Here is a 53,273-nt window from a genome sequence, read left to right as displayed (position 1 = left end):
AGGGGGCGCCTGCCGTGGCCGCCGCGAGGCACGGGACGTTGCGTGGCCCGTACCGAGGCATGGTGTGAGAGAAGCGCCGCGGACCGGAAGCGGACGACCGCCGTAGCGGTATCAGGCGGGGACCGGCTCCGGCGTGGGGGTCCGGGCGTCGAGACGGAAGCTGAACAGGGCGAGCAGCAGGCCCGTGACGGTGAGGGCGACGCCCAGCCACACCGAGGACAGGTAACCCCAGCCCGCGGCGATCACCGTGCCGCCGAGGGCGGCGCCGACGGCGTTGGCGATGTTGAGGGAGGACTGGTTGACGGCGGCGCCCATCAGCTGTGCGCCGGGTGCGACGGCGATCAGCCGGGCCTGCAGCGCCGGAACGATGTAGAGGCTGGCGGCGCCGACCAGGAACGCGCCCAGGAACAGGCCGATCGGGTGGGCGGCGGCCAGGCCGAAGAACGCCGCCGACGTCAGCAGGCCGGCGAATCCGGTGAGGACGGCGCGGCGCAGGTCGCGGTCGGCGGCGATGCCGCCGGCGGCGATGCCGAGGGTCATGCCGAGGCCCATGGCGGCCAGCACCCACGGGACGGTGCTGTCGGACAGGCCGGTGACGTGGGTGGTGATCGGCGCGATGTAGCTGTTGACGGCGAAGAACCCGGCGGTGCCGACGGCGACGGCCGCGGCGACGAGCCAGACCTGCGGCGAGCGGAAGGCGCGCAGTTCGGCGCGTGGTGAGCCGCCGGTCGCGGCTTCGGAGCGGGGTACGGTCGTGAGCACCGCGACCAGGCTCAGCGCGAAGACGGCGGCGACCGCGAGGTACGCCGCCCGCCATCCCTGGCTCTGCCCGAGCACCGTGATCAGCGGGACGCCGGCGAGGTTGGCCGCGGTCAGGCCGCCGATGACGATCGAGACGCCCTTGCCCTGGTTGCCGGGGCCGAGCAGGTCGGCGGCGAGGATGCCGGCGGCGCCGAAGTAGGCGCCGTGGGCCAGTGCCGCGACGAACCGGGCGGCCAGCACCAGCGTGAACGTGGGGGCGAGCGCGGACGCCGCGGTGCCGGCCACGAACAGGGCGAGCAGCCCGAGGACGAGCCGGCGGCGCGGCATCCGGGCGGTGAGGACGGCGATCGTGGGCGCGCCGGCGACGACACCGAGCGCGTAGATCGTGATCATCCAGCCGGCTTGGGCCAGCGCGTCCGGGACCGAGGCGGCGTAGGCCGTGGGGAGCAGATCGCGGGCGATCTCGGGGAGCAGGCCCATGGCGACGAACTCGGTCAGGCCCAGGCCGAAGCCGCCCAGGGACAGGGCGAGCAGGGCCGCCCAGCGGCGGCCGGGGGTCGTTTCTTCCACGGGCGCCGACGCTATAACGTTCTAGTAGTCAGCGCTATAGAACGTTCTAGTAATCACAACGTACGATCGGGCGCATGCAGTCAGCGGAGCGGCGGGCCACCCTCGCCGACGTGGCCGCCGCGGCCGGGGTGTCGGTGGCCAGCGTGTCGATCGTGATGCGGGGCGCGCCGGGCGTCGGGAGCGCCACCCGGGAGCGGGTCCTCGAGGTGGCGGGGCGGCTCGGATATCAGCCGGACAGTCGAGCCCGCCTGTTGCGCAGCGGGCGCAGCCGCCTGCTCGGGGTCGTCTTCGACGTGCGGCACCCGTTCCACCACGACCTCCTCACCGGGCTCTACGACGCGGCGGAGCGGTCCGGCTATCAGCTCACGCTCAGCGCGGTCACCCCCCGGCGAGGCGAGCGTACGGCGGTCGGCGACCTGCTCCAGGACCGGTGCGAGGCGCTGGTGCTGTTCGGCGGGCAGTTGCGCGCTTCCGAGCTGGCGTCGATCGCCGCCCGGCTGCCGGTGATCGCGATGATGCGCGGCGCCCGCCGCCGGGACGTCGACGTGGTGCACAGCGACGACGCCCTCGGCTCGCAGCAGGCCGTCGATCATCTGGTCGCGCTCGGGCACCGGCGGATCGCGCACGTCGACGGCGGCACCCTGGCCGGCTCGGCCGAGCGGCGCACCGGCTATCAGGAGGCGATGCGGCGGCACGGCCTGGGGGAGCACGCCCGGATCGTCCCCGGCGGCGCCGGTGAGGAGGACGGGGCCCGGGCCGCCGAGAGACTGCTCGCCGACCCGCCGACCGCGGTCACCGTGTTCAACGACCTGAGCGCCACCGGCCTGCTCGACGTGCTGCGCCGCAACGGCCTGGACGTGCCCGGCGACGTGAGCGTGGTCGGCTACGACGACACCAGCCTGAGCAGGCTCGCCCACATCGACCTCACCACGATCGCCCAGGACGTCGACGCGATGGCCACCGCCGCCGTCGACCGCGCCGTCGCCCGCATCGAGCAGACCACCCCGGGCCCCCGCGCCGTGATCATCCCCCCGCGCCTGGTCGTCCGCAGCACCACCGCCCACCCCTGAACCCCGCCACCTGGTGGTCCGCAGCTCCACCGCCCACCCTGAACCCCGCCACCTGGTGGTCCGCAGCTCCACCGCCCACCCTGAAACCCCGCCGGCCGGTCTGAGTGCTGTCCCGGCGACGCTGAGACAGCCATCCGTGTCCTTGCGACGCCCGTGCCGTTGGTGGAAGTCGGCCGCTGGGCGCGGTTGACATGATGCTTTCGATCAAGGCGTGAGCTGCGGGGATGGCCGACTTTCGAGTCAGAACTCAGAACCAGCCGGAACCACCGCTACAGCCCGCAGCACGCGCTGCGGTCTGATGGCCGGCAGACCTCGCGCGGTGGCCACGGGGAGGTGTGGTCGCGCTCGGGGCGGCTCACGGCGTACCGGAAACGGGGTTGGAAAGACAGTGACCCCGCGCCTGCCGTGAGAGAGACGCGGGGTGACCGTGCCGGCGTCGCATCGACGGGGGGACCGCGACGCCGGCACGGGGTCAGGAGCCGGTGGGCTTCAGGACGGCGCAGGTCTCGGTGGCCTTCTTCACCGTGGCGTTCGTGGTGTCGAGGTCGGCCGTGTCGGTGACGCCGTTCTCCTTGAGGCAGTTCTCGTAGGCGGCGCCGGCGTTGCCGCCACCGGCCGGGGCGCCACCGTTCTGGCCGGGACCGCCGCCGTCGCCGCGGCCCGCGCCCATGCTCGGGCGGACCGCCGCGCACGCCTCCTGAGCCTTCGTCCAGGTCGCGTCGTCGACGCCGTCAGGCTTGCCGAAACCGCCTCCACCGGGGAAGCCGCCGCCGCGCTGACCGGCGCTGCCGGAGGGCCGGGGCTGGCCGGACGGGCGGGCCGCGCCGTCGGGGGCGCCGGACGGGCGTGCGCCGCCGGGACCGCCGGACGGCATCGTGATGGTGACGCCGTTCTCGTCGAGGCAGCTGATGTAGGCGGCGAACGGGTCGGCGCCGCCGTTCTGCCCGGCGCCGCCGGTGGCGCTGTCCGTGCCGGCGTCGTCGGAGCCGCAGGCCGCGGTGAACAGCAGGGCCGCCGAGACGGCGACGATGGCTGCGGTACGGCGCGGCGCCCTCAGGCTGATCACCGGCACGTGTGTCTCCTTCGTTCACGATGGCGTGGGACGTGTGAAGGAGAACCGGCGCACCTGTGCGGAAGGTCGGACGACCCTAGGAGTCACCTAGGAACGCCTTCCCGCGCTCCGAGCGAACTCCCAGGCGGGACCGAGCCCGCGGCGAGGACCGGTGGCCACACTCGGCGACCATGGGTGTTGCACTGGCCGGTCGCCGGCGTCTGATCCGGCTCGCGGTGGCGGTCGTCGTGCTCGCGTTGCTCGCCTTCGGCGTGGTGCGTGCGCTGACGGCCGGCGCCGCGCGGGAGGTGACGCCGGCGGCCGGGACCGTCGCGGTCGACAGGGGTGCGGTGACCACCGAGGTCGCCACCACCGGCACGGTGCAGGCGGCGCAGACGCGGAGCCTGTCGTTCGGGGTGAGCGCCGAGGTGGAGACCGTCATGGTGCGGGCGGGCACGACGGTGACGGCGGGCCAGGTGCTCGCGACCGTCGACGACACGGACGCCGCCGAGGCGGTGGCGGACGCCGAGGACGCGCTCGACGAGGCGCGGGACAGGCTGGACGAGGCGCGGGACGCGGCGACCTCGACGTCGGCCGCGGCCACGCCGGCCGGGTGCGACGTGGCGGCGGCCTACACCATCGGCGCGTCCGCGTCCCCGAGCGCCACCGCGTCGCCCTCGCTGACGGTTGCCTCGCCGGTCCCGGCCCGGACCGCGACGGCGAATCCCACCGCGACCGGCACGAGGACGGCGAAACCGACCGCCACGGCGACGAGGAGGCCGGGTTCCGGCGGATCCGGCGACTGCTCGGCGACCGGGGGTTCGACCGGTTCGACCGGCGGGGGATCGGGTGCGCGGAACGGGGTGGGCTCCGGCACCGACGCGATCCTCTCCGCCGAGCAGCGGGTCAACGCCGCCGAGGTGACCCTGGAGGAGGCCGAGGAGCGGCTGGACGGCACCAGGATCACCGCACCGATCGCCGGGAAGGTGATCTCGGTGAGCGGCCGGGTGGGCAGCGCGGCCGAGTCCGGTTCCACCTTCATCACCCTCGCCGACGTCTACGACATGGAGATCAGCGCCGACTTCCCGGAAGCCGACGCGGACCGGCTCGCGGTCACCCAGAAGGCCGTGATCACTCTCGCCGACCGGGCCGGCGAGACGTTCGGCGCGACGGTGGCGCAGGTCGACCCGGTCGGCACCAGCGACGGCACGCTGACCCGGTTCGGGGTGCTGCTCTCCTTCACCGAGGCTCCGGGCGAGCTGCTGGTCGGCCAGAGCGCCGGCGTCCGGGTGACCACCGGCAGCCAGGAGAACGTGCTGCGGGTTCCCAGCACGGCGGTGCACGACGTCAAGGGGGACGGTGGCATCGTCCTCCGGGGCGGCGCGGAGGTTCCGGTGCGGCTGGGGCTGCGCGGGGACACGTACACCGAGATCGTCTCCGGCGTCGCGGAAGGCGACGCGGTGGCCCGGTCCTGGTAGCGATCTCCCGTCCCGCTCATAGCCGATTCAAAGAGAACGCTGATAGTTCTAGTGCGGTGCACACCGAAACCCGTGGTTCCGTGACGTCGATCGATCCCGCGGCGCGGCCGTCCCGCGTCCTCGTCGTCGACGACGAGCCGAACATCTCCGCGTTGCTCAGCGCGACGCTCCGGCTCGTCGCCTTCGACGTGCGGGTGGTCGAGTCGGGACACGGCGCCCTGATGGCGGTGCGAGAGTTCGAGCCGGATCTGATCGTCCTCGACGTGATGCTCCCGGACCTCGACGGCATCGAGGTGGCCCGGCGGCTGCGGGCCGCGGGTCACCGGGTCCCGGTCCTGTTCCTCACGGCCCGGGACGCGGTGGAGGACCGCATCCTCGGGCTGTCGGCCGGCGCGGACGACTATGTCACCAAGCCGTTCAGTCTCGAGGAGGTCGTGCTACGGATACGCGCGATCCTGCGCCGCAGCCTGCCCGAGGAGCCGCGGGAGGACACCGGGATGCTGCGGTACGCGGACCTGGAGCTCTCCGAGGACGCCCACGAGGTACGGCGGGCGGGCCGGCTGATCGAGTTGTCGCCGACGGAGTTCAACCTGCTGCGGTACCTGATGATCAACGCGGGCCGGGTGGTCAGCAAGGCGCAGATCCTGGACCGGGTGTGGAAGTACGACTTCGGCGGCGACGGCCGCATCGTGGAGTCCTACGTCTACTACCTGCGCCGGAAGATCGACAAGACGGATCCGCCGCTGATCCACACGGTGCGGGGGGTGGGGTACGCGCTGCGGCTGCCCCGCGACGGGGAGTGACTCCCTGGCGTTACTGGACGCTCAAGTCCAGGCTGGTCCTGGTCGTGGCGGTGCTGTCCGGCGTGGCGCTCGTCGTGGCCAACGTCGCCGGCGTCCTGCTGATAACGAAATATCTGGAGAATCGCATCGACGACCAGCTCATCGGCATAAGCAGGCCGTTGTCCGAATCCAGCCCCTCGGGTTTCGGCCCGCGCCCGGGCCGGTTCCGTGGCCTGGGCCCGGACCAGATCATGTACGTCTACCACGCCGACGGCACCCTCGACACCGCCCGCAGCACACCGGTCGACGACACCAGGCCCGCCGCCGACCTGCCCGCCTCCGCCGCCGGCCGTCCCTACACGGTCTCGTCGGCTGCCGGCTCGGACTGGCGCGTCCTCACCGTCGACATCGGCGACACCGGGGAACGCGCCCTGGTCGGCTACTCCCTGGTCGAGGTGGAGCAGACCACCGAACAGCTCGTCCTGATCGACGCCGGGGTGCTGCTGCTGGTGCTGACGGCGCTCGGGTTCGGCGCCGCCTTCGTGGTACGGATCGGGCTGCGGCCGCTCACCGCGATGGAGGCGGTGGCCGCCGACATCTCCGGCGGCAACCTGTCCGGCCGGGTTCCGGACACCGACCCGCACACCGAGCCGGGCCGCCTCGGTCTGGCCCTGAACGCCATGCTCACCCGGATCGAGGGAGAGGTCGAGGCGCGTACCGCCTCCGAGCAGAAGCTGCGGCAGTTCGTCGCGGACGCCTCGCACGAGCTGCGGACCCCGCTCACCTCGATCCGCGGGTGGGCCGAGTTGTACCGGCGCGGCGGCGCCCCGCCCGGCCCGCAGCTGGACGAGACGATGGCGCGGATCGAGGCCGAGTCGGCCCGGATGGCGGTGCTGGTCGAGGACCTGCTCCGGCTGGCCCGAATGGATCAGCAGCGCACCCTCGACCTGCGCCGGGTGGACCTGCTGGAGATCGCCGCCGACACCATCCGGGACGCGCACGCCCGCATGCCGGGCCGTCAGGTGCTGCTGGCCGGTCTGGGCGACGACGACTTCTTCGAGCCGGCCACCGTCCTCGGCGACGACCACGGGTTGCGGCAGGTCGCCACGAACCTGGTGGCGAACGCCCTGCACCACACCCCACCGGGGACGACCGTCACGGTACGGGTCGGGCTGTCCACCGGTGACGACGGCCACCCGGTGGCCGTGCTGGAGGTGTGCGACGACGGTCCCGGCGTGCCGGCCGAGCACGCGGAGCGGATCTTCGAGCGGCTCTACCGCGCCGACTCGAGCCGTTCCCGCACCAAGGGCGGCGGTTCCGGGCTGGGCCTGGCGATCGTGGCGGCGATCGTGCGGGGACACGGCGGCGACGTCGTGCTGCGCGAGACCCCGGGCGGCGGGGCCACCTTCCGGGTGGAACTTCCGGCCGTCGGTGACGCGGCGTGAGTTCTGAGGTGGCTCCCAGGTTGCGCCGAAGCTCCTCATAGCCCCGGGCCCGAGAGTGTGCGGCATGAAGGTACGTCTGAGCCGCCACCCGTCTCTGGTGGTCAACGCCGTGATCGGCGTCGCGCTCGTCGCCGGGGCCGCCACGGTGTACGAGACATTCTCCTCTTCCGGCGGCGGGGCGACGGCGGCGACGGCCTCCGAACGTACGGTCACCGTCCAGCAGGGCACGGTCACCAGGACCGCGACCGCGGACGGCACCCTGGAGAGCGCCGGCACCGCGAGCGCGACCTTCGAGACCAGCGGCACGGTCACCGCGATCCACGTGAAGGTCGGCGACCAGGTCGAGAAGGGTCAGGCGCTGGCCAGGGTCGACCCGGCCGCCGCGCAGCGCGCCCTGGACGCCGCCGAGGCCGACCGGGACGCGGCGCGGGACGCCCTGGACCGCGCCGAGACCGCCGGCTCGGACACCACCGAGGCCGAGAACGAGGTGGCCCAGGCCGAGCTGGCCGTGGACGAGGCCGAGTCGGGGATGGACGGGACGGTGCTGACCGCCCCGATGGCCGGCACGGTCACCGCGGTCGACGGCACCCTCGGCGGCTCCGCCTCCGGCTCGTCGTCCAGCTCGTCCGGCGCGTCCGGCGGCTCGGCCGGCAGCGGCAGCGGCAGCTCGTCGTCGTCCAGCGGCTTCATCGAGATCGCCGACCTGACGAGGATGCAGGTGGCGGCGAGCTTCGCCGAGGCGGACGCGACGAGCCTCAAGGAGAAGCAGGTCGCCACGGTCACCTGGAACGCGCTCAGCGGCGTCTCGCAGAGCGCCCGGGTCGCCGCGATCGACCCGTCCGCGACCACCTCCGACAGCGTGGTCACCTACGGCGTCACGCTCACCCTCGACAAGGTGCCGGCCGGCGCCAAGGTCGGCCAGACCGTCTCGGTCTCGGTCACCACCGGCTCCAAGGAGAACGTGGTCCTGGTCGACGCGGCCGCCATCACCAGGGCCGGCAACCGGCGCACCGTCACGGTCGTCGCGAACGGTGTGCGGGAGACCCGGGCGGTGCAGATCGGCCTGGAGGGCGACGCGGGCACCGAGATCACCTCCGGGCTCACCGCGGGCGAGCAGGTCGTGGTCAAGACCACCTCGACCAGCACCAGCGGCAGCCAGCAGGGCGGCGGCATGATGGGCGGCGGCGGCCTCGGCGGCTTCTCCGGCGGCGGGGGCGGCCCGGGCGGCGGCGGTGGCCGATGAGCAAGCCGGTCCTCCAGGTCACGAACCTGAAGAAGATCTACGGCGAGGGTGAGGCGACCGTGCACGCGCTGCGCGGGGTCTCGCTCACCGTGCAGCGCGGCGACTACGCGGCCATCATGGGCTCCTCCGGCTCCGGCAAGTCGACCCTGATGAACATCCTCGGCGCCCTGGACGTCCCCACCTCCGGGCGGTACCTGCTGGACGGCGTGGACGTCAGCGGGCTCTCCGACGGCCAGCTCGCGCTGGCCCGGAACCGGCTCATCGGCTTCATCTTCCAGTCGTTCAACCTGATCCCGCGGACCACCGCGGTGGCGAACGTGGAACTGCCCCTGGCGTACGCCGGGGTCCAGGCGAGGGAACGCCGCCGCCGCGCGATGGAGGCCCTCGACGTCGTCGGTCTCGCGGCCCGCGCCGACCACGAGCCCAACCAGCTCTCCGGCGGCCAGCAGCAGCGCGTCGCGGTGGCCCGGGCCCTGGTCACCGAACCGGCCCTGCTGCTCGCCGACGAGCCCACCGGGAACCTGGACTCCCAGTCCACCGACGACGTGCTGCAGGTCTTCGACGATCTGAGCGCGGCCGGCCGGACCATCGTGATCATCACGCACGAGGACGAGGTCGGCGCCCGCGCCAAGCGGCTGATCAAACTGGTGGACGGCTCGATCGTGACGGACGAGCGGCAGTCGCCGTTGCACCTGCCACCGGTGGGCGCCGCGATGGCCGGGCGGCACGCGCGATGAACTTCGTCGAGGTCGTACGTTTCGCGTTGCGCGGCCTGAGCGCCAACAAGCTGCGGTCCGCGCTCACCATGCTCGGCATCCTGATCGGTGTCGCCGCGGTGATCCTGCTGGTCGCGGTCGGCAACGGCTCGGCCAAGGCGATCAGCGACCGGATCGAGGCGCTGGGCACCAACACCATCACCGTGATGAGCACCGGCCGTGGCGGCTCCAGCAGCACCTCGCTCACCAGGGACATGGCCGACGCGCTCGTCGACGCCGAGTTGGCGCCGGACGTCAGGTCGGTGTCGCCGGTGGTCAGCTCGTCCTCGGCGACGATGACGTACGAGGGCGCCGACCACGCGGTCGCCACCTTCGTCGGGACCACGCCGGCCTGGTTCACCGCGTCCAGCACGCCGGTCGGCAGGGGGACCGGGTTCACCTCCGACGACGTCGACCAGGGCCGCCGGGTGGTGGTGATCGGGCAGACCGTCGCCGAGGAGCTGTTCGGCGGCATCGACCCGATCGGCGAGCAGGTCACCGTCGGCGGGGCGCTGTTCACCGTCGTCGGGGTCCTCGAGGAGAAGACCTCCACCGGCTTCCAGGACGCCGACGACACCGCCGTCGCGCCGCTCACCGCGGTGCAGCAGGTGCTCACCGGGTACGGCCCGCTCACCTCGATCATCGTGGAGGCGAACGACCCGGACGACGTCGACGCGGTGCAGAGCCAGGTCGCCACGATCCTGAACCAGAGGCTCGATGTGCCGGAGTCGAGCGGCAGCACCCCCTACCGGATCCAGAACGCGTCGTCGCTGCTGGAGACGCAGACCGAGACCGCCGACACGTTCACCACCCTGCTCGGCGTGGTCGCCGCGATCAGCCTGCTGGTCGGCGGCATCGGCATCACCAACATCATGCTGGTCACGGTGACCGAGCGGACCCGGGAGATCGGCATCCGCAAGGCGCTCGGCGCGCCCCGCCGGGTGATCCTGACCCAGTTCCTGATCGAGGCGAGCCTGTTGAGCGTGCTCGGCGGCGCCCTCGGGGTGGCCGCCGCGCTGATCGGCGCCCGGTTCGAGATCGTCGGCGTGACACCGGTGATCGTGCCCAGTTCGATCGGGTACGCCGTCGGCGTGTCCATCGCGATCGGGCTGTTCTTCGGCGGTCTGCCCGCCGCCCGCGCCGCCCGCCTGCGTCCCATCGACGCGCTGCGCTACGAGTGAGGACCCCGTTGTGACAACGATGAACGACGAGACCGCGATCATCTCGGCCGTGCCCACTGACGAGCATGACGGCCTCTCCGCCGAACTGGCCGCCGCGGCGCCGAAGAAGTGGTGGAACAAGGGCACGGTCGGCCTCGGCGTGGCCGCGCTGCTGATGGGCGGCTTCCTCGGCGGCGTCCAGGCCCAGAAGACGTGGGGTGCGGCCTCCTCGTCCACCGCGAGCGGATTCCCCGGCGGAGGCGGCGGTCGCTTCCCCGGCGGGATGAGCGCGAGCGGCGCGCCCGGAGGTCTCGGACCGCAGACCACGGCGGCTGCCGCGGCCGGCGGCACCACCGGCAAGGTCAAGCTGGTCGACGGCAAGACGATCTACGTCGAGACCGCCGACGGCACGGTCGTCACCGTCAGGACCGACGGCGCCACCACGGTCAGCACCACGACCAGCGGCAGGCTCGGCGACGTCAAGGCCGGCCAGTCGGTCACCGTCCAGGGCGAGACGGCCGGTGACGGCTCGGTGACCGCCAAGAGTGTCACGGCCACCAGATGACCGCGGTGTGACATAGCCGGGAATTCATTGATACCCATGTCTCTCGGTCCCTAGTCTGGCCGCGTGCCTGATCTGCACGGCCGGGAGGCACTGCTCGCGGCGGTCGAAGCCCGGCTGGCCACCGGTGGCGGCGTGGCCCTGCACGGGCCGCCCGGCATCGGCCGGTCCGCGCTCCTCGACGCCGTCGCCGACCGGGCCGCGGCGCGAGGCGAGCTGGTCCTCCGCCTGCGCCCGGCCCGCGGCGAGCGGACCCTGGCGTACTCCGGGGTCGCCGATCTCGTCCGCCAGGTCCCGGCGGACGCGGTCGCCGCTCTGGCGCCCGCGCCACGGCGTTCGCTCGCCGCGCTGTCCCAGGGCCGGCCGTCCCGCACCGGAGCGCCGGCGCTGGCCCGGCGCCTGGTCCTGCCGGAGCTGCTGGCCCGTTGTGCCCGCGCCACCCCGGTGCTGCTCGTCCTGGACGACGTCCAGTGGCTCGACCCGGAGTCGGCCGAGCTGATCGGGTTCGCGATGCGCCGCCGCCCCGGCCCCCGGGTCCGGGTGGCCGCCGCCGAACGCCGCCCCGGCCGTTCCCGCGCCGTCCGGCTGTGTCCCGCCCCGGTGCTCGAGCTGGCGGTGCCGCCGCTGTCGCCGGACGACCTGACCGCCCTGCTCGAATCCCGCGGCCTGCCCTGCCGTACGGCCAGCCGGCTGCACCAGGACAGCGGCGGCAACCCGTTCCTCGCCCTCGAGCTGGGCGGCGCGGTCGTGCCCGGCGCCGCCTGGCGGCCCGCGCCCCTGCCGGAGAACGTGCGCGACCTGGCCCGGGAACGGCTCGCCGGCCTGTCCGCCGCGGTCCGCCGGACCCTGCTGACCGCGGCGCTGGCCACCGAGCCGACGATCACCCTGCTGCTGCGGGCCGGCCGGGACGAGGCGGCCGGCGAACTGCGTGCGGCGGTCGCGGCCGGGGTGGTCGAGGTGGCCGGGGAGCGGATCCGGTTCACGCCGCCGCTGCTGGGCCGGGTGCTGGCCGACGAGACGCCGGCGGCCGAGCGGAGCGGGGTGCACGCCGAGCTGGCCGCGGCGGCGTACGACCCGGTGGAGGCCCTACGCCAGCAGGCCCTGCGCACCGCCCGCCCGGACGCCGCGGTCGCCGCCGGCCTGGCCGCGGCGGCCGGTCGCTGCGCCCTGCGCGGCGCCGACCGGACCGCCGCCGAGCTGTACCTGCTCGCCGCCGACCGCTGCCCGCCGGAACTCGCCGCGGACCGCCTCGACTGGCTGGTCACCGCCGCCCGCACGGCGATCACCGGCGGGGTGCCCGCCGTGGCCGGGCGGGCCGCCGAGGCGGTGCTGACCGCCGACGCGCCGCCCGCGCACCGGGTCCGGGCCCGCCTCGTCCTGCTCGACCTGGCCGGGCAGGCGCTGTCCGAGATGGGGGAGACGTTCGCCGCCGCGCTCGCCGAGGCCGGCGACGATCCGGAGCTCGCGGCCCCGGTCCGGTTGCGGCTGACCTTCGCCGCGTTCCTGGCCGGAGACCTGGAGGCGGCCGCGGCCGAGGCGCGGCGCGCGGAGGAGGCGGCCCGGCTCGCCGGCGACCCCACCATCGAGGCGATGGCGCTGACCATCATCGCCTCGATCCAGCGGGTGCGAGGGGTGGCCTGCTGGCGGGACTCCCTGGACCGCGCGCTGGCGCTGCCGGCCACGCCCGCGCCGGACTGGCTGCACTACGGCCCGCACTACATGGCCGCCCGGTTCGCGCTCTTCGACGACCGGCTCGACGAGGCCCGCGCGGAACTGCTCGCCCTGCTCGCGGTCGCCGAGCACGACCGGGTCGGCGAGGCCCGGGTCGAGGTGCTGCGCAGCCTCTCCGAGGTGGCGACGAGGGCGGGCCGGTGCCAGGAGGCGCTGCGGTACGGCCACCGCGCGGCCCGCGCCGCTCAGGAGGCCGGCCTGAGTCCCGGCCCCACCTGGTACACCGCCGCGGTGGCCGAGCTGGCCGGTGGCAGCCTGGCCGCCGCCGCCGGATTCGCCCGCCGGGGCATCCGCTCCTCGCGCCAGGAGGGCGACGGCCTCTACCTGCGCCGGAATCTGCACGCCCTGGCCCAGGCGGAGGTGCGTTCCGGTGACACCCGGGCCGCGGTCGCCACCCTGCGCCGGTTGCACGACCTGGAGGCCGAGGCGGGCAGCGCCGACCCGATGATCGTGCGCCGGCGGGCCGACCTGGCGGCGGCGCTGGCGCTCTCCGGCGAGCACCGGGAGGCGGCCGCGACCCTGGAGCTCGCCCGGGCCGGTGGTGCGGCCGCGCTCGCCGGCTACCTGGACCGGGCCGCCGCCGTGGTCGCGTCCGAGTCGGGGCAGGCGGACGCCGCGGCCGGGCTGGCCACCGTCGCCGCCCGCCGGTTCGAGGTCTCCCGGCAGCCGGTCGAGCAGGCGCACGCCCTGCTGGTGCTGGCCGGGGCGGAACGGCGGCGGCGTCGCTACGCCGCCGCCCGGCAGGCGATCGACCGGGCCCTGGCCCTCTTCCGTGCGGCCGAGGCCCGGCCCTGGATCGCCGAGGCGGAACGGATGCTGACCCGTACCGAGGGGACCCCCGAGCAGGGGCTGACCTCGACCGAGCTGCGGATCGCCGGGATGGTGCGGGCCGGGGCCAGCAACCGGGAGATCGCCAACCGGCTCTACCTGAGCGTGAAGACCGTCGAGGCGACGCTGACCCGCGTCTACCGCAAACTGGGCGTCCGGTCGCGTACCCAGCTGCTCTCGGCTCTTCCCGGCCTCCCCGTGGGGGAGATCACCAACCGGTCGTGACCTGGGATTTAGCGACGGAGAGTGACCCGGCTTACCCGAATCCAGTGGTCGCCGTCACTTTCGCATCGGAAGTTTTACCTGGTGGATTTGGTGGCGAAGCGCGAGTGGGAGATCGTAATAGCCGTCAGCTTCTTCGTCACTATCCGTTGAGGAGTTCGCCGTGAAGTTGATCCGTGAAGCCCGTACCGCCATCTCGCACCGACTCGCCGAGCGCCGCGCCCACCGCCGTCTGAGCGACGAGCTCGCGGCCTTCCGCACCGCCGCGGAGCGCTCCGAGCTCGACCTCATGCTGGGCCGCCACACCGCCGAGGAGACCCGCGAGGTCCACGCGATCCTCAGCCACCAGTCGGCCTACACCAGCTGATCTCGCGGACGTCGGGCCGGCCGGGACCGTCCCCCGGCCACCCTGACGACCCGCTTCGGAACCCCCGGCATGCGATTCGTGTGCCGGGGGTTCCGCATTTCTACTTCTTCTTCTTCGCCGGCGGGAACAGCGCCGGGCCGAGCAGCGGCGTCAGGGTCCGGGCGAACGCCACGGTCATGTGCCCCTTGTCCCGGTAGACCAGGGTGTCCCCGATGACCACCGGGCAGATGTCGGTGCAGAACCACGGCGTCGGGTCGATCACCCGTATCCCGGCGGCCTTGGCGGCCCGGGCGATCAGCGCCCGCCGCTGCGGCAGGGTGATGGCCTTGCCGACCGGGCTGTTGCAGACGTCGATCTTCTTGGGGTGTGCGGTCAGGCAGTTCGGCACGATGTCGTTCGGCCACGGGGTGTCCTGGATCAGCACCGCCGGGATGCCCCTGACCCGGGCGAACGAGTTCGCCCACGCCTGCGCCCAGAGCCCGTCGTTCTGGGCGCCGACCGGCTTCGCGACCGGCTTGCCGGACGCCTTCAGCAGGCCGCCGTTGTCACCGTCGTGCGAGGCGAACACCAGCAGGTTCGGCTTCTCCTGCTGGACCCGGGCGAACACCGCGTCCCGCCACTTCGGGCACTCGTCGTAGGACCGCTTCAGCGCCGGCTGGTAGACCAGCACGTCGGCGATCTGGCAGGCCGACTTGGTCAGCGCGATCAGGCGCCAGTTGTTCGCACGGGCGATGGCGTCGACGGTGGTGAACCAGTGGCCGGCGTGCGAGTCGCCGATCAGGAACATGGTCTTCTTGCCGGCCGGGTCGCCGTAGACGCACGGCCGGATCGTGTTGTCCCGGTGGTCGACGTGGCACTTGTCGGCGTTGTGGGCCGGCAGTTCCGCCGGTGAGGTGACCGGCGGCGTCAGGTTCTCCGGCATCCGGGTGGCGCCGATCGAGGCGGTGATCAGCGCGGTCATCCGGGCCTGCGGGTCGGTGGCGGCGTCCAGTCCGGCGGCCAGGCCGGGCGCGGCCTCGGCGGTCGGGACCGGCGGGGTGTGCCGGCTGCCGAACCCCCCGGCGAGCGCGGTCAACGACGACAGGGCCAGACCCACGGCGAGGCCGGTACGGGCCTTCGCGCGCAGCGGCTTGCTGTTGCGGAACGGGTTCTCCACCAGGTGGTACGTGATCAGCGCGAGCACCAGGGACCCGGCGGCCAGGGCCAGGTCGACTCCGAGGGTCGGCTCCTTGTCCAGGGCGTACGGGCCGATCATCAGGATCGGCCAGTGCCACAGGTACCAGCCGTACGACAGCTTGCCGATCTGCCGCATCGGCCAGATCCCGAGCAGCGGGTGGGCGCCGCCACGCGACGGGCGCATCCCGGCGGCGATCACGGCGGCCGTGCCCAGGACGGGCAGGAGGGCGGCGTACCCCGGGAAGGAGGTCTCCTCGGTGAACGTCAGGGCCGAACCGAAGATCGCCAGCAGGCCGATCCAGGACAGCGTCACCGCGAGCCCGGCGGGCATCCGGGCGACGCGGGCCGCGCCGACCGCGAGCAGCGCGCCGACGCCGAGTTCCCAGGCTCGGGTGTGCGAGCCGAAATAGGCCCACGGGGCGGCCTCGCCGGTCTGCCAGATGCTCATCCCGAGCGAAACGACGGCCAGCGTGGTCAGGGTGCCGATCAGCAGGCGGCGACTGCGGAACGTGATCATGATGAGCAGCGGCCACACCACGTAGAACTGCTCCTCCACGGCCAGCGACCAGAGGTGCTGCAGAGGGGAGGGCTCGGCCGCGGCGGCCAGGTAGTCGACGCCCTGGGCGGCCAGGCGCCAGTTCATGCCGTAGAACGTGCTGTACACCGCGTCCACGGTGATCTCGTGGAACCGGGTGGCCGGCATGAAGAACCAGGCGGCGGCCACGGTGGCCAGCACGGTGACGGTCGCGACCGGCAGCAGCCGCAGCGCGCGCCGGGCGTAGAACCGGCTCAGCGAGATCCGGCCGGCGCGGGCCTGCTCGGCCAGCAGCAGCGTGGTGATGAGGAAACCGGAGATGACGAAGAAGACGTCGACGCCGACATAACCACCCTCGAACCGGCCGATGCCGGCGTGGGAGAGCACGACCAGGGTCACGGCTATGGCGCGAAGACCCTCGATGTCGGGCCGGAACCCGGCTGAGTGGCCCCTCGTGGGAGGCGCCCCGGCGGTAGCCGTCTGCGGTGGGGGAGACACGATCGACTGCACGGCGGATTTGACCAGAGAACAGCAAACCATGGGGGTACTCCGGGTTAACGGGAGATGAACGTGCCGCCCGTGTGGCGGGCGGCACACCCGTCTCAGCGAGGCCAGAGCGGTTCCCGGGCGTGCTCCTCGGCGTCCCGGAGCACCCGCAGGATGTTGCGGCAGGCGAGCTTCTCCAGGTCGGGTGCGGACCAGCCGCGATCACGCAACCCGGCCAGCAGCCGCGGGTAGCAGGAGACGTCGTTCAGCCCGTCCGGCACCTCGAAGGTACCGTCGAAGTCGCCGCCGATGCCGATGTGATCGACGCCGGCCACCTCGCGGGCGTGCTCCACGTGCGCGATCACGTCGGCGACGGTCGCCGCCGGCTTCGGGTGCGCGGCCAGCCACTGCCGGAAGGCCGGCTCCGCGCCCGGATCGTGCGGCGGGGACACCGGGACGTCCGCGGGCTCCTCGCCGGGGTGCGGGACGCGCGGCCAGTCCTCGCGGTGCCGGGGCAGGCCCAGCCGCTCCCACTCGGCGTCCGCCGCGTGCTGCCAGTCGCGAAGCGCGGCCGAGACGAAGAACGACACGAAGGTCAACTGGATCACGCCGCCGTTGCCGGGCAGCCGCGACAGCACGTCGTCGGGGACGTTGCGGGGATGGTCGGTGACCGCGCGGGCGCCCGAGTGGCTGAAGATGACCGGGGCGGCCGCCTCGTCCAGGACGTCGCGCATGGTGTCGGCGGAGACGTGGGAGAGGTCGGCGAGGACGCCCAGGCGCTGCATCTCCCGTACGATCGCCCGCCCCTCCGCCGTCAGGCCGCCGTGCACCGGATCCTGCGTCGCCGAGTCCGCCCATCCGGTGTGGTGGTTGTGGGTGAGCGTGACGTAGCGGATGCCGAGCCGGGCCAGCGACCGCAGCACCCCCAGCGACCCGGCCAGGCAGTGCCCGCCCTCCACGCCGAGCAGTGAGGCGATCCGGCCGCTCTCCACCGCCCGTTCGACGTCGGCCGAGGTGTAGGCGATCGCCAGGTCGTCCGGGTACGCGGCGACCATCCGGTGCACCAGGTCGATCTGCTCCAGGGTGCTGGTCACCGCGGCCGGCTCGGACAGGTCCGACGGCACGTACACCGACCAGAACTGGCCACCCACCCCGCCGGCGCGCAGCCGCGGCAGGTCGGTGTGCAGCGGAGGTCGCTCCCGGTCCAGGCCCGCCACCGCCGAGCCGTGCCACTCGCGCAGGCGCATCGGCAGGTCGTTGTGGCCGTCGATGATCACGTTCATCCTCCCTGGCTACCCGTAGCCGCTCGCCGGGGCAAGCATTCGGGGCCGTTTCACCGCAACCGGGTGGCACCGGCACGGGCACCGGCCGTGCACCCCCCGCCCTGGAATCTCTTTCACATGCCCGGTGCGACAACGCGCCGGACAAAACGGGGGAGTTCATCTTGCGACTGGCCAAGCTGCCGAAGTTCCTGACAGCTCTGACCGCCGTACTCGCCGGTGCCGGAGCCGCCCTGGCCCCGACCGCCGCGCAGGCCGCTCCGGCCACCTGCACCACCGACGCCAAGCTCGTCCCGACCTGCAACGTCCTCTGGGGCGGCGCGGCCGGCGGTTTCACCTCCACGCCGCGTGACCTGGCCCTCAAGGGCTGGGAGAAGGCCAGCGGCCGGACCGCCACGATCTTCCACCAGTACCACAAGGGCAACGAGGTCTTCCCGACCAAGGCCGAGATCGCCATGACGAACGACCCGGCGAACCCGCGCGTGCTCCTGGAGAACTGGAAGATCGCGTACGGCTCCACCTGGGCCAAGGTCGCCCAGGGCCAGCAGGACAAGCGCATCGACGCGTTCGCCGCGCGTGCCAAGGCGTACGGCAAGAAGTTCTTCCTGGTCCTCAACCACGAGCCGGAGAACGACGTCATCGCCCGCAAGGGGTCCGGCTGGGAGGCCAAGGACTTCGCCGCGATGTACCGCCACACCATCGAGCGGCTGCGTGACCAGGGTGTCACCAACGTCGTCAACGTGATGGCGTACATGGGCAACGAGAAGTGGATGTCGCAGTCCTGGTGGGCCGACCTCTACCCCGGTGACGACGTGGTGGACTGGATCGGCCTGGACTCCTACGTCTCGGCCGAGAAGGGCTACTACCACTACGGCACCTTCGCCGACCTGCTCGACCGCAAGCCCAAGAAGGGTGGCCTCGGCTTCTACGACTGGGCGACCACCAAGCACGCCGGCAAGCCCGTCATGGTCGCCGAGTGGGGTGCCTACCACCGCGTCGGCAAGATCGCTGACAAGTCGTTCGTCTACGACAGCGTCCTCGCCGAGCTGCAGAAGCGTCCCGCCATCAAGGCGATCGTCCACTTCGACACGAAGAAGGACGACCAGGGCGACCGCGACATCAGCATCGACAGCACCCCGGCGAGCCTGGCCGCGTTCCAGAAGCTGGCCGCCGACCCGATCTTCGACGTCGAGATCAACTGACCTAACTCCCCCTGAAAAGGGAAGCGCCGTCCGGTCCCCCGCCGGGCGGCGCTTCTCTGTGCCCGGGCGGCCGACATTGTCGGCCCGGACGGGTCCGACATCGTGGACATGGCCTCATGTTCACTGTTCGTTAACCCTGCGTTTGCCATGACCTGCTGGAATCCGCCGTGTCCCAGATGTTGATCAATTCGCCGCGCTCGGATTCCGGCGCGGCTCCCCCCGTCGCGGGGCATTCCCGGTTTCGCCCTGACATCGAAGGGTTACGCGCGGTAGCCGTAACGCTCGTCGTCCTCTCGCACGCCGGGATCGGCCGCTTCGAAGGCGGCTACGTCGGGGTCGATGTGTTCTTCGTCATCTCCGGCTTCCTGATCACCGGTCTGCTCCTGGCCGAACAGGGCCGCACCGGCCGCGTGGCGATGGGACGCTTCTACGCCCGGCGGGCGCTGCGCCTGCTGCCGGTCGCGACCGTGATGGTGCTGGCGACCGTGGCGGCCGCCTGGTTCTTCCTGCCGGCCACCCGGTTCCACGACATCACCGTCGACGCGCTGTACAGCACCTTCTACGGCATGAACTGGCGACTCGCCGGCCAGGGCGTCGACTACCTCGCCGCGACCGCCGAGCCCTCCCCGCTGCAGCACCTCTGGTCACTGGCGGTCGAGGAGCAGTTCTACCTGGTCTGGCCGCTACTGATGATCATCACCTTCCGTAGCCGTCGCCTCCTCGTCGCCGGACTGTCCACACTCGTCGCCGTGTCGCTCGCGCTGAGCGTGTGGCAGACCGGCACCGCCGCCCCCTGGGCCTACTTCGGCTCGCACACCCGCGCCTGGGAACTCGGCGTCGGCGCCCTCCTCGCGGTCGGCGCCACCGTGCTGGCCCGCCAGCCGCAGGCGGTCTCCGTCGTCCTCTCCTGGACCGGTCTCGCCGCCGTCATGGTCGCCGCCGTCCTGTACACCGAGGAGACGTCGTTCCCCGGGTACGCGGCGCTGCTCCCGGTCCTCGGCACCGGCGCGGTCATCGCCGCCGGCATGCGAGAGGCCCGCGGCGGCGCGGTCACGATCCTCGGCATCTGGCCGATGCGGCAGATCGGCAAGCTGTCGTACGGCTGGTACCTGTGGCACTGGCCCGCTCTGATGATCGGCCCGGCCGCCCTCGGCGTCGAACCGGCCCTGACGGTCAACCTGGCCCTCGCCGCCGGCTCGCTGCTGCTCGCGCTGATCACGTACCACCTGGTGGAGAACCCGTTCCGCAACAGCAAGCCGCTGCGTGCCAAAGCCCGCACCGGACTCGCCGTCGGGCTCGCGCTGTCCTCGGCCACCGCCCTGATCGCCGGGCTCGGCGGCCGGCACACCCCACCCATCCCGTACGGGCCCGCCGCGCCCGGGCTCGCCGCCGAGATCTCGGCCGCCGCCGACCCGCAAGCCCGGCTCACCCAGCTGATCACCGCGTCGGCCACCGCCGCCCGGATGCCGGCCAACCTGTATCCGACGGTCGTCCAGCCCAACCCGCCGCGCGCGCCGATGCCCGACGGTTGCCGGCTCAACTACGCCGACGTCGACTTCGAGCCGTGCGTCTACGGCGACCCGGCCGGCAAGCGAACCATGTTCCTGATCGGCGACTCGCACGCCCACCACTGGTTCCCCGCCGTCGACAAGGCCGCCCGCAACCGGGGCTGGCGCCTCGTCGTGCTGACGAAGTTCTCCTGCCAGATCCCGCAGGTCCTGGTCTACAACACGGCGCTGAAGCGGCCCTACAACGAATGCGTCGAATGGCGTGACAAGGTGTTCGCCCGCATCCGCCAGGAACGCCCGCAGATGGTCGTCCTGTCGTCCAACGACCTCGACAACGGCGGCGTCTACGACGAGGCCGGCCAGCGGATCCCCACTGCCGGCACCCAGGACGACGCGATCTGGGCCGAACGCTGGAAACAGTCGTTCCGCAAGCTCAGCGGCATCCCGATGGTCCTCCTGCAGGACACCGCCTGGCCGTCCGGCGTCGTCCCTACCTGCCTGGTCACCAACGCCCGCGAGGTCGGCGCCTGCAACCGGCCGCGCCAGCAGGCCGTCGCCGAACCCCACCGCCGGGCGCTGGTGGCCGCCGCCGCCCGTACCGCCGGAATCCGGGTCGTCGACCCGGTGCCGTGGCTCTGCACCGACGTGTGCCCGCCGGTCATCGGCGACACCCTGGTCTACTGGGACAACAGCCACCTGACCGTCGCCTACACCGAGGCCGTCGCCCCGCTGATGGAACGCGCCCTGTTCACCCCGGCGAAGCCCGGCACTCCGGCGAAGCCCGGCACCGCGACCAAGCCGGGCACCGGCAAGTAGCGGCCTGCCGCTCCGCGTCCCACGCCGCGCGATCCGCAGCGCCGCCCTCGTGCTCGAGGGCGGCGCTGCGGCCTTCGGATGGCCGGGCGGGGCGTCAGCCCACCCGGTTGCCGTGCCGTCTCAGGCCGGGGCGGTCAGCACGGCCCGCAAGCGCCGGGACTCCTGAACCAGGCGCGACGACCCGGGGCGGGCGGCGACCTCGGACAGACCGGCGACCGGAGCGCGGACGCCCAGGGCCGCGGCGACCTGGGTGGCGAGCTCCAGCAGCTCCGGCACGGCCCGCTGACCGGTCGGCAGCAGCGGTGGCAGGGCGGCGGCGAGCAGCTCCCACACGGCTGCGGAGGCCCCCGCCCGATGCACGTCGTCCAGCGCGGGGATCACCCGGCTGAGCTTCACCGTGCCGTCGGCGGCCAGATCCCCCAGCGCCACACCGGCCGCCGCCGCGAACGACCCTGTGCCGGCCACCCAGGGTGCACCGCCGGCTACGGCCGGCCCCCCGGGTTCCCCGCCGGCCGCGCCCGGCCCCGTGCCGGCCACCCGGGGCTCACCGCCGGCCGCGCCCGGCCCCGTGCCGGCCACCCGGGGTTCACCGCCGGCCGCGCCCGGCCCGTGTGCGGTGGGGCCGGCGGCGAGGGTCAGGAAGGCGTCGACGGCGGCGGCCCGGTCGCTCTCCTGCTTGGCGCCGAACGCGTAGGCCAGCCCGGCCGCCAGCGCCGGCCCCACCGGCCCGCCGCACTCGGCCAGCAGCGGCAGCAACCGCCCGGCGCCCTTCTGGTCCTGGTCGGCGAGGGCGGCCAGGCCACCGAGCGCCCAGGCGGCCGCGACCTCTCGGTGATGCGGTAGCACCATGGCCAGCACCTCCTCCACTCCCTCGACGTCGCCGGGTGTGTGGATCGGATGCTCCGGCGGGGTGAGCGTGAGCAGTTGCCGTTCCAGGCGCAGGCCCCCGTCCCGGCACGGCCGCAGGGTCGCCGTCACGCGCCGTGGCACCGGCCTGTCCCAGGTGTACGCCCCGGCCGTGCTCTTCCGGCCGAGATGCACGAACGTCGCGCTGACCGGGTCGGGCAGCCCACCTGAGGCGAGCCACTGCGCGAACTGCCGCCCGGCCGGTGAGGTGAGCGCCGCCGCCCCAGCGGTCACGGCCGGGTCCACCGCGCCGCGTGGCAGCCGCAGCAGGGCCTGCTCCAGGTCGAAGGACCACGGCTGCCGGCCCTCGGCCTCGGCCCGGGTCAGGCGGTCCAGGAGGACGGCCGGATCGATGCTCCCGGTCACGTGGGTGGGGGTGGCCACCAGTTCGGGCATCATCGACCCGTTGATGTGCACGGCGATCTCGGCGGCCCGCAGCGCGAGCACCCCCTCGGGGCCGCTGGACAGCGCGGAGCCGGTCCCGCCGCGGCGGCCCTCCTGCCAGGCGATGCGTACCTCGCGATAGAGGCGCTGGTGTGTGCTGTCGTGCCGGGGCCGCACGGTCGCCATCCGGATCGCGGTCCCGAGGCGGACGAACGGCGAGCCCGGGTTCCACCGGTCGTCGTGGAACCGGCCCGGGTATCGCTCCAGCAGCGGGGTCAGCGCCGCGGACAGCGCGTCCTCGCCGGTGGTGGCGTGCAGGGCGACCAGCCCGGCCAGCACCCGTTCCCAACGGACGCCGGACGGCTCGTGCAGCAGGGCGGCGATCTCCTCGGCCAGTTCGCCGGGTGTGCCGATCGGTGGCGGCATCAGGGCCGGCCCGGCGGGCGACGGCAGTGCCGGCGGGCCGGCCGGCTCGGTCATCGGCGCGACGGTCCCGAATATCGTGGCGGCGCGGGCGGGCAGGTCACCGGCCAGGATCTCGGCGGCCCCGGCCAGCCGGGCCACGGTCTCCGGGGCGAGCCGGGGGAGCCGCTTGGCGATCATGGTGAGCGCGCGGTCCTGGATGTCGAGGGCCGGATGACCGAACGCGTGACTGATCGTCTCGTAGATCTCCCCGGCCCGGTCCGGCTCCCGGCGGGCGGTTTTCTCCAGCCAGGTCAGCTGGGCCTTGACCAGGGTCTTCTCCCGGCGCAGCAGGACCGTGGCGCTGACCTCGAGCAGGTCGTCCAGGTCGAGGCGGCCGGCCTCGCCGAGGGTGCGCAGCAGGGGCTGGGCGAGTGTGGCGAGCGGGCCGGGGCCCTCGGCGAGCAGCCGGGTGTAGTCGACCGCGTGGGCGGCGATCTCGTCGACGGCCGGCGCCAGGGCCTCGTGCAGCAGGGTGAACGGCCGCAGCGCGTTCGGCTTGTCGCCGCGGACCAGCCGGTCGACGGTCGCGGCCAGGACGGTCTTGCGTTCCAGCCGGCCCTCGGCGACCAGCGCGGCGACCGCCTCAGGGAACCGGACGGCGTTCTCGTCGACCGAGGCGCTGGAGATCTGGGCGCCTGACCCGTCGATCTCGAAGACCGCGGGCAGCAGCAGATCGAGGTGCTCGTCGTCGCGCAGGCGCGTGGTCAGCGGCGGCATCCGGCGGCCGTTGGGCCGGATCAGCCCGGCCAGCCAGCCCCGCACCACACCCTCGGTGGCCGGCGGTGGCGTCCCGCCGGCGCGCAGCAGCGCGGCGACGAACTCCCAGTCCCGGCCGTCCCACACGTCGCGGGTGGGCAGCCGCCCGGCCAGCCGCACTCCCAGGTCGCCGAGCCAGTGCACCTCGCGGGCGGCGGCGACGGCCAGCAGCCGGTCGACCGGCATCCACGCCCAACGGTCGCGCAGATCGCGGCGGGTGAGCAGGGCCGCCGCCCGGGCCGCGCTGGGCGCGGTGCCGACGACGGCCAGGGCGAGGCCGGCGGCCGGGTGGGACGGGCCGCTCCACCAGTCGTCCAACCCTTTGATGCCGGCCTCGACCTGCGGGAAGAAACCCAGCCGCTCGTCCTCGGGCGCGCCCAGCAGCAGCGCGGTGACGCCGGAGTGATCCGCGTCGACGGCCCGCCGGAGCAGCACCGCCCAGTCGAGGCTCATGCCGTCACCTCGAACTCGTCCGCGGTCGTGTCGGCGCCGGACAGGACCATCCGCACGGCGAGGGCGTGTTTGCATGGACCCCGCTCGCCGCGGTGCTTGGCCCACCACGGGCAGGTGCAGGAGGTGGCGTCGCGGACGTGGTAGATCGCGTCGCCGCTGCGGACCGCCGAGACGTCCGGCCCGGCGGCGCCCACGGTGACCGCGCCGGCCGTGGCGAGGGCACGTGCTCCGGCCAGGCGGGGATTCATCTTCTCCACCACGGCCGCGGAGTAGGGCAGGGTGCGGTGGAAATAGCCGGCCTCGGCCACGTCGTAACCGACCCGGCCGGACGTGCCGAGCTGGGTCAGCGCGTCCCGGACCCGGCCGGCGGCCAGCCCGGAGGCGGTGGCGAGCGCGTCCACGTCGATCGTCGGGTCCCAGGACAGCAGGGCGCTGATCAGGTCGGCGTCGTCGGCGGCCTCGTCGCTGGCCAGGGACTCCAGGACCGCGCCCTCGCCGGAGAACCCCCGGTACGGCTCCGGGGACAGCGTCACCGACAGCCGCAGCGTGGGCGTCGTCAGTTCCCAGGTGCTGGCCACCGGACCGCTGCCGGCGGCGACTGCCGGGCCGTAGACGCGCAGCGCGGACGCGTACCGCAGAAAGGGTTTGAGGGCCGCCAGCCGGCCCGCACCCGGCAGGCAGACCGCACCCGGGCCGGGCCGGGAGGTGAAGCGGAGCGTCCGCCCGGCGGGCACCGCCCAGAGGATCGACCTGTCGGCGGCGGGCAGCCGGTTGAGCAGGATCCGGGCCTCGGCGACACCGATCTCGGCGCGCGCGTCGAAGCGGGCGGTGAGCACCTGCGCCTCGGCGAAGCCGCGCAGCCAGCGCGACGGCAACGGCACCTTGCGCTCGACCAGCTCGCCGTCGAACGTGGTGACGGTGAGCTCGTCGGGGCCGACCGCGACGTGCAGCGGATCGGTGCGGCCGACCCGGGTCAGGGCGCGCTGCAACGGCAGGTTCACGTCGACGTTGGTGGTGCCGTGGGCGAGGATCTCCCCGTCCAGGCCGCCGGGCAGCACGTCCATCCGGGCGTAGACCCCGCAGCAGCCGGAGAACGACTCGAACCGCAGCCGGTCGAAGCCGGCCGTGACGACCGGGTCGAGGCTGGCCGGGGGCAGGGGCCGGAAGTATCGGGTGCGGGCCACCTCGGCGACGGCCAGCAGGCCGGTGGCGGCGGCGCCGGGATCGGTCAGGAAGCCGGTGAAGAAGCGGGGGTGCGCCGCCGGGCCGCCGGAGGTCTGCAGGGTGAGGTCGTCGTCGAGGGCCGACGAGCCGAGGTACGAGTACGCCGCGGAAACCATGCGCAGAACCTAGAGACCCGGTACGACATTTTCCGCTCGGAGGGCCGCCACCAGGGGAGTGAGAAGAAGGACACTTGGGTACGCCTGGTACACCGGGGCTTTCGGGGGACTAACCTCGCGGGCAGAGGGCTACGACCCGGCCGGTTCGCGGGTGCCGGGCGGCGGATCGTGCCAGGATTTACGCGTCGTCCAGGTTCGGAAGTGGGAGAGATGAGCGAGCACGTTTCCGAGAGCGCCGAATGGCAGACCCTCCAGGGCCTCGCGGAGAAGTTCTCCGCCGTGCATCTGCGTGACCTGTTCGGCAGTGACCCGCAGCGTGGTGAGCGTTACGCCGCCGAGGTCGCGGGGCTGTATGTCGACTACAGCAAGAACCTGGTCGACGACGAGGTGCTGAGCGCCCTGTTCGCGCTCGCCCAGCGCGCGAAGCTGAGCGAGAAGATCACCGCGATGTTCGCCGGCGAGCACATCAACGTCACCGAGGACCGCGCCGTCCTGCACACCGCGCTGCGGCTGCCGCGCGACGCCGACCTGGTCGTCGACGGGCAGAACGTGGTCGCCGACGTGCACGAGGTCCTCGACCGGATGGGCGCGTTCGCCGACAAGGTCCGCTCCGGGGAGTGGAAGGGCCACACCGGCGAGCGCATCAGGACCGTCGTCAACATCGGCATCGGCGGCTCCGACCTGGGCCCGGTGATGGCGTACGAGGCGCTGAAGGACTTCACCCAGCGCGACATCGAGTGCCGGTTCGTCTCCAACATCGACCCCACCGACCTGTTCGAGAAGACGCGCGATCTCGACCCGGCCACCACCCTGTTCATCGTGGTGTCGAAGACGTTCACCACGCAGGAGACGCTGACCAACGCCAAGGAGGCCCGCTCCTGGCTGCTGAAGGGTCTCGGCGGTGACGCGGCGGCGGTCGCCAAGCACTTCGTCGCGGTCAGCACGAACGCCGCGAAGGTCGCCGACTTCGGCATCGACACGGCGAACATGTTCGGCTTCTGGGACTGGGTCGGCGGGCGTTACTCGCTGCCGTCGGCGGTCGGCCTCTCCGTCATGATCGCGATCGGCAAGGAGCGGTTCGCCGAGATGCTCGCCGGCTACCACGCCGTCGACGAGCACTTCCGCAGCACGCCGGTGGAGCGCAACATCCCGGCCCTGCTCGGCCTGATCAACGTGTGGTACGACACGTTCCTCGGCGCCCAGTCGCACGCCGTCCTGCCGTACGCGCAGTACCTGCACCGGTTCGCCGCGTACCTTCAGCAGCTCACCATGGAGAGCAACGGCAAGTCGGTGCGGCTGTCCGGTGAGCCGGTCACCTTCCAGACCGGCGAGGTGTTCTGGGGTGAGCCCGGCACCAACGGCCAGCACGCCTTCTACCAGCTGATCCACCAGGGCACCAAGCTGATCCCGGCGGACTTCATCGGCTTCAGCGTGCCCAACCACGACATCGGCGAGATGCACGACCTGTTCATGTCGAACTTCCTGGCCCAGACGGGTGCGCTGGCGTTCGGCCGCACCCTCGAGCAGGTGCAGGCCGAGGGCACCGACGCGAAGGTGGCGCCGCACCGGGTGATGCAGGGCAACCACCCGACCACCACGATCCTGGCGCACTCGCTGACCCCGCAGACGTTCGGCCAGCTGGTCGCGCTGTACGAGCACATCACGTTCACCCAGGGCGTGATCTGGGAGATCAACTCGTTCGACCAGTGGGGTGTGGAGCTGGGCAAGGTGATGGCCAACCAGCTCGCGCCGAAACTGACCTCGCGGGAGACCCCGGCCGACGACGCCGACTCCTCGACGAACATGCTGATCAAGCGGTACCGGGCTCAGCGCGGCCGCTGATTTCTGTCGTACCCGTTCGGTAGGTTCTCGGTCGTGGACGTCGACACGGCCCTGAGCCTCCGGATGACCAGCCTGTTGCTCGGCGATCGTTCCCAGCCTGACGTGCTGGGCATCGCCGAGTGGTTCGGCGCCATGCAGGCGCAGGATCTCAACAGTGTGTTGTGGTCGCTCGGCGCCCGTCTGCCCGGGAGCACCCTGCCCGAGGTGGTCGCGGCGACCGAGCGGCGCGACGTGGTCCGCACCTGGCCGATGCGCGGCACCGTCCACCTGGTCCCGTCCGCCGACGCGCACTGGATGCTGGAGCTGGCCGGGGTGCGCTCGCTGACCGGCGTGGCCAAGCGCTGGGAATACCTCGGCCTCGACGAGAAGACCGCCCACCAGGCGATGGAGATCCTCGCCGCCGCGATCGCGGCGGGCGGCGGGCGTCTGACGCGATCGGCGTGCCTGGCCGCGCTCACCGAGGGCGGCATCTCGGTCGACGGTCAGCGCGGTTACCACCTGTTGTGGTTCGTGAGTCAGCGAGGCGTGACGGCCATCGCGCCGAACGAGGGCGCCGAGCAGACGTTCGTGCTGCTGGACGAGTGGGCGCCGGCCCGCAATTCGCCGTCCCGGGAGGAGGGCCTGGCGATCCTGGCCCGGCGCTATTTCCGCTCGCACGGCCCCACCACGATCAAGGACTTCGCCGGCTGGACCGCCCTGACCGTGGGCGACTGCCGGAAGGGCGTCGCCGCGGCGGGCCTGCAGGCCGTGGAGGTGGACGGGGTGGAGATGTGGGCCGACCCGGCGGTGCTCGACGCCGGCCCGGTGACCGGCTGGCGGGCGCTGCCCGGCTTCGACGAGTACATGCTGGGTTACAAGGACCGTTCGATGATGGCCACCACCGAGCAGATCGCCAAGATCATCCCGGGTGGCAACGGCGTGTTCCAGTCGACGCTGGTCCGCGACGGCCGGGTGATGGCGACCTGGAAACGGACCCTCGGCAAGAAGGCCGTGACCGTCACCGTCCGGCCGCTGGCCCACTTCGACCTGGACGAGGCGTTGCCGGCCCTGGAGCCGTTCGCCGCTTTCGTGGGCCTTCCACTGACTGTTAAGACTCCTTCGTAATTTACTGTTAAGAGCCCTTGATATTCATGTGGGTGAACTCCAGGATGTGTGACACACGCCGCACACGCAGTCGAGGAGTTCGTCATGAGCGTTCGCCGCAGGATGCCGGCCCTCGTCGCCGGAGTGGGGGTGGTGCTGGGCTCGGCCGTCATCTTCACCGCCACCGGAAACGCGGCGGTGGCCTGTTCCTCGACCGTCTGGGCCGAGGGCGTCGCCTATACCGCGGGCCGGCAGGTCACCTACCGGTCGGCGCTGTACCAGGCCCTGGTCGCGCACACCGCCTGGCCGGGCACCGGCTGGAACCCGGCGGTCACGCCCACCCTCTGGAAAGACCTCGGCGCGTGTGAAGGCGGCACGACACCCACGACGGGCCCGAGCGTGAGCGCCAGCCCGAGCGCCAGTGTCGGCCCCAGTCCGTCGACAAGTGTGCCCGGCGGATGTGGCGTCAAGGGCCGTCCCGCCGGCAAGGTCCTCCAGGGGTACTGGGAGAACTGGGACGGCGCCGCCAACGGCGTGCACCCCGGCCTCGGCTGGATCCCGATCAGCGACAGCCGGATCACCCAGCACGGCTACAACGTGTTGATGGCCGCCTTCCCGGTGATCCGCGCCGACGGCACCGTCCTCTGGGAGGACGGCATGGACTCCGGCGTCAAGGTGCCCACCGCCGCCGAGATCTGCGCCGCCAAGGCCCAGGGCGCCACCGTCCTGATGTCGATCGGTGGCGCCGCCGCCGGGATCGACCTGAGCTCCAGCGCCGTCGCCGACCGATTCGTGGCGACGATCGTGCCGATCCTCAAGCGGTACGACTTCGACGGCATCGACATCGACATCGAGACCGGCCTGTCGGGCAGCGGCAGCATCGGCACCCTGTCCACCTCGCAGGCCAACCTGATCCGGATCATCGACGGTGTGCTGGCCGCGATGCCGGCCGGTTTCGGGCTCACCATGGCGCCCGAGACGGCCTACGTGACCGGTGGCAGTGTCACCTACGGCTCGATCTGGGGCTCCTACCTGCCGATCATCAAGAAGTACCTGGACGACGGCCGTCTCTGGTGGCTCAACATGCAGTACTACAACGGTTCGATGTACGGCTGCTCCGGCGACTCCTACGCCGCCGGCACGATCCAGGGCTTCACTGCGCAGACCAGATGCCTCGCCGACGGGCTCACCATCCAGGGCACGACCATCCGGATCCCGTACGACAAGCAGGTCCCCGGCCTGCCCGCCCAGCCCGGCGCCGGCGGCGGCTACCTGACGCCCGCCCTGGTCGCCCAGGCCTACCAGAGCGTCCCCGGCATCAAGGGCCTGATGACCTGGTCGATCAACTGGGACGGCTCCCGGAACTGGACCTTCGCCGACAACGTCAAGGCCCTCCAGGGCCGCTGACCCGGAGACGGACGTGGCCCCGGACTTGCTCGGGGTCACGTCCATTGACATGCGGGAAAGGGCTTTCTAGCGTCGAGATTCCCATCGATAGTGAGGAATCCGATGAAGCGTCGTTCCGTGATCTCCCTCCCCGCTGTGGCTCTCGCCGCCCCGCACCTGGCCGACGCCCGTGCGGCCGCCGGTTTCGAGAGCCCGGCCGTGATCGACGGCAATCTCCCGGTCTTCTACGAGCGGCTCAAAGCCGAGCTGACCTTCCCCCTCGCCTGGTCGCGGAACCAGGATGTCCGGTCGTGGCGGCGCCGGGCCCGCGAGCGGTTCGAGAGCCATCTGATCGAGCCCGCCGACCGGACGCCGTTCCGGGCCGAGATCGTCGACGAGCAGCCCGGCCCCGGTTACCGCCGCCGTCAGCTGGTCTTCGACGTCAGCCGGAACAGCCGGGTCCGCGCCACCATGCTGGTTCCCGACGGCCGTGGCCCGTTCCCGGCCGCGCTGCTGCTGCACGATCACGGCGCCCGGTTCGACATCGGCAAGGAGAAGCTGATCGAACCCTGGTACGACGACACCCGCCTCGCCTCGGCCCGCGCCTGGTCCGCGAAGTACTTCAGCGGCCGTTTCCTCGGCGACCACCTCGCCGCCCGCGGCTACGCCGTCCTCGCCGTCGACGCGCTGGGCTGGGGCGACCGCGGCGGCCTCACCTACGAGGGCCAGCAGGCTCTGGCGAGTAATCTCTTCAACCTCGGCTCGTCACCGGCCGGTCTGATGGCCCGCGAGGACGCCCGGGCCGCCGCCCTGCTCGCGACCCTTCCCGAGGTCGATCCGCGCCGGATCGCCGCCGTCGGATTCTCCATGGGTGGTTACCGTGCGTGGCAGGTGGCGGCGCTTTCCGGTCACATCGCCGCGACGGTCGGCGCCTGCTGGATGACCGGCCTGAAGGAGATGATGATCCCCGGCAACAACACGCTCCGTGGCCAGTCGGCCTTCTACATGCTGCATCCCGGCCTGTACCGCCACCTCGACATCCCCGACGTCGCCGCCCTCGCCGCCCCGCGCCCGATGCTGCTGGTCGACGGCGCCGACGATCCGCTCTTCACCGCCGAGGGCGTCGCCGTCGCCCACGCCAAGATGGGCCGGGTCTGGTCCGCCCACCGCGCCGCGAACCGCCTGCGCACCAAGACCTGGCCCGGCCTCGGCCACGTCTTCACCGCCGAGATGCAGGACGACGCCTTCCGCTGGCTGGATCACCACCTGTGAGACCGGCTGGATCACCACCCTTGAGACCCTTTTGCGGTACGCACGGAGACGTCCACGACCGCACCGGGGCCGTCCCTGCTCTCCCGGTGCCGTGGCGGCTCACAGCAGTCCGGCGGAGGAGGCGGCCAGTTCCGAGCGGATCACCTCGAGCAGCCGGCCCACCCAGTTGGTCCCCTCCCGGCCCGCCGTCGACCAGTAGCGGGACTCCATCTCGCCGCTGCTGAGAATGCGCGCGTCCCCGGTGGCCAGAAGTGTCGCGGCGAGCGCCGGATGCCGCCGGTACTTGTCCCGCAGCAGCGCGCCCATCACCGCCAGCCGTCCCGCCGCCCAGTCGTCCCGCCGGGGCGCCTCCGCCGCCAGCGCCGCCGCCTCGAATCCACGATCGGCGGCGGCGATCCGGTCGTGCCGACCCGGATCACTGGTGGACAGCGCCCAGTAGGCGTGCGCCACACTGCGGTACTCCCGGCCCTGGTGCACGACCACGGCGGGATAGTCGGTCTGCAGCACCTCGACGCCCGGGTCCTCCGGCCAGCCCATCGGGAAGACCCGCCGGCCGATGGTCAGCGGCGCGGTGATCTCCGGCCCGTCCGCTGTCCGGCGCGCCTGCCAGCGGTCCAGTGCGGGCTGCTGCCCGCGGAAGTACTCCAGCGCTCCGTCCTTCGACCGGGCGGTCACGGTCAACGTGGTGCCGGGACTCCGGGCCGGGATCTCCGCACCGATCTCGGCGAGCAGGATCCGGACCGGGACGTCGTTCTGATCCATGTCGCCGAGCATGTAGATCCGCCGGTGCTCCGGAACCGCATGGTAGGCGGCCCGGGCGATTTCCAGCGTGGCCTCGCCCGGAGCCGCCGCGTAATCGAGGAACGCCTGGTACGCGCGGTGTGACGAGTCGGGCCGGTCGTTGAGCCGGTCGACTTCGTCGGCGATGTCACCGAGCAGCGCCTCCACCGTCCACCAGGTCTTCTCGGCGGTCACCGTGACCCCGCCGAGGCCCGGGACGTGCACCGGCGCGCCGGCCGGCGGGGCCAGCGCCAGGGTTCCGTCGGCGAGGGCCTCCCGGAGCCCGGCGAAGTCGGTTCCGTCGCCGTGGCCCCAGGTGATCAGGCCGTCGGCGTAGTAGGCGAGAGAGGTGAGCTGGTAGAAACGGTCGCGAACGAAGATCGGGCGCTGTCGTCCGTGGACCAGGTCCCCGTCGACGGCCCGCCAGGTGGGCGTGCTGTCCGGCATCCGCCGACCCTAGCGGGGATCCGGGCTGCGAACCGGGCGGGAAGATAGTTGACTTCACGGTATGTCGATATGGAACACAGAACTCGCCGGCGTCCTGCACCACGACACGATCGAGTCGCAGGCGCTGCGCGGCAACCCGCTCGGCGATCCGCACGTGCGGCCGCTGTGGGTCTACACCCCGCCCGGCTACGAGCGGGGCGACCGGCGTCACCCGGCGATCTACGTGATCCAGGGTTACTCCGGGCAGGTCACCATGTGGAGCAACCGGACACCGTTCCGGCAGACGTTCATCGAGACCGCCGACCAGGTGTTCGCCCGCGACGAGGCGCTGGGGTGCGTGCTCGTCTACGTGGACGCGTGGACCGCGTACGGCGGCTCGCAGTTCGTCGACTCGCCCGGCACCGGGAACTATCACACCTACCTCTGTGACGAGGTGGTGCCGTACGTCGACGCGAACTACCGGACGATCCCGGACCGGGAGTCGCGGGCGATCTCCGGCAAGTCGTCCGGCGGATTCGGTGCGATGATCACCCCGATGCTGCGGCCCGACCTGTTCGGCGCGCTCGCCACCCACGCCGGCGACGCCCTCTACGAATACTGCTACCTCAACGAGTTCGCCAAGTCGGCGCGTGCGCTGCGCGACTACGACCACGACATCCAGGCGTGGTGGAAGGACTTCCAGTCCCGGGTCGCGTTCACCAAGGAGGAGGACATGCTGCTCACGCTGATCCTCGGGTGCACCGCGGCGTTCTCCGCCGACCCGGACGGCACGCCGCGGCTGCCGTTCGACCCGAGGACCGGGCAGATCCGGCCCGAGCTGTGGGAGCGGTGGCTGGCCTGGGATCCGATTCGCATGATCGATCGGTACGCCGACGCGCTGCGGAACCTGCGCGCGGTGTGGATCGACGCCGGCACCCGCGACGAATGGTTCCTGGACCTGGGCGCCGAGGCGTTCCGGGACGGGCTGCGCCGGGTCGGCGTCCCGGACGAGAGGATCGCGTTCGAGCTGTTCCCGGCCAAGCACGGCGGCATCGACTACCGCTACCCGCTGGCCGTGGAGTGGCTCGCCGGACGGCTCAACCGGGACTGACCCCGGGCGCATGGCGCAACTCGCAGGTCCGGACGCCGTGTTCGCGCAGCCGCCACAGACAGTGGCTCAGGGCCGAGGGGCCGCCCACCGCGATCGGGGTGCTCCCGGAGTAACCGGCGTGCAGGGTCAGCAGCACCGCCCGGCGCGGCTCGATCCCCGGCAGCGCGTGCCACAGCGCGGTGACCATCGAGTCGAGGGTGTGCGCCCGGTCCGGCCCGAGGTGGACGGCCCGCCCGGAGTCGATGTGGTCCAGGCGCACCGGCCCCGGGTCCACGGGGACGCCCTGCGTCAGCGGCCACAACTCCGCGGCGAGCGCCGCGACGTCGAAGTGCTCCCGGAAGTCGAGGCCGGGCGGCCGGCGCGGCACCCGTGACGGCCCGGCGGCGCCGCCGAGCAGGTGCGCGCGCTGCCGGGCCAGTTCGTCACGCCGTTCCGCCGCGTGCACGACGTTGGCGAACGGGCCGTCCGCGTACGCCGACCGGATCTCCCGCTTGGCCCGGCGGGCCGCCTCGAACGCGTCGGGACCGCTGACCAGAAGCACCTCGGAGGGCCCGGACGTCAGATAGCGGTCCAGGAAGGCGAGGGTGAGACCGTGGCCGGAGTCGTCGTACTCCGACCAGAGTCGCCGCACGTCGGCGGGGGACAGGGCGACCTCGCGCCGTTGGTCGATGCTCAGCCCCTCCGCGGCGACGGCCCGCTCCACCTCGGTGGCCAGTCCCCGCCGCAGGCAGTCCGGTTTGAGCAGTAAGAAGGCGTGCTCGGCGATGACGACAACTCCTACAACCCGCGTGGTGACGTACGGCGTGTATCGCACCGTACGTCACCACGCGGGGGTCAGCCGGCCAGGTGGCCCCAGCGGTCCGCCAATTCCGCCCAGGTGCCCTGGTCCTCGGCCCGGCCGCCGATCAGGACCAGCACCTTGTCGGCCTGCGCCAGCGCGGCCCGTTTCGACGTCGAGCCGACCACCGTCACCCCGTGTGCGCGCAGCGCCTGCCACAGCGCCAGCTCGGTCGTCACGTCCAGCGCGGACGAGACGTCGTCGGCGATCAGCAGCTCGGTCCGCGGGGCGAGCGCCCGGGCCAGCGCCAGCCGCTGCAACTGACCACCGGACAGCCGGGTGCCCTTGTGCCCGATCAGCAGCTGCAACCCGCCACCGGCCGCGGCCAGGTCGTGCTCCAGCTGCGCCACCGACACCGCGTCGGCCGCGTCGACCTCGTGCCCGAGCTGGATGTTGTCGGCGACCGTCCCGGACAGCACCCGCGGCAGCTGAGCCACGTAGCCGACCTGGTTGGGCCGCAGGAACAACTCCGGCTCGGTCACCGGCTCGCCGTTCCAGCGCAGCTCACCGGTGTGGTGCACGATGCCGGCCAGGGCCCGCAGCAGCGACGACTTGCCGGCCCCGACCGGTCCCAGCACCAGCACCAGCTCACCGCGCTGAACCGTGAGGTCGATGTCGCGTACCCCCAGAGCTCCGTTCTCGTGGACGGCGCTGAAACCGGACAGGTCCAGCGTGCGCAGCGGGTTGCGCGGCGCCGTCGGCGGCGCCGGCGCCGTGCCGGCCGAGATGTCCACCCCGGGGATCTCCGCGGTGTACTCCGCGGTGCCGGTCATCGCGGCGGTCCGGCGGGTCCACACCTTCGCCGACGGGAAGTGCGAGACCAGCGACGCCGTCGTCCACGCGAACCATCGGGCCGCGCCCAGCACCGACACCGCGATCAGCGTCGCCGCCGCGGTCAGGTGCCCGCCCAGGTACATCCACCAGGCCGCGATCGGCAGCAGGCCGCTCACGATCGACGGCGTGGACCGGGCCCACACCTGGATCGCGATCTCCCGGCGCTGCAACTCGCTGCGGGCGGTGTCGAGCCCGGCCAGGTGCTCCAGCACCGGCTCCGTCGCGCCGGCCAGCTTCACCGTGCGTGCCGCCGACAGCGACGACACCAGCGACGTGGCGAACGCCGCCCGGGCCGCCACCGTCCGCCGGGCCGCCTGCTCCAGCCGCGGCCCGAACAGGGTCGCCGCCAGGCCGGACAGCAGCATCGTGCCGAGGAAGAACAGGCCCGGCACCAGCGACTGGGCGAACACCGTCATCGACACCAGGGCGAACAGCGCCACCGTGTTGTCGATCAGGTTGTCGGCGAGCATCACCACCCGCTCGGTGTCGCCGCCCTGCGCGACCACCTCGGCCGGGGTGTGCTTGCTGACCCGGCGCGGGCCGATCTGCCCGTGCAACAGCCGCAGGCTGATCCGCAGCATCTGCCGGACCCACCACTCCGGGAACCAGGCGCCGGTGTAGTACAGCGACGGGATCAGCACCAGCAGCGCGACCGCGATACCGAGCGCCGGGTACATCGGGTCGCCGACGCCGTCGACCACGTTCGCCCAGAGCAGCGGCAGGATCGCGCCGTCGAAGCCGAGCAGCACCAGGAACACGAAGAAGACACAGGCGCCCAGCCCGTACCGGGCGTCGTTCGTCGCCAGGCGGACGATCTCCCGCATGGTGCGGGCCGGTGGCGGCTCCGGCAACTCCGGCGGATCCACCGTGGGCAGCGGGTTCGACAGCGCGTCCGGGCCCAGCTCCTCACGCAGGCCGGAATCCCAGTCCCGTTCGGCGAGCAACACCCCGCCGGACGAGCCGGCCGCCGGCACGGTCAGGTTGCTGCTGGCCATCAGCTCGGCGAAGCGCCGCGACTCGCGCAGCGGCCCGGACTCCAGCACCGCGCCGTCGGCGAGCACCACCACCTCGTCGCAGCGCTGCACCGACGACAGCCGATGCGCCACGATCACCCCGATCCGGCCCTCGAGGAGCCGGTCGGTGGCCCGCTGCACCCACGACTCGGTGACCGGGTCCATCCGGGCGGTGGCCTCGTCCAGAATCACCACCTGCGGGTCGCGGACCAGGATCCGGGCGAATGCCACCAGCTGCTCCTGGCCGGCCGACAACTTGTAACCACCCTCGCCCAGCTTGGTGTCCAGACCGTCCGGCAGCCCCGCCACCCAGGCGGTCAGGCCCAGCTCGTCGAGGGCCGCGCCGGCCCGCGGCAGCAGCGCGGCGTCGAACAGCGCGATGTTCTCCGCGAGCGTGCCGGCCAGGATCTCGGTGCGCTGCGGGACGATCGCCGTCCACCGGCGCAGCGCCTCCACTCCGATGTCGTTGATGTCGGCGCCGCCGAGGAACACCGTGCCGCGCGGCACGTCCACCGCCCGGGTCAGCACCTTGGCCAGAGTGGACTTGCCGGAGCCGGTCCGGCCGATCAGCGCGTAGGAACGGCCACGGGCGAACGTCACGCTGACGTCCCGCAGCGCCGGCGGGCGGCCACTGTCGGCCTCGCCGTACCGGAAGGTCAGATGACGCACCTCCAGGTCACCGTCGGACGGGGGCACGCCCCCGGTCGGCTCCTGCGGCACCTGGCTCAGCAGCTGCACCCGGCCCCAGGCGCCCAGCGCGTTCTGCATCTCCGGCACCATCCGGGTCAGATGCTCCAGGGTGCCGCCGAAACCCAGCGCCAGCAGCCACACCGCGGTCAGCCGGGCCCCGGTGATGTGACCGGCGGACAGCGCCCAGGCGCCGCCGATCACCAGGAAGGCGATCAGCGACCGGGTGATCGAGCCCGCCGCCGTGGTCACCTTGGCGGACTTGCGCCAGACCAGCCGGCCGCGGCGCAGCACCTCGGCCGAACGCAGCGCGTACAGACGGCGGACGTACGGCGCGGCCAGGCTGGTACGCACGTCGTCCTGCCCGTGAATGGCCTCCTCCATCACCGCGGCCAGATCCGACCAGGCCTCCTCCTCGGCGATGCGGATCGGGCCGATCCGCTGGACGGGCTTGTTCATCACCACGAACAGCAGCACACTGACCGCGATCATCGCGATCGCGGCGGGCCACCAGACGAAGAACGTGGCGCCGATCGAGAGGGTGGCCAGCGCCACCGACTGCGCCAGCCGGATGCCGCTGCCGCGCAACTCGGCCCCGACCTGGTAGACGTCGGAGTCGATCCGGTCCAGCATCTCGCCGACCGGGGTGTTCTCCAGGGTGGGGATGTCCTGCCCGAAAGCGACCCGGTTGAGCCGACGGCGGGCCCGGGCGGCCCAGTCGGCGGTCAGCCGGGCGATCACCAGACCCACCGTCACATCGGTGATCACCGAGGCGACCAGTGCCGCCGCGAGCAGCAGGAACAGTGGGTACGAACGGTCGACCAGCACCGGCCCGGCCAGAGCCAGCGCGCCCGCCGATCCCGACGCGCCGACGACGATCAGGAACGCGACGAGCGCGGTGCGACTTCGGCTTGTGGCCCACAGGTCGCTGAGCAGACGCATGAAGGAGTCCTCGGCAGGATAGGGGAAGCGGCGGTGCCCCCATCCTGCTGCGCCCGCCGAGTCCTGCTCAACCGGTTTATTCCCGGCGAACCGCCCACCGGCCCGCGCGCTCCCGATCCGTGCAGCCGGGCCGGCCCGAGCAACACCCAGGCCCGACCGCCTCAGCCTGTGCAACCGCGCCCATGCGCGTTACCGCCGGGCGGTCGTGCCGCGGCGGTGGGTCAGGCTGGTCGGGTGGCTCGGAGCGTCAGCAGGGTGATCTCGCTGGGGGCGAAGATGCGGAACGGCGGGCCCCAGAACCCGGTGCCGCGGCTGGTGTAGAGCTGGGTGCGCTCGGAATGCCGGGACAGGCCCTGCAGGCTCGGCTGGTCGGTGAGGACCAGGTAGTGGAACGGCCACATCTGGCCGCCGTGGGTGTGCCCGGACAGTTGCAGGTCGATGCCGTGGGCGACCGCGTCCTTGATCTGCTGCGGCTGGTGGGCCAGCAGCAGGACCGGCAGGCCGGGGTCGGCGCCGGCCAGCGCGGCCTCGTGGTCGGTGCGGTGGCCGGGCAGACCGGAGCCGCCGGCGGTGCGGTCGTCGACACCGGCCACGACCAGGGAGTCGCCACCGCGGGTCACCACGATGTGCCGGTTGTGCAGGGTCTCCCAGCCGAGCTGCTCCATGTGCTCGACCCAGCCCTGAGCGCCGCTGTGATACTCGTGGTTGCCGGTCACGTAGACGCGGGCGAAACGGGCGCGGATGTCGGCGAGCGGCGCGGCCATCTCGAGCCGCTGCTCCACCAGGCCGTCGGCGATGTCACCGGTGTGCGCGACGATGTCGGCGTCGAGCGAGTTGACCACCTCGGTGACGCCGCGCGACCAGCGGGCCCGGTTGATCGGGCCGTAATGGGTGTCGGTGATCAGCGCCACCCGCAGCCCGTCCAGCCCGGGACCGAGCCGGGGGATGGTGACGTCGACCTCACGGACCCGGGACACGCGCATCGCCTCGTGGTGGCCCCAGGCCAGCAGCCCGGCGGACACCACCACGACGAACGCCGTGACGAGGCGGGACCGGAGCGGGTCGTCGACGCCCAGCGCCAGCAGCACCAGGCCGGCGGCCTGCCCGATCAGCGACCAGACGAAGAGGACCCAGACCACGCCGAGCAGGGTGTCGGCGATCCGGGACTCGCGGTCGCGGTGGCCGCCGTGACCGCGGAACATCAGCCAGGGGAACCCGGCCGCCAGCACCAGGAACACCAGGGACCCGCCGGCGAGGAGCACCGGTGGCCAGTCGTTGCCCGACCACACCAGCGTCGCCCACGGCACCCCGAACAGCAGCGCGATCACCGCGACCAGAATGACGCCGAACCGCGCGAACCTCGGCCCGCGTCTGCGCGGCTCCGACTCGACCGCCTCACCCACCGACATGAGGGCAAGCATGCCACTCGGGTACGACGAAACCGCCGCCTGTGCCCTCCGTCACGACTCAGCCCGCTCTCCGCCGGCAGCGAAGCCGGGGTGACCGGGACGGGCATGCATGAGTGGCACCCGGGGGCGGTCGTGAGGGGACGCCTGCCGTGGCCGCCGCGGGTCACGGGACGCTGTGTGGCCCGTACCAGAACGTGGTGTGCGAGAACCTCCGCGGAGCGGAGGCGGACGACCGCCGTAGCGGTGGCAGGGCCAGGGCGGGGCTAGAGGCTGGGATCGGGACTGGCTCCGAGCTGCCGGACCAGGTCGGAGTCGATGATCAGGTCGGCACGGTCGCGGGTCGCGGCGATCAGCGTCGCGTTGCGCTCGTCGGTGCCGTTCGCCCAGCTCTCCGCCGCCGCCCGCTCCTTGCCGAACCGGACGTGCCGCTCGACCAGCCGCCGCAGTCGTTCGCCCGGTTCCAGGTCGGTGTACCAGACCTCGGTCAGCAGTTCCCGCACCGGCGTCCACCGCGGATCGTCCAGCAGCAGGTAGTTGCCCTCGGTGACGATCAGCCGGGCGGTCGGCGGCACCCCGATGCTGCCGGCGATCGGTTGTTCGAGGACGCGTTCGAATCCCGGCGCGTACACGATCTCGTCCCGGTCCTCGTGCAGCCGCCGTAGCAGGGCCGCGTATCCCCATGCGTCGAACGTCTCCGGCGCGCCTTTGCGGTCGCGGAGCCCGAGACGGGTGAGCTCCACGTCCGCCAGGTGGTATCCGTCCATCGGCACGTGTGCCACCCAGTCCGGGCCGTGGCCCGGCGGGGGTGCCGCGGCCAGCGCCGTGACGAGTTCGGCGGCGAGGGTCGTCTTGCCCGCCGCCGGAGGCCCGGCGATGCCGAGCACCGCGCGCCGCCCACCGGTCAGTCCCCGGGCGCGGGCCACGAGGTCACCGAACGTGTACGTCATGGGCCGAACCTATCGGTATCCCGGGGACTGCCACGGCGCGCCTTCGGTGGCCCGTACCGGAGAAGGCCGGGGATCAGGGGAGGACGCGCAGGCCCAGGCGGAGACCGGTGACACCGGCGGGGGAGAGGGGCCGCGCCGTGGCGCGGGAGAGGTCGGTGCGGACCGCCTCCGGGAGCTCGTCGCCGAGCGCGCACAGCACCGGGTACAGGTCGAGCACCTGCCGGTGGCTGAGCGCGCCCACTCCGATGAGCAGGCCGTTCATGGCGGTCGGGCTCTGCGCGAGGCTGAGGCAGAGCTCCTGGCGCCAGACCGGGTCGTGGACGTGGTCGGGGAACTCGCGGGCGATCCGGTTGCCGGCGGGCGCGCGCGGGCCGCCGAGGGTGGTCGGGCGGAAGCGCGCGACCGACGGGGCGAGCCGGCAGGCGATGCCGAGGCGGCGGGCCAGTTGCGGCACGGTGAGCACGTCGAGGCCGGAGGCGCAGCGTTCGCAGAGGCGTTCGTAGGTCTGGGCGTGGATCACGGACGCGGGTCGCTGGCAGGCGCCGTCGAGGCCGCAGATGGGGTCGAGGATCACCTCGGTGAGGGTGCCCTCGTGGTCGAAGCGCCCGACGGCGAAGTAGGTCGCCGGGGCGGTGCGGTAGTGGGCCAGCGCGGCACGGGCGCTGACGTATCCGTCGGGGTCGACGCCGATGCGTGGAACACCGGCTTCGGTGTGCAGCTGGATGAGGCGGAACATGGTGCGCGCTCCCGGGGTTAGAGCGGTTCTCGGTGTCTCCCTCGGGTACGTCCCCGGCGAGACTTCGGTTCACATATCACTTTGAGTGACGGTATAGTGACCATGTTTACGCTGGCCGGAGACTTGAAGGGCCTCGGACGTTACTCCCTGTAGTGCGAAATGGCCAGAGGTACGGTCCGAACGTCCGAGCCGCCATGATCGCCTCGACGGGTAGCGTTCGCCGCCGGACGCAGGATGAGAGTGGTGGGGGGAGAACGCACGGTGACCTGGACTACGCTGCCGGCGCTGATGTATCACTCGGTCTCCGCGGTCGGCGGTCCGCTGCGTGATCTCGCCGTGCCGCCGGAGCGCCTGGCCGAGCAGCTGGCCGCGCTGTCCGGCGCCGGTTACCGGCTCGTCGGACTCACCGAGGCGCTCGATCTGCTGGCCGCCGGCTCCGCCGGGAAGATGGTGGCGGTCACCTTCGACGACGGCTACCGCGACTTCCTCACCCACGGTGTCCCCGCCCTGCGGCAGGCCGGCGCCGGCGCCACCCTGTACGCCTCGGTCGGTCACCTCGGCGGCCACGCCGGGTGGCTCGGCCGGTGGTCGCCCGACTTCGGCCCGATGCTCACCTGGTCCGAGCTGGACGAGGTGGCCGCCGCCGGCATCGAGATCGGCAACCACAGCCTGATCCACCACCCGCTCGACGTGCTCACCGCGGCCCAGCTGCGCGCGGAGGTGGTCAGCAGCCACGACCAGCTGGAGCAGCGGTTGCAGCGCAGGGTGCGGTCGTTCGCGTACCCGCACGGCTACAACAGCGCCCGGGTCCGCCGGGTGGTCGAGGCGTCCGGTCACGACAACGCCACCGAGGTGGGCCGCCGGCTGCACACCCCGGCCGAGAAGCGGTTCGCGGTGCCCCGGTTCCAGCCGACCCCCGATCACACCGGCGCCGACCTGGTCCGCCTGGTCGAGGGCGCCGGCTCCGCGCTGCCGGCGCGGCTCAGGCAGTACGCCCAGCCGGGCTGGCGGATGGTCCGCAAGCTCGCCCGCAAGGCCGGCCGGAACCTGACATGAGCGACGCGGGGATCAGCCGCCGCGGCCTGCTCGGACTGGCCGGTCTCGGCGGGGCCGCGGCCGCGGGCGCGTTCGGCGTCTGGAAGGCCGCCGTGCAGGAGCCGTCCGTGCCGGTCGAGGCCGTCGACCCGGTCGAGCCGACGCCCCCGCCGGCGCCGAGCGGCACCCCGGCGCCGTTCGCCGACGCGACAGGGGACCTCGGCGGGACCGTGCCGTTCGTCGCGGGCAAGGCGATGCTCGGCTCATATCTCGATCTCTCGGAGATGTCGTACCCCGAAGCGGTCCGGCTCCGCCGGCGGCAGCTCGGCCGGGACCAGCGCATCACGCACGTCTTCTACGCCTGGCCGGACACCCTGCCCTCGTCGATCAAGGGCATGCCGGAGGACTCGATCCCGATGGTGTCCTGGCGCGGCCCGAAGTACCGGAAGATCCTCGACGGTGGCTCGGACGAGCTCATCGCCCGCGCGGCCCGGCGGCTCAAGGCCTGGAACCGGCCGGTGTTCCTGCGCTGGGGCTGGGAGATGAACGGCTTCTGGTACGACTGGGGCGGCTCCCGCAACGACAGGAAGCCCGACGGCTACGTCACGTGCTTCCGGCGCCTGCGGAGGATCTTCGACGCGGAGGGCGCCGACAACATCTCCTGGGTGTGGAGCCCGAACTGGAACAACCAGCCCAACGAGCCGTGGAACCGGCTGGTCGACTACTACCCCGGCGACGAGTACGTCGACTGGGTGGGCGTCTCCGGCTACAACGTCGGCAAGGAGCGGGTGGCCCGGCTGTTCGATCCGATCTACGGCAGGTACGCGTCCCGCAAGCCCCTCATGATCAGCGAGGTGGGCTCGAAGGACCACGGCGGCAGCACCAAGGCCGACTGGATCGGGGAGTTCCACGCGTACGTGGAGCAGCGCCCGGCCATCGGGGCGGTGGTGTGGTTCGACACCGACACGCACCCGCACTACCCGGAGAAGTGGCGCTTCGACACCTCGAAGGAGTCCACCGCCGCGTTCACGGCGATGGCCCGCAGCGCGCGCCTCAGCGGCTGAACAGTTCCTTGTAGACGTCCGACGACCCGGTGTTCGGCAGGCACTCCGGGTCGTTCGGGCGCAGGATCGCCGACTGCGAGAACGTGCCGTCGCACCGCTGGAAGTACGCCTCGTAGACCAGGTGCTCGGCGTGCTCGGTGAACCAGGCGTGCATCCAGCGGATGAAGTCCGGGTTGTCCCGGCCGGCGTCCCCGGTCGGCATGACACCCCACTCGCCGACCGAGAACTCCTTGCCATGGGTACGGGCGAACTCGTACAGCCAGTTCAGACCCTCCGGGGCGTCCGCCGTCCGGTCGAAGTCGGCCTTCGTCGGCGACCACGGGTGGTGGTCGTAGTTGTCGATGCCGATGATGTCGACGTACTCGTCGCCGGGGTAGCAGTTGGTGCTCAGGCCGCCGCACAGGTCGGCCGGCGTGTTGTGCGCGTTGATCGTCCAGTCCAGCACCACCTGCGGGTTCGCGGCCCGGATCGCGGTGGCGGCGGACCGGTAGCAGGCGATGTAGGCGGCCGTGTCCAGCCCGCGCCAGGCCATCGACCCCTCGTTCATCTCCCAGCCCAGCCGCACGATCGAGTCGCCCCGCCCGTTCGCGACCATCAGCGCGCCGAAGTCGCGCCAGTGCTGGTCGTAGTCGCCCGCGGCGCAGGCCGCCATCAGGTTCTCGCCCTTGTCGGGGACCAGCGCCTGGGAGATCACCAGCAGGCCGTCGAAGTCGGCGAAGTACTCGAACACCCAGCCGGATCCGCGGGTCATCGAGTCGTAGGTGGTGCGGTCGGTGTAGGTCTGGGCGACGTCGCAGGGGCGGCCCCGGGCGGCGCAGAACTCGGTGACCGAGGCCGTGTCGAGCCGGGGGAATCCGTTGACGCCGGAGAGCCAGCCGGTCTTCTTCGTGGCCGGGGGAGCGGCGGAGTTCGGCGCGGTCGTGGCCGGGGGAACGGCGGAGGGCGGCGTGGCCGAGGGGTCGTCGGCGGGGTTGACCGTGATGGCGATGGAGATGCCGAGGGCGAGAGTGGCGACCCCGGCGACGGCCAGCCAGAGGCGGCCGCGCCGAGGCGCGCCGGGAATTTCCGACATTGGCGTTCTCCGTGGGACTTACTGGGCGTCGGCAGCGATGATCAGGGTACGGAACGCGCCCGTCTCCCCGCCGCGGAAAAGGTTCACGGTGACCCGCTCGTCGCCCGGAACGGTGAGCCGCCCGGTCCAGTCCCCGCCGGTGTCCGGCGTGATGGCCTGCCTGCTGATCTCGACACCCTCGTCGCCGGTCAGCACCATCGACCACGGTCCGGCCGACGAGGCCAGCCCGGTCGCGCTGATCTGCACGGTCCGGGCGCCGTCGGCGCCGGCCGGGCCGGGCGGTTCCGCCGACAGCGTGCTGACCCGGATGTCGTAGGTGCCGACCGAGTCCGCGTACGACCACACCCCGGCGCCGGCCAGCAGCAGCACCGCCAGGGTCAGCGGCAGCACGTCACGGATCAGCCGGTCCTGGCTGATCCGGAACCGGATCCGCCCGGTCTCCTCCGGATCCTTCGCGTGCCGGTAGAACGCCACCCCGATCGCGATCAGCGTGACCACCGCGCAGAGCAGCGTCCAGCCGGCCCGGTTCAGGTGCCCACCGGCCGCCCACAGCCCCAGCCCGCCGAGCACCAGGACGGCGAGGCTGAGCGAGGGCACCAGCACCGACCGTTCCACCATGCCGATCTCGCGCCGGAACATCGCCGCCGTGATGGCGTACCCGGGCAGCACGAACGCCAGCAGCAGACCGGCCGGCGCCGCGACGGCGAGGGGGCCGAACCCGGCGGCGACCGACGCGACGACGGTCAGGCCGGCCAGGACTCCGGCGCGCACCGGGTTCACGACGCCCCCAACCGGTAGATCCGGACGTTGCCGTTGTCGTAGAGCCGCGAGATCGAGCCGGTGGTGTCGAACTTGCCGAGCTGGGCGTCGCTGAGCGGCTCGGTGATCCGCCCGGCCATCGGGTCGCCCTGGAAGTACGCGCCGTCCATCGGCAGCAGTTCGCCCAGGCGCCGGTCCACCACCAGGTAATCGAGGGCCAGCTGCCGGGCCGTCTCCTCCTCGGCGTCGCCCCACGACGTCGCCCAGTACAGGTCGCCGACCTCACGGACCGGGTCGATCCGCCCGTACGTTGAGGACAGCGCCACCGCCGTGATGTCGCCGCCGACCCGTGACTCGCGTGGCAGGTGCCGGTCCTGCCAGCGGGCGGCGTCGACGCCGTACGCGTCCACCGACCGCTCGTAGGCGGCCGGGATGTACGGCCCCGGCAGCAGCGCCGACACCGGCGGCCAGCCCCCGGTCCGTGCGCCGACCATCAGCAGCGTGATCAGCGTGGTGCCGATGTACACCTGCCCGGCCAGTCGCCGCCCGGTGGTGACCGCGACGCCCGGCGGCGGCGGGGACAGCCAGCGGCGACCGTGGGAGTCCTTCGGCGGGACGACCGGCACCGCGTGCACGATCGCGATCGCCGCGATGATCGACATCGGGACGTACGTGAACGTGGAGAGCCGTCCGGCGATCTCCGGGCCGCCCGAACCGAGGAACCGGGCGCCGTTGCCGGCGAAGAACACCGCGCCGCCGACCAGGGCCGCCCAGCGCCAGGCGTCCCGGTCCCGGCGCAGGATCATGTCCCGGGCCACCGCCAGGAACAGCACCAGCAGGCCGAGGATGCCCAGACCCTGCACCGCCAGCTGCACCAGCGGCACCGGCTTGGCCGCGCCGGCCTCCGCGGCGGCCGCGGCCCCGCCGAACATCTGATGGAGCGCGGCGGCGAGCCGCTGCACCGGCGCTTCCAGGTAGCCGATGACGTCCTGGGCCACGAACCCGATCCAGCAGCAGACCACGGCCAGCGCCAGAGCCGGCACGGTGAGCGTGGCCCAGGGCCGCGGCCGGTCCAGCGCCAGCTCGGTGAGCGACAGCAGCAGCAGGGTCCCGACCAGGGCGAACGCGGTCACGTGGTGGCTGACCGTGGTCATCGTGATGCCGACCGCGGCGAGCGCGAGGAACCGGTTCGCGCCGCCGGTCCGCCAGCGCCGGTGCGCCCACACCGTCAGCATGAAGAACGGCAGGGCGGCGGTGGCGTACAGGAACATCGAATTGAAGAAGAGGTAGTGCATGGCCGTCGCGTAGGTCACGCAGGCCACCCCGGCCATCGCCGGGGAGTCGCTGGCCCGCAGCACCGCCGCGAACAGCCAGCCCACGAAGATCAGGTGGGCGACCCCGGCCACGATGGTGCCGGCCGCGGTCACCGGCAGCCCGGTGAGCAGCGACAACCCGGCGCCCATCTCGGCCAGGCCGGGGAAGTGCACGGCCGGGGGCAGCGCGTTGTTCTGCCGGAACAGCTCGCCGGACTCGGTGATCAGGGTGGTGGCCAGCCAGTGCTGCAGCTCGTCGGGGAACCGGAACTGGTCCGGGCTGTACATCCACTTCAGCATGTACTGGTTGGTGGCCAGGCCCATCACCAGCACGAACGACTCGGCGACCCCGGCCAGCCGGCTGAGCAGCCGGAACACCACGGGGGAGAAGACGATGACCTGACCGATCCAGTACGCGGCCATGGCCCAGGACGCCTCGTGGCGGCCGCCCGCGTAGGCGAGCGCCACCAGCACCACGCCGAGGCTGGACAGAGCCAGCACCCAGGGCGCCCAGCCCAGGGCGAAGCGTTCCCGCGGTTCCGGCTCCGGCGCGGCGGCGGGCAGCCGGATGAGGACGGTCTCCTCGACCGGGGCCGTCTTCTTCTTCGCCGGCGCCTGCGGCAGCCGGATGACGATGGTGTCCTCGGCCGCCCGCTTGCGCGCGGTGGTCAGCGCCTGGGTGCTGGTGACGTCGGCGCTGCCGCTCCTCGGCCCGCCGGGCAGCCGGATGATGACCGTGTCGTCACCCGCGGTCCTCTTCTTCGACCCGCCCTTGGGCCCGCCGGGGACCCGGATGATGACCGTGTCGTCGCCGGCGGGCCTCCGCTTCGTGACGGGGGCCCGGATGATCACCGTGTCGTCGGCCGGGGCCTTCGTGATCACGACCGTCTCGTCCGATCCGGCCTTCGTGATCACGACCGTCGGGTCCGGCGCGGCCTTGTCGTCCAGGACCGTCTCACCGGGCGCGGCCTTGTCGATCACGACCGTCTCATCCGGTGAGGCCGCCTTGATGACGACCGTCTCGGCGGCCGTCTCCTCCGGCGTCCGTTTCCGGCCGGACGTCGGCTGGTCCCCCATGAGAAGAGCCTCCACAGCAGGTCAGAGCGTTACGTCTTCAGCGGGAGGCGCGCAGTTTCGCCCGGGCGGCGCGCCGCCCCCGCAGGTACGCGCCCGGTCCGGCAATCATCCCCCGCCGGTTGGCCGTGAGCAGGTCACGTGGGAAATCGTCCTGCAGAGTCGACACCCGCAGGCTGTCCGATCCGGTCAGGTCGCGCAGCGCGGTCGGCGCCAGCTTGATCAGCGGCCAGAGCAGTCCCGGCCGGCCCAGAACCAGGCTCGTGTACGCGGCGGTCAGTCCCGTCCCGTACCCCACCATCTGCTTGTGCAGGCCCGCGAAGTCGCGCCGGTGGTAGTGGTGCGTCACCGCGGTCGGCTGGTACACGATCGTCCCGCCGGCCAGCAGCACCTTGGTGAAGGCCAGGGTGTCCTCGGAGCCCATCGCCGGGGTGCCGGCGCCGAGCGCGTTGTCCCAGCCGCCGATCCGGGCGATCACGCCGGGCCGGAAGGTCATGTTCGCCCCGGTGCCGAACGGCGGCAGCGGGTAGAGCGGGCTCTGCCGGTGCGCGGTGTGCGGGCCGAACGTGTCCGGCGTGAACCCGCGCCCCTTGCTGTGCCCGCCGAACTGCTCGAACCAGATCTGCGCCCGGGTCTCCAGCTCGGCCGGGACGATCACGCCGGAGACGACGTCGGCGTCCGGGTTCTCCACCAGCGCCCGGGCCACCTCGGCCAGCCAGTACCGGTCGGCGAGCTCGTCGTCGTCGATCCAGGCGACGATCTCGCCACGGGTCGCCGCCTCGGCGGTGTTCCGGGCGAACGACAGCCCCGCCGTGGGCTCCCGGAGGTAGTCGACCGGGCCGCGGCGGGCCGCCGACCGGGCCACCTCGGCGGTCGCGTCGGTCACCGGGGCGTTGTCCACCACCAGGATCCGGGCCGGCGGGTAGACCTGGGTGAGCAGGCTGTCCAGACAGCGGGCGAGCGCGCCCGGCCGCTCCCGGGTGCAGACCACCACGGTGATGTCGGGCGCGGCGGCGAGCGCCGCGCGCCGGCCCGCGAGGAAGGCCGGCTCGCCGCCCCCGGCCGCCGCCGCCAGCCGCGGGCGGACCAGATGGCCCAGCTCCGCGTCGATCGCGGCGGCCAGGTCGCCCGGGGCGAGACCCCGTTCCGGCACGTCGACGAGGATGGTGCCGAGCGGTTCGGTGAACACCCGGACCAGCGCCCACGCTTGCTGGACCCGGCGGCCGTCCGGTGCGATCGCGCCGACCGGCGGCAGCGCCCCGGACATCTCCAGGTCGAGGACGACGGCGGGCAGGACGTCGCTCTCCGCGTCGAGCTGCGGGGGGACAGTCGCGGTCACGGGGCAACCTCTACGGGGGTACGGCGGCCGGGCCGCCGGGAGCTGACGGTCTCGACGACGCCACCGAGACCGGCGGCGGCGACTCCGGCGACCACGCCGCCGGACCGCAGGAAGTTGTCGGCGCCCCGGCCGGTCAGGCCGGCGCCGAGGTAGCGGAACATCGCCTTGGGCAGCGACCACAGGTAGTTCCGCTCGGCGCCCAGCGCGTCGTTCTCGTGCAGGCCGGCCATCTGGACCTTGCCGCGGCCCTCGGCGTAGCAGCGCCGCACGAAGAACCCGAAGCCGGCCCGTTCCCGCGGGACCTCGTGCTGGATGACGGCGCTCGGCACGTACATCCACCGGCCGCCGCTGACCTGGCTCATCCGCAGGCAGAGGTCGGTGTCCTCGGGCCGGTTGCGGGAGCCGAGCTTGCCGAAGCCGACCCGGAAGCCCTCGGCCGCCTCGAACACGTCCTTGCGGACGATCATGTTGGCCGACCACACGTTGCGGATGGGCGCGGTCCGGGTGGGCATGCCGGCGTACGAGCCACCGACCGCCCAGAGGAACTCCGCGGGCATCCACTTCGGAGCCGGGCCCTCCCAGGCCGGCTCGATCGCGCCGCCGGTGCCGATCACGGACGGGTCGGCGAACGGCTCGATCTGCCGGGCCAGCCAGTGCCGGTCGGCGATGATGTCGTCGTCCAGGAACGCGATCAGCGGCGTCCTCGCGTGGAAGGCGCCGGTGTTGCGGTTGCCGGAGACACCCTGGGCGTACGCGTTGCGCAGCACCGTGACGCCGGGCAGCTCACGCTGGATGCGCTCGTACATCGCCGGGTTGTGGTCGACCACCACGACGATCTCTTCGGGGGTGTGCGTCTGGGCGCGCGCCGACGCCAGGGTCCGGGTGAGGTAATCCCACCGGACCTCGGAGTAGGTCGGGATGACGATCGTCGTGGCGAGGGGGGTGTGGTTCACGAGGGGAGTGCTCCTGGGGGCGGAAGGGGCGCTCAGTCGGCGGAGGGGCCGCTGCGAAGCTTGTTGATGTCCTGGGTGGGCCGGCCGCCGAGGTCGTCCAGCTCCCGGGCACGGATCTTGTTGATGTCGTCGGTGCGGCGGGCGCGGTTCAGGTGGCCGCCGTCCCGGCGGGGGTCGGCCGCGTGCCGCGGCGGGACCGGGTTGAGGCCGCGGGCCGGTCCGACCTGGAGGCCCTCGACGAACGGGCGCAGGCCGGCGCCCCGGCGGCGCCGCATCCGGCCGTACTCGCTGAAGATGGTGCGGAGCACGCGGAAGCCGTCACGGAAGGTGTTGAGGTTGCTCTCGCCGTGGATCCGCTCGTGCTCGGTGCTGCCGACCTCGCCGACCTTCAGCTTCTCCGCGACCGCGCGGATGTTGATCATCGTTTCGATCTCGAAACCGTCGCCCCAGAGCTTCCGGCCGTCCGACGGGCGGGGGAGCTTCACGTCCGGCAGGTCCAGGGCCGGCACGACCGCGCGCCAGAAGGCGTTGTAGCCGTAGCACAGGTCGGTGAAGTGCGTCCGGAACAGGACGTTCACCACCAGGTTGAGGCCGTCGTTGCCGAGCTTGCGCAGCCGGGTGATGTCGTGGCTGTGGCCGCCGTGGCTGAACCGGGAGCCCTTCACGAAGTGGTCGCCGTTGATCAGCTTGTTCACGAACAGCGGGATCTCGGCCGGGTCGGTCGAGCCGTCGGCGTCGATCATCACGATGATGTCGCCGGTGCAGGCGGCGAAACCGCAGGCCAGCGCGTTGCCCTTGCCCTTGCGGGTCTGCTGCACGATCACCGCGTCCGGGCGGAGCCGGCGGGCCACCTCGACGGTCCGGTCCTTCGACCCGCCGTCGACCACGATGACCTCCGTGATCATCGCGGGGAGCTTCGCGAACACGTGCGGCAGATTCCGCTCCTCGTTCAGCGTCGGGATCACCACGCTCACTGTCGGTGACTGAGGGCGATTACTGTCAGTGTTCGGATTCAAGTGCGAAAGCTCCATGTCGGTCCCTTCCGGGGGCGGCAATACGACTCTGTTACGCGATTTCCGGAGCGGGATCGCGGAGCCGCTCGCTTCAGGCAATCAACCTAGCAACGGATTACGTAGCGTCAACAGTTCAAGAGGACAGTTCAGATCACAGCCGAATTAAAGACGCAGCTCGCAGTATGTGTATGGAACACGCTCCCACGCGTTCCCGCGCGATCAAGGCCACATTCGTTACGTTGCGTAACGGTCAACCGGGCAGAATCGGGCCAGGTGACGGGGACTCCGGCAAATGCAGAAGGCGACAGTCGATCATGACAAATGTGGACAAGTTCCTTTATTGCACTGCGTGTTCGCCACATTTACGGTCTGTCATTCGCGCATCGCCTCAGTGTCAGTGCGTGATCACGATCGGTGGGCGTTACCATCGATCCGTGAGAACGCGGATGCAGCCGTCGGTGACCCGGATGCCGGTGCGGCGATGACGGAGAGAAACGGACAGTGCCGCTGCGGACATCCGTTCGAGGCACACGAGCACTACCGGTCCGGGACGGAATGCGCCCTTTGCGAGGCGGGCCGCTGTCCCCGGTTCCGGCCCGCCGAGGCCTGGTGGCGGCGTCTGATCAAACCTCGGCCGAACGGTTGACGACGATTCCCCCGGCGTGCTGACGGATCGGGGGATCGGTGATCGACTGAAACGGCCGGGTGCCAGAAACGGCCACCGGCCGGTTCGCTCCTTCTTCCCGGGCCGTGCGGCCCGGAACGGGCATCGGGTCGGGAACGGGGCGTCCGCCAGGTGAGCAGACGGCTGCGAAATCCTAGTGGATCTGTAGGCTAAGCTCACTTTGAGCCGAGGGAGATCCCCATGTCACTTCCCGACTTTCTGATCGCGGGCGTGCCCAAAGCCGGCACCACAGCCCTGCACGCCGCGCTGGTCGGGCACCCCGAGCTGTTCCTGCCGCCGGTCAAGGAGCCGAAGTTCTTCCTCTCCGACGGCCCGCCGCCGACCGTGGGCGGCCCCGGCGACGTGCAGACGTACCAGGAGCACATCTGGCGGCGGCCGGAGTACGAGAAGCTGTTCACGCCGGCCCCGCCCGGCGCCCGCAAGGGCGAGGCCACCCCGTTCTACCTGTACGACCTGAAGTCCCACGACCGGATCAGGAACCTGATCCCGGACGTCAAGCTGATCATCCTGCTCCGCGACCCGGTCGACCGCGCCCACTCCAACTGGACCCACCTGTGGGTGGCCGGTCTCGAGGAGGAGGCCGACTTCCTCGCCGCCTGCCGGGCCGAGGAGTCCCGCAAGGCGCGGCAGTGGGCCGACTTCTGGCACTACATCGGACTCGGCCTCTACGGCAAGCAGCTTCAGCACCTCTTTGAACGCTTCTCCCGCGAGCAGGTGCTTCTGTTACGCTACCGCGACCTCAAGGACCGGCCGGCCGAGACTCTGGACCGGGTCTGCGCCTTCCTCGGTGTGCGGACCGGTGTGCTCACGTCGATCCCGAGGGAGAACGTGAACCGGCACTACGTCGAGGACAACGGGCTCAACCGGGTGCTGCGCGGCCTGCTCCGGGCCGGTGGCGACGTCGGGCACCACTTCCCGGTGCCGTTGCGGCTGGCCGCCCGCGGCCCGCTGCTCACCCTGCTGCACCGCAAGAAGGGCAACCGTCCGGTGACGACACCGGAGGAGCGGGCCGCCCTGCTGCCGTACTTCGCCGACGACATCGCCCTGCTCCAGGACGTCACCGGCCAACGGTACGACGACTGGCTGAGCCTGGACCGACACGCCAGGACCGCGTAAAGCCCACAATTCCCATAGATGTAGCACACTTGACGGGTCCAAGGCCGGCTGGTTCTCCGTGCCGCCTCCCCGACCGGGAGACGGCAGGGAGAACCAGCCGGATCACCACCGCCGAAGGGAGCCGCTTTGAGCACCGGAACCACCACCCTGCCACTGCCAGGCTGGGAGGAGTCCACCGTGGTGGTGGAACCGCCGGGCACCGAGCCGGGAGCCTGGTCCGGCGCCCCCAGCACGGTCCACGCCGACGGCCACATCTACCTGGCGTACCGGCTGCGACTGCCGATCGGCGCCGGCCGCGGCATCGCCAACGTGGTGGCCCGCTCGGCGGACGGCCTCAGCTTCACGGTGGTGGCCGAGATCGGCAAGGACCGCTTCGGCGCCGAGTCCCTCGAACGGCCCGCGCTCGTCCGCACGCCGGAGGGCCGGTGGCGGCTCTACGTCAGCGCCGCCACCCCCGGCACCAAGCACTGGCGAGTCGACCTGCTCGAGGCCGACACGCCGGAGGGCCTGGAGAACGCGCCGGCCCGCACCGTCCTGGCCGGCGACGAGACCGTCGGCGTCAAGGACCCGGTGCTGCACCACGACGAGCACGGCTGGCACCTGTGGGCGTCGGTGCACCCCCTCGAATCGTGGGACGACGCCGACCGGATGACCACCGAGTACGCGACCAGCCCCGACGGCGTGCACTGGACCTGGGTGCGGACCGCCCTCGCCGGCCGGGCGCGGGAGTGGGACGCCCGCGGCGTGCGGATCTCCTCCGTGGTGGTCGAGGGCGACCGGATCACCGCCTCCTACGACGGCCGCGCCACCGCCGGCGAGAACTGGGAGGAACGCACCGGGCTGGCCCACGGGGTGCGCCTGCCGGACGGCACGTTCGGTCCGCTCACCGCCGAGGAGCGGGAGCCGCTGGGCAGCCCGCACGAGCCGCACGGCCTGCGGTACCTCAGCCTGGTCGCGCTGCCGGACGGGCGGCAGCGCCTGTACTACGAGGCGACCCGTGCGGACGGGGCGCACGACCTGCGTACCGAGCTGTTCTGAGTCCCGGTTGCGCAGGGTGATCGATAGCGGTCGGGCCGGCGAACAGTGAGAGCGTGATCACCTCCGCCGGGGGGCGCTATGGCCCCCTGATCCACATGCCCTAACGTCGTCTGCGGCGTCAGGTGCACTCGGAAAACCGGGCCACTGCCGATGGCGGGGCCGGTCCCACAAGG

The 53,273-nt window shown here is 72.3% G+C and carries 39 protein-coding genes; 21 read left to right on the top strand and 18 right to left on the bottom strand.

Annotated elements, in window-relative coordinates:
• Nucleotides 1–111: 111 nt before the first annotated feature.
• A complete protein-coding gene (locus tag Aut01nite_RS02215) occupies nt 112–1,332 on the bottom strand; it encodes an MFS transporter (RefSeq protein WP_043532291.1) in 1,221 nt (406 codons plus the stop codon).
• Between the two features lie 74 nt (nt 1,333–1,406).
• Between Aut01nite_RS02215 and Aut01nite_RS02210 the strand changes: the two genes are divergently transcribed.
• A complete protein-coding gene (locus Aut01nite_RS02210; RefSeq protein WP_204037415.1) occupies nt 1,407–2,402 on the top strand; it encodes a LacI family DNA-binding transcriptional regulator in 996 nt (331 codons plus the stop codon).
• Between the two features lie 472 nt (nt 2,403–2,874).
• On the opposite strand, the gene Aut01nite_RS02205 is transcribed toward Aut01nite_RS02210, so the two are convergent.
• Nucleotides 2,875–3,474, bottom strand: a complete 600-nt coding sequence (locus Aut01nite_RS02205) for a hypothetical protein (RefSeq protein WP_043532293.1) — start codon at nt 3,472–3,474, stop codon at nt 2,875–2,877.
• Between the two features lie 170 nt (nt 3,475–3,644).
• On the opposite strand from Aut01nite_RS02205, the gene Aut01nite_RS02200 reads away from it, so the two are divergent.
• The 9 genes from Aut01nite_RS02200 to Aut01nite_RS02160 all read left to right on the top strand — a co-directional run bounded on the left by Aut01nite_RS02200 (nt 3,645) and on the right by Aut01nite_RS02160 (nt 14,026).
• Nucleotides 3,645–4,931 carry an efflux RND transporter periplasmic adaptor subunit gene (locus Aut01nite_RS02200; RefSeq protein ID WP_043532295.1) on the top strand — a complete coding sequence of 429 codons (1,287 nt, stop codon included), beginning with the start codon at nt 3,645–3,647 and terminating at the stop codon, nt 4,929–4,931.
• Nucleotides 4,932–5,011: 80 nt separating this feature from the next.
• Nucleotides 5,012–5,734, top strand: a complete 723-nt coding sequence (locus Aut01nite_RS02195) for a response regulator transcription factor (RefSeq protein WP_052164517.1) — start codon at nt 5,012–5,014, stop codon at nt 5,732–5,734.
• A complete protein-coding gene (locus Aut01nite_RS02190; protein WP_052164501.1) occupies nt 5,731–7,158 on the top strand; it encodes a sensor histidine kinase in 1,428 nt (475 codons plus the stop codon). The genes Aut01nite_RS02195 and Aut01nite_RS02190 overlap by 4 nt, the downstream gene beginning before the upstream one ends.
• 64 nt (nt 7,159–7,222) lie before the next feature.
• Nucleotides 7,223–8,401 carry an efflux RND transporter periplasmic adaptor subunit gene (locus Aut01nite_RS02185; RefSeq protein WP_043532297.1) on the top strand — a complete coding sequence of 393 codons (1,179 nt, stop codon included), beginning with the start codon at nt 7,223–7,225 and terminating at the stop codon, nt 8,399–8,401.
• Entirely contained in the window at nt 8,398–9,138 is a 741-nt protein-coding gene (locus tag Aut01nite_RS02180) for an ABC transporter ATP-binding protein (protein ID WP_043532299.1), read from the top strand. The genes Aut01nite_RS02185 and Aut01nite_RS02180 overlap by 4 nt, the downstream gene beginning before the upstream one ends.
• A complete protein-coding gene (locus tag Aut01nite_RS02175; protein WP_043532301.1) occupies nt 9,135–10,337 on the top strand; it encodes an ABC transporter permease in 1,203 nt (400 codons plus the stop codon). Before Aut01nite_RS02180 ends, Aut01nite_RS02175 begins: the two co-directional genes overlap by 4 nt.
• A 19-nt stretch (nt 10,338–10,356) precedes the next feature.
• The gene (locus Aut01nite_RS02170) at nt 10,357–10,881 is read left to right on the top strand and encodes a hypothetical protein (RefSeq protein WP_043532304.1); all 525 of its coding nucleotides are present in this window, start codon (nt 10,357–10,359) and stop codon (nt 10,879–10,881) included.
• Nucleotides 10,882–10,944: 63 nt separating this feature from the next.
• Nucleotides 10,945–13,662, top strand: coding sequence for an AAA family ATPase (locus tag Aut01nite_RS02165; RefSeq protein WP_043532306.1), 2,718 nt, complete (start codon nt 10,945–10,947; stop codon nt 13,660–13,662).
• 160 nt (nt 13,663–13,822) lie between these two features.
• Nucleotides 13,823–14,026: a hypothetical protein gene (locus Aut01nite_RS02160; RefSeq protein WP_043532308.1), complete on the top strand. Its 204-nt coding sequence runs from the start codon at nt 13,823–13,825 to the stop codon at nt 14,024–14,026.
• A gap of 100 nt (nt 14,027–14,126) precedes the next feature.
• On the opposite strand, the gene Aut01nite_RS02155 is transcribed toward Aut01nite_RS02160, so the two are convergent.
• Together Aut01nite_RS02155 and Aut01nite_RS02150 are read right to left on the bottom strand one after the other, a co-directional pair.
• Nucleotides 14,127–16,277 carry an acyltransferase family protein gene (locus tag Aut01nite_RS02155; protein WP_083999963.1) on the bottom strand — a complete coding sequence of 717 codons (2,151 nt, stop codon included), beginning with the start codon at nt 16,275–16,277 and terminating at the stop codon, nt 14,127–14,129.
• 62 nt (nt 16,278–16,339) lie between these two features.
• On the bottom strand, nt 16,340–17,506 hold the full coding sequence (locus Aut01nite_RS02150) for a dipeptidase (RefSeq protein ID WP_043532310.1): 1,167 nt from the start codon (nt 17,504–17,506) through the stop codon (nt 16,340–16,342).
• Nucleotides 17,507–17,667: 161 nt separating this feature from the next.
• On the opposite strand from Aut01nite_RS02150, the gene Aut01nite_RS02145 reads away from it, so the two are divergent.
• Together Aut01nite_RS02145 and Aut01nite_RS02140 are read left to right on the top strand one after the other, a co-directional pair.
• Nucleotides 17,668–18,705, top strand: coding sequence for a glycoside hydrolase family 26 protein (locus Aut01nite_RS02145; protein ID WP_043532312.1), 1,038 nt, complete (start codon nt 17,668–17,670; stop codon nt 18,703–18,705).
• Between the two features lie 176 nt (nt 18,706–18,881).
• Nucleotides 18,882–21,029, top strand: coding sequence for an acyltransferase family protein (locus tag Aut01nite_RS02140; protein ID WP_083999965.1), 2,148 nt, complete (start codon nt 18,882–18,884; stop codon nt 21,027–21,029).
• A 120-nt stretch (nt 21,030–21,149) separates the two neighbouring features.
• Here Aut01nite_RS02140 and Aut01nite_RS02135 read toward each other — a convergent pair whose 3' ends face one another.
• Nucleotides 21,150–23,993 carry a DUF7824 domain-containing protein gene (locus tag Aut01nite_RS02135; protein WP_043532314.1) on the bottom strand — a complete coding sequence of 948 codons (2,844 nt, stop codon included), beginning with the start codon at nt 23,991–23,993 and terminating at the stop codon, nt 21,150–21,152.
• Nucleotides 23,990–25,333, bottom strand: coding sequence for an SWIM zinc finger family protein (locus tag Aut01nite_RS02130; protein WP_043532316.1), 1,344 nt, complete (start codon nt 25,331–25,333; stop codon nt 23,990–23,992). Before Aut01nite_RS02130 ends, Aut01nite_RS02135 begins: the two co-directional genes overlap by 4 nt.
• A gap of 210 nt (nt 25,334–25,543) precedes the next feature.
• Between Aut01nite_RS02130 and pgi the strand changes: the two genes are divergently transcribed.
• The 4 genes from pgi (at nt 25,544) to Aut01nite_RS02110 (ending at nt 30,916) form a co-directional block, all read left to right on the top strand.
• On the top strand, nt 25,544–27,175 hold the full coding sequence (gene pgi / locus Aut01nite_RS02125) for a glucose-6-phosphate isomerase (protein WP_043532318.1): 1,632 nt from the start codon (nt 25,544–25,546) through the stop codon (nt 27,173–27,175).
• 33 nt (nt 27,176–27,208) lie between these two features.
• Nucleotides 27,209–28,279: a winged helix DNA-binding domain-containing protein gene (locus Aut01nite_RS02120; RefSeq protein ID WP_043532319.1), complete on the top strand. Its 1,071-nt coding sequence runs from the start codon at nt 27,209–27,211 to the stop codon at nt 28,277–28,279.
• Between the two features lie 84 nt (nt 28,280–28,363).
• Entirely contained in the window at nt 28,364–29,665 is a 1,302-nt protein-coding gene (locus tag Aut01nite_RS02115) for a glycosyl hydrolase family 18 protein (protein WP_043532434.1), read from the top strand.
• Nucleotides 29,666–29,767: 102 nt separating this feature from the next.
• A complete protein-coding gene (locus tag Aut01nite_RS02110; protein ID WP_043532321.1) occupies nt 29,768–30,916 on the top strand; it encodes a dienelactone hydrolase family protein in 1,149 nt (382 codons plus the stop codon).
• A 99-nt stretch (nt 30,917–31,015) separates the two neighbouring features.
• On the opposite strand, the gene Aut01nite_RS02105 is transcribed toward Aut01nite_RS02110, so the two are convergent.
• On the bottom strand, nt 31,016–32,143 hold the full coding sequence (locus tag Aut01nite_RS02105) for an NADAR family protein (protein ID WP_052164504.1): 1,128 nt from the start codon (nt 32,141–32,143) through the stop codon (nt 31,016–31,018).
• Between the two features lie 61 nt (nt 32,144–32,204).
• On the opposite strand from Aut01nite_RS02105, the gene Aut01nite_RS02100 reads away from it, so the two are divergent.
• Complete coding sequence (locus Aut01nite_RS02100; RefSeq protein ID WP_043532323.1) at nt 32,205–33,233, top strand: alpha/beta hydrolase; 1,029 nt, start codon at nt 32,205–32,207, stop codon at nt 33,231–33,233.
• Here Aut01nite_RS02100 and Aut01nite_RS02095 read toward each other — a convergent pair.
• From Aut01nite_RS02095 to Aut01nite_RS02075, 5 genes are all read right to left on the bottom strand, one after another.
• A complete protein-coding gene (locus Aut01nite_RS02095; protein WP_043532325.1) occupies nt 33,220–34,047 on the bottom strand; it encodes a nucleoside-diphosphate kinase in 828 nt (275 codons plus the stop codon). The two genes, Aut01nite_RS02100 and Aut01nite_RS02095, sit on opposite strands and share 14 nt — an antisense overlap.
• Before the next feature lie 20 nt (nt 34,048–34,067).
• Entirely contained in the window at nt 34,068–37,547 is a 3,480-nt protein-coding gene (locus Aut01nite_RS02090) for an ATP-binding cassette domain-containing protein (RefSeq protein WP_043532327.1), read from the bottom strand.
• 221 nt (nt 37,548–37,768) lie between these two features.
• Entirely contained in the window at nt 37,769–38,956 is a 1,188-nt protein-coding gene (locus tag Aut01nite_RS02085; protein WP_043532329.1) for a metallophosphoesterase, read from the bottom strand.
• Nucleotides 38,957–39,219: 263 nt separating this feature from the next.
• Entirely contained in the window at nt 39,220–39,903 is a 684-nt protein-coding gene (locus Aut01nite_RS02080; RefSeq protein WP_043532331.1) for a nucleoside/nucleotide kinase family protein, read from the bottom strand.
• Nucleotides 39,904–39,976: 73 nt separating this feature from the next.
• The gene (locus Aut01nite_RS02075; RefSeq protein WP_043532333.1) at nt 39,977–40,639 is read right to left on the bottom strand and encodes a hypothetical protein; all 663 of its coding nucleotides are present in this window, start codon (nt 40,637–40,639) and stop codon (nt 39,977–39,979) included.
• A gap of 261 nt (nt 40,640–40,900) precedes the next feature.
• Here Aut01nite_RS02075 and Aut01nite_RS02070 point away from each other — a divergent pair, with 261 nt between their 5' ends.
• Together Aut01nite_RS02070 and Aut01nite_RS02065 are read left to right on the top strand one after the other, a co-directional pair.
• On the top strand, nt 40,901–41,695 hold the full coding sequence (locus Aut01nite_RS02070) for a polysaccharide deacetylase family protein (protein ID WP_161790752.1): 795 nt from the start codon (nt 40,901–40,903) through the stop codon (nt 41,693–41,695).
• The gene (locus Aut01nite_RS02065) at nt 41,692–42,738 is read left to right on the top strand and encodes a glycoside hydrolase family 26 protein (protein ID WP_052164506.1); all 1,047 of its coding nucleotides are present in this window, start codon (nt 41,692–41,694) and stop codon (nt 42,736–42,738) included. Before Aut01nite_RS02070 ends, Aut01nite_RS02065 begins: the two co-directional genes overlap by 4 nt.
• Here Aut01nite_RS02065 and Aut01nite_RS02060 read toward each other — a convergent pair.
• Genes Aut01nite_RS02060 through Aut01nite_RS02035 form a run of 6 tightly spaced genes read right to left on the bottom strand, consistent with a single transcriptional unit; the run spans nt 42,728 to nt 50,213 of the window.
• Nucleotides 42,728–43,810: a glycoside hydrolase family 26 protein gene (locus Aut01nite_RS02060; RefSeq protein ID WP_052164507.1), complete on the bottom strand. Its 1,083-nt coding sequence runs from the start codon at nt 43,808–43,810 to the stop codon at nt 42,728–42,730. The genes Aut01nite_RS02065 and Aut01nite_RS02060 overlap by 11 nt on opposite strands.
• A gap of 18 nt (nt 43,811–43,828) precedes the next feature.
• Nucleotides 43,829–44,590: a DUF8471 domain-containing protein gene (locus Aut01nite_RS02055; RefSeq protein WP_043532336.1), complete on the bottom strand. Its 762-nt coding sequence runs from the start codon at nt 44,588–44,590 to the stop codon at nt 43,829–43,831.
• A complete protein-coding gene (locus Aut01nite_RS02050) occupies nt 44,587–46,959 on the bottom strand; it encodes a putative glycosyltransferase family protein (RefSeq protein WP_043532337.1) in 2,373 nt (790 codons plus the stop codon). Before Aut01nite_RS02050 ends, Aut01nite_RS02055 begins: the two co-directional genes overlap by 4 nt.
• 37 nt (nt 46,960–46,996) lie before the next feature.
• Nucleotides 46,997–48,295, bottom strand: coding sequence for a glycosyltransferase family 2 protein (locus tag Aut01nite_RS02045; protein WP_043532339.1), 1,299 nt, complete (start codon nt 48,293–48,295; stop codon nt 46,997–46,999).
• The gene (locus Aut01nite_RS02040) at nt 48,292–49,248 is read right to left on the bottom strand and encodes a glycosyltransferase family 2 protein (RefSeq protein WP_043532341.1); all 957 of its coding nucleotides are present in this window, start codon (nt 49,246–49,248) and stop codon (nt 48,292–48,294) included. The genes Aut01nite_RS02045 and Aut01nite_RS02040 overlap by 4 nt, the downstream gene beginning before the upstream one ends.
• A gap of 32 nt (nt 49,249–49,280) precedes the next feature.
• Entirely contained in the window at nt 49,281–50,213 is a 933-nt protein-coding gene (locus tag Aut01nite_RS02035) for a glycosyltransferase family 2 protein (protein WP_328286772.1), read from the bottom strand.
• A gap of 913 nt (nt 50,214–51,126) precedes the next feature.
• Here Aut01nite_RS02035 and Aut01nite_RS02030 point away from each other — a divergent pair.
• Together Aut01nite_RS02030 and Aut01nite_RS02025 are read left to right on the top strand one after the other, a co-directional pair.
• Entirely contained in the window at nt 51,127–52,062 is a 936-nt protein-coding gene (locus tag Aut01nite_RS02030; protein WP_043532343.1) for a sulfotransferase family protein, read from the top strand.
• Nucleotides 52,063–52,188: 126 nt separating this feature from the next.
• Entirely contained in the window at nt 52,189–53,100 is a 912-nt protein-coding gene (locus Aut01nite_RS02025) for a glycoside hydrolase family protein (protein WP_043532344.1), read from the top strand.
• Nucleotides 53,101–53,273: the final 173 nt, after the last annotated feature.

It is taken from the genome of Actinoplanes utahensis, assembly GCF_016862455.1.
Lineage (GTDB): Bacteria > Actinomycetota > Actinomycetes > Mycobacteriales > Micromonosporaceae > Actinoplanes > Actinoplanes utahensis.
This window is presented reverse-complemented; position numbering and strand designations above follow the sequence as displayed.

Excerpts from the sequence above, each read along its gene's own strand:
- Aut01nite_RS02115 (WP_043532434.1), top strand. The coding sequence starts at position 28,364 with ATGAGCGTTCGCCGCAGGATGCCGGCCCTCGTCGCCGGAGTGGGGGTG.
- Aut01nite_RS02150 (WP_043532310.1), bottom strand. The coding sequence starts at position 17,506 with ATGAACGTGATCATCGACGGCCACAACGACCTGCCGATGCGCCTGCGC.
- Aut01nite_RS02065 (WP_052164506.1), top strand. The coding sequence starts at position 41,692 with ATGAGCGACGCGGGGATCAGCCGCCGCGGCCTGCTCGGACTGGCCGGT.
- Aut01nite_RS02130 (WP_043532316.1), bottom strand. The coding sequence starts at position 25,333 with ATGGTTTCCGCGGCGTACTCGTACCTCGGCTCGTCGGCCCTCGACGAC.
- Aut01nite_RS02180 (WP_043532299.1), top strand. The coding sequence starts at position 8,398 with ATGAGCAAGCCGGTCCTCCAGGTCACGAACCTGAAGAAGATCTACGGC.
- Aut01nite_RS02170 (WP_043532304.1), top strand. The coding sequence starts at position 10,357 with ATGAACGACGAGACCGCGATCATCTCGGCCGTGCCCACTGACGAGCAT.
- Aut01nite_RS02155 (WP_083999963.1), bottom strand. The coding sequence starts at position 16,277 with ATGGTTTGCTGTTCTCTGGTCAAATCCGCCGTGCAGTCGATCGTGTCT.
- Aut01nite_RS02030 (WP_043532343.1), top strand. The coding sequence starts at position 51,127 with ATGTCACTTCCCGACTTTCTGATCGCGGGCGTGCCCAAAGCCGGCACC.
- Aut01nite_RS02090 (WP_043532327.1), bottom strand. The coding sequence starts at position 37,547 with ATGCGTCTGCTCAGCGACCTGTGGGCCACAAGCCGAAGTCGCACCGCG.
- Aut01nite_RS02100 (WP_043532323.1), top strand. The coding sequence starts at position 32,205 with ATGTCGATATGGAACACAGAACTCGCCGGCGTCCTGCACCACGACACG.
- pgi (WP_043532318.1), top strand. The coding sequence starts at position 25,544 with ATGAGCGAGCACGTTTCCGAGAGCGCCGAATGGCAGACCCTCCAGGGC.
- Aut01nite_RS02135 (WP_043532314.1), bottom strand. The coding sequence starts at position 23,993 with ATGAGCCTCGACTGGGCGGTGCTGCTCCGGCGGGCCGTCGACGCGGAT.
- Aut01nite_RS02110 (WP_043532321.1), top strand. The coding sequence starts at position 29,768 with ATGAAGCGTCGTTCCGTGATCTCCCTCCCCGCTGTGGCTCTCGCCGCC.
- Aut01nite_RS02085 (WP_043532329.1), bottom strand. The coding sequence starts at position 38,956 with ATGTCGGTGGGTGAGGCGGTCGAGTCGGAGCCGCGCAGACGCGGGCCG.
- Aut01nite_RS02080 (WP_043532331.1), bottom strand. The coding sequence starts at position 39,903 with ATGACGTACACGTTCGGTGACCTCGTGGCCCGCGCCCGGGGACTGACC.
- Aut01nite_RS02105 (WP_052164504.1), bottom strand. The coding sequence starts at position 32,143 with ATGCCGGACAGCACGCCCACCTGGCGGGCCGTCGACGGGGACCTGGTC.
- Aut01nite_RS02185 (WP_043532297.1), top strand. The coding sequence starts at position 7,223 with ATGAAGGTACGTCTGAGCCGCCACCCGTCTCTGGTGGTCAACGCCGTG.
- Aut01nite_RS02210 (WP_204037415.1), top strand. The coding sequence starts at position 1,407 with ATGCAGTCAGCGGAGCGGCGGGCCACCCTCGCCGACGTGGCCGCCGCG.
- Aut01nite_RS02140 (WP_083999965.1), top strand. The coding sequence starts at position 18,882 with ATGTTGATCAATTCGCCGCGCTCGGATTCCGGCGCGGCTCCCCCCGTC.
- Aut01nite_RS02200 (WP_043532295.1), top strand. The coding sequence starts at position 3,645 with ATGGGTGTTGCACTGGCCGGTCGCCGGCGTCTGATCCGGCTCGCGGTG.
- Aut01nite_RS02060 (WP_052164507.1), bottom strand. The coding sequence starts at position 43,810 with ATGTCGGAAATTCCCGGCGCGCCTCGGCGCGGCCGCCTCTGGCTGGCC.
- Aut01nite_RS02075 (WP_043532333.1), bottom strand. The coding sequence starts at position 40,639 with ATGTTCCGCCTCATCCAGCTGCACACCGAAGCCGGTGTTCCACGCATC.
- Aut01nite_RS02050 (WP_043532337.1), bottom strand. The coding sequence starts at position 46,959 with ATGGGGGACCAGCCGACGTCCGGCCGGAAACGGACGCCGGAGGAGACG.
- Aut01nite_RS02175 (WP_043532301.1), top strand. The coding sequence starts at position 9,135 with ATGAACTTCGTCGAGGTCGTACGTTTCGCGTTGCGCGGCCTGAGCGCC.